General features: G+C 36.9%; 49 protein-coding genes and 2 tRNA genes. 27 read left to right on the top strand and 24 right to left on the bottom strand.

Annotation, left to right across the window (positions count from 1 at the left end):
- Window positions 1–238: 238 nt before the first annotated feature.
- Both PP182_RS20605 and PP182_RS20600 read right to left on the bottom strand, forming a co-directional pair.
- The gene (locus PP182_RS20605; protein ID WP_272653138.1) at window positions 239–2,107 is read right to left on the bottom strand and encodes an ABC-F family ATP-binding cassette domain-containing protein; all 1,869 of its coding nucleotides are present in this window, start codon (window positions 2,105–2,107) and stop codon (window positions 239–241) included.
- Window positions 2,108–2,131: 24 nt separating this feature from the next.
- Window positions 2,132–3,229, bottom strand: a complete 1,098-nt coding sequence (locus PP182_RS20600; protein WP_442915271.1) for a lipoprotein N-acyltransferase Lnb domain-containing protein — start codon at window positions 3,227–3,229, stop codon at window positions 2,132–2,134.
- A 255-nt stretch (window positions 3,230–3,484) separates the two neighbouring features.
- On the opposite strand from PP182_RS20600, the gene PP182_RS20595 reads away from it, so the two are divergent.
- The 9 genes from PP182_RS20595 to PP182_RS20555 all read left to right on the top strand — a co-directional run bounded on the left by PP182_RS20595 (window position 3,485) and on the right by PP182_RS20555 (window position 11,800).
- Window positions 3,485–4,222 carry a CDP-alcohol phosphatidyltransferase family protein gene (locus tag PP182_RS20595; protein ID WP_272653136.1) on the top strand — a complete coding sequence of 246 codons (738 nt, stop codon included), beginning with the start codon at window positions 3,485–3,487 and terminating at the stop codon, window positions 4,220–4,222.
- Window positions 4,223–4,239: 17 nt separating this feature from the next.
- The gene (locus PP182_RS20590) at window positions 4,240–4,773 is read left to right on the top strand and encodes a DinB family protein (RefSeq protein WP_272653135.1); all 534 of its coding nucleotides are present in this window, start codon (window positions 4,240–4,242) and stop codon (window positions 4,771–4,773) included.
- A 74-nt stretch (window positions 4,774–4,847) separates the two neighbouring features.
- Window positions 4,848–5,279: a GyrI-like domain-containing protein gene (locus tag PP182_RS20585; RefSeq protein ID WP_272653134.1), complete on the top strand. Its 432-nt coding sequence runs from the start codon at window positions 4,848–4,850 to the stop codon at window positions 5,277–5,279.
- On the top strand, window positions 5,255–6,553 hold the full coding sequence (locus PP182_RS20580; protein WP_272653133.1) for an MFS transporter: 1,299 nt from the start codon (window positions 5,255–5,257) through the stop codon (window positions 6,551–6,553). Before PP182_RS20585 ends, PP182_RS20580 begins: the two co-directional genes overlap by 25 nt.
- Window positions 6,540–6,917: a DUF4345 domain-containing protein gene (locus PP182_RS20575; protein WP_272653132.1), complete on the top strand. Its 378-nt coding sequence runs from the start codon at window positions 6,540–6,542 to the stop codon at window positions 6,915–6,917. Before PP182_RS20580 ends, PP182_RS20575 begins: the two co-directional genes overlap by 14 nt.
- 71 nt (window positions 6,918–6,988) lie before the next feature.
- On the top strand, window positions 6,989–7,795 hold the full coding sequence (locus tag PP182_RS20570; RefSeq protein ID WP_272653131.1) for a DUF4198 domain-containing protein: 807 nt from the start codon (window positions 6,989–6,991) through the stop codon (window positions 7,793–7,795).
- 73 nt (window positions 7,796–7,868) lie between these two features.
- Window positions 7,869–8,477 (top strand): protein-tyrosine-phosphatase, encoded by a 609-nt coding sequence (locus PP182_RS20565; protein WP_272653130.1) that lies wholly within the window; start codon window positions 7,869–7,871, stop codon window positions 8,475–8,477.
- Entirely contained in the window at window positions 8,477–9,268 is a 792-nt protein-coding gene (locus PP182_RS20560; protein ID WP_272653129.1) for an MIP/aquaporin family protein, read from the top strand. Before PP182_RS20565 ends, PP182_RS20560 begins: the two co-directional genes overlap by 1 nt.
- Before the next feature lie 120 nt (window positions 9,269–9,388).
- Window positions 9,389–11,800: a hypothetical protein gene (locus PP182_RS20555; RefSeq protein ID WP_272653128.1), complete on the top strand. Its 2,412-nt coding sequence runs from the start codon at window positions 9,389–9,391 to the stop codon at window positions 11,798–11,800.
- Here PP182_RS20555 and lptB read toward each other — a convergent pair.
- From lptB to PP182_RS20535, 4 genes are read right to left on the bottom strand one after another with little or no spacing between them, the layout of a single operon-like run.
- Window positions 11,797–12,537, bottom strand: coding sequence for an LPS export ABC transporter ATP-binding protein (lptB, locus tag PP182_RS20550; protein ID WP_272653127.1), 741 nt, complete (start codon window positions 12,535–12,537; stop codon window positions 11,797–11,799). The genes PP182_RS20555 and lptB overlap by 4 nt on opposite strands.
- 52 nt (window positions 12,538–12,589) lie before the next feature.
- Window positions 12,590–12,940 (bottom strand): carboxymuconolactone decarboxylase family protein, encoded by a 351-nt coding sequence (locus PP182_RS20545; RefSeq protein ID WP_272653126.1) that lies wholly within the window; start codon window positions 12,938–12,940, stop codon window positions 12,590–12,592.
- A complete protein-coding gene (gene tatC, locus PP182_RS20540; protein WP_272653125.1) occupies window positions 12,924–13,775 on the bottom strand; it encodes a twin-arginine translocase subunit TatC in 852 nt (283 codons plus the stop codon). Before tatC ends, PP182_RS20545 begins: the two co-directional genes overlap by 17 nt.
- Window positions 13,775–14,740, bottom strand: coding sequence for a KpsF/GutQ family sugar-phosphate isomerase (locus PP182_RS20535; protein WP_272653124.1), 966 nt, complete (start codon window positions 14,738–14,740; stop codon window positions 13,775–13,777). The genes tatC and PP182_RS20535 overlap by 1 nt, the downstream gene beginning before the upstream one ends.
- 188 nt (window positions 14,741–14,928) lie before the next feature.
- Between PP182_RS20535 and recQ the strand changes: the two genes are divergently transcribed.
- Together recQ and PP182_RS20525 are read left to right on the top strand one after the other, a co-directional pair.
- Window positions 14,929–17,139 carry a DNA helicase RecQ gene (gene recQ, locus PP182_RS20530; RefSeq protein WP_272653123.1) on the top strand — a complete coding sequence of 737 codons (2,211 nt, stop codon included), beginning with the start codon at window positions 14,929–14,931 and terminating at the stop codon, window positions 17,137–17,139.
- A gap of 637 nt (window positions 17,140–17,776) precedes the next feature.
- Entirely contained in the window at window positions 17,777–18,289 is a 513-nt protein-coding gene (locus PP182_RS20525; RefSeq protein ID WP_272653122.1) for a fasciclin domain-containing protein, read from the top strand.
- Between the two features lie 67 nt (window positions 18,290–18,356).
- Here PP182_RS20525 and PP182_RS20520 read toward each other — a convergent pair whose 3' ends face one another.
- From PP182_RS20520 to PP182_RS20505, 4 genes are all read right to left on the bottom strand, one after another.
- Complete coding sequence (locus tag PP182_RS20520; protein ID WP_272653121.1) at window positions 18,357–19,676, bottom strand: carboxypeptidase-like regulatory domain-containing protein; 1,320 nt, start codon at window positions 19,674–19,676, stop codon at window positions 18,357–18,359.
- A gap of 125 nt (window positions 19,677–19,801) precedes the next feature.
- Entirely contained in the window at window positions 19,802–20,539 is a 738-nt protein-coding gene (gene rluF / locus PP182_RS20515) for a 23S rRNA pseudouridine(2604) synthase RluF (RefSeq protein WP_272653120.1), read from the bottom strand.
- Complete coding sequence (locus tag PP182_RS20510; protein ID WP_272653119.1) at window positions 20,540–21,691, bottom strand: serine hydrolase; 1,152 nt, start codon at window positions 21,689–21,691, stop codon at window positions 20,540–20,542. It lies immediately after the preceding gene.
- Complete coding sequence (locus tag PP182_RS20505; protein WP_272653118.1) at window positions 21,678–21,920, bottom strand: hypothetical protein; 243 nt, start codon at window positions 21,918–21,920, stop codon at window positions 21,678–21,680. The genes PP182_RS20510 and PP182_RS20505 overlap by 14 nt, the downstream gene beginning before the upstream one ends.
- A gap of 369 nt (window positions 21,921–22,289) precedes the next feature.
- On the opposite strand from PP182_RS20505, the gene PP182_RS20500 reads away from it, so the two are divergent.
- The 5 genes from PP182_RS20500 (at window position 22,290) to PP182_RS20480 (ending at window position 28,472) form a co-directional block, all read left to right on the top strand.
- Window positions 22,290–23,003, top strand: a complete 714-nt coding sequence (locus tag PP182_RS20500) for a peptidyl-prolyl cis-trans isomerase (RefSeq protein WP_272653117.1) — start codon at window positions 22,290–22,292, stop codon at window positions 23,001–23,003.
- Complete coding sequence (locus tag PP182_RS20495; RefSeq protein WP_272653116.1) at window positions 22,954–24,432, top strand: peptidylprolyl isomerase; 1,479 nt, start codon at window positions 22,954–22,956, stop codon at window positions 24,430–24,432. The genes PP182_RS20500 and PP182_RS20495 overlap by 50 nt, the downstream gene beginning before the upstream one ends.
- A 2-nt stretch (window positions 24,433–24,434) precedes the next feature.
- The gene (locus PP182_RS20490) at window positions 24,435–25,388 is read left to right on the top strand and encodes an AAA family ATPase (RefSeq protein ID WP_272653115.1); all 954 of its coding nucleotides are present in this window, start codon (window positions 24,435–24,437) and stop codon (window positions 25,386–25,388) included.
- 179 nt (window positions 25,389–25,567) lie between these two features.
- Window positions 25,568–27,841: an aconitate hydratase gene (locus PP182_RS20485; protein WP_272653114.1), complete on the top strand. Its 2,274-nt coding sequence runs from the start codon at window positions 25,568–25,570 to the stop codon at window positions 27,839–27,841.
- Window positions 27,842–27,917: 76 nt separating this feature from the next.
- A complete protein-coding gene (locus PP182_RS20480; protein WP_272653113.1) occupies window positions 27,918–28,472 on the top strand; it encodes a TlpA family protein disulfide reductase in 555 nt (184 codons plus the stop codon).
- 6 nt (window positions 28,473–28,478) lie between these two features.
- Here the strand turns inward: PP182_RS20480 and PP182_RS20475 are convergent, their stop codons facing one another.
- The 5 genes from PP182_RS20475 to PP182_RS20455 form a co-directional block, all read right to left on the bottom strand.
- Complete coding sequence (locus tag PP182_RS20475; RefSeq protein WP_272653112.1) at window positions 28,479–28,928, bottom strand: sterol desaturase family protein; 450 nt, start codon at window positions 28,926–28,928, stop codon at window positions 28,479–28,481.
- Window positions 28,929–29,768, bottom strand: a complete 840-nt coding sequence (locus PP182_RS20470) for a phytoene/squalene synthase family protein (RefSeq protein WP_272653111.1) — start codon at window positions 29,766–29,768, stop codon at window positions 28,929–28,931.
- A gap of 9 nt (window positions 29,769–29,777) precedes the next feature.
- Window positions 29,778–31,235 carry a phytoene desaturase family protein gene (locus tag PP182_RS20465; protein ID WP_272653110.1) on the bottom strand — a complete coding sequence of 486 codons (1,458 nt, stop codon included), beginning with the start codon at window positions 31,233–31,235 and terminating at the stop codon, window positions 29,778–29,780.
- 7 nt (window positions 31,236–31,242) lie between these two features.
- Window positions 31,243–32,142, bottom strand: a complete 900-nt coding sequence (locus PP182_RS20460) for a MerR family transcriptional regulator (RefSeq protein WP_272653109.1) — start codon at window positions 32,140–32,142, stop codon at window positions 31,243–31,245.
- 115 nt (window positions 32,143–32,257) lie between these two features.
- Window positions 32,258–32,341, bottom strand: a tRNA-Leu gene (locus PP182_RS20455).
- A gap of 376 nt (window positions 32,342–32,717) precedes the next feature.
- On the opposite strand from PP182_RS20455, the gene PP182_RS20450 reads away from it, so the two are divergent.
- On the top strand, window positions 32,718–34,559 hold the full coding sequence (locus PP182_RS20450) for a glycoside hydrolase family 2 protein (protein WP_272653108.1): 1,842 nt from the start codon (window positions 32,718–32,720) through the stop codon (window positions 34,557–34,559).
- A 147-nt stretch (window positions 34,560–34,706) separates the two neighbouring features.
- Here the strand turns inward: PP182_RS20450 and PP182_RS20445 are convergent.
- A tRNA-Lys gene (locus PP182_RS20445) sits at window positions 34,707–34,779 on the bottom strand.
- Between the two features lie 138 nt (window positions 34,780–34,917).
- Here PP182_RS20445 and PP182_RS20440 point away from each other — a divergent pair.
- On the top strand, window positions 34,918–35,433 hold the full coding sequence (locus tag PP182_RS20440; protein WP_272653107.1) for a shikimate kinase: 516 nt from the start codon (window positions 34,918–34,920) through the stop codon (window positions 35,431–35,433).
- Here PP182_RS20440 and PP182_RS20435 read toward each other — a convergent pair.
- Both PP182_RS20435 and PP182_RS20430 read right to left on the bottom strand, forming a co-directional pair.
- A complete protein-coding gene (locus tag PP182_RS20435) occupies window positions 35,425–35,922 on the bottom strand; it encodes a phosphoribosyltransferase domain-containing protein (protein ID WP_272653106.1) in 498 nt (165 codons plus the stop codon). The two genes, PP182_RS20440 and PP182_RS20435, sit on opposite strands and share 9 nt — an antisense overlap.
- Window positions 35,923–36,002: 80 nt before the next feature.
- Window positions 36,003–36,392, bottom strand: a complete 390-nt coding sequence (locus tag PP182_RS20430) for an RNA-binding S4 domain-containing protein (RefSeq protein ID WP_272653105.1) — start codon at window positions 36,390–36,392, stop codon at window positions 36,003–36,005.
- A gap of 76 nt (window positions 36,393–36,468) precedes the next feature.
- Between PP182_RS20430 and PP182_RS20425 the strand changes: the two genes are divergently transcribed.
- Window positions 36,469–37,437 (top strand): FKBP-type peptidyl-prolyl cis-trans isomerase, encoded by a 969-nt coding sequence (locus PP182_RS20425; protein WP_272653104.1) that lies wholly within the window; start codon window positions 36,469–36,471, stop codon window positions 37,435–37,437.
- Between the two features lie 73 nt (window positions 37,438–37,510).
- On the opposite strand, the gene PP182_RS20420 is transcribed toward PP182_RS20425, so the two are convergent.
- A complete protein-coding gene (locus tag PP182_RS20420; protein ID WP_272653103.1) occupies window positions 37,511–38,098 on the bottom strand; it encodes an outer membrane beta-barrel protein in 588 nt (195 codons plus the stop codon).
- A gap of 238 nt (window positions 38,099–38,336) precedes the next feature.
- Between PP182_RS20420 and tgt the strand changes: the two genes are divergently transcribed.
- The 6 genes from tgt to PP182_RS20390 all read left to right on the top strand — a co-directional run bounded on the left by tgt (window position 38,337) and on the right by PP182_RS20390 (window position 45,544).
- Window positions 38,337–39,467, top strand: a complete 1,131-nt coding sequence (gene tgt / locus PP182_RS20415) for a tRNA guanosine(34) transglycosylase Tgt (RefSeq protein WP_272653102.1) — start codon at window positions 38,337–38,339, stop codon at window positions 39,465–39,467.
- Entirely contained in the window at window positions 39,467–40,549 is a 1,083-nt protein-coding gene (locus PP182_RS20410; protein ID WP_272653101.1) for an LptF/LptG family permease, read from the top strand. The genes tgt and PP182_RS20410 overlap by 1 nt, the downstream gene beginning before the upstream one ends.
- Window positions 40,536–41,429, top strand: coding sequence for a DMT family transporter (locus PP182_RS20405; protein WP_272653100.1), 894 nt, complete (start codon window positions 40,536–40,538; stop codon window positions 41,427–41,429). The genes PP182_RS20410 and PP182_RS20405 overlap by 14 nt, the downstream gene beginning before the upstream one ends.
- A 59-nt stretch (window positions 41,430–41,488) precedes the next feature.
- Window positions 41,489–42,442 carry an acetyl-CoA carboxylase carboxyltransferase subunit alpha gene (locus tag PP182_RS20400; RefSeq protein WP_272653099.1) on the top strand — a complete coding sequence of 318 codons (954 nt, stop codon included), beginning with the start codon at window positions 41,489–41,491 and terminating at the stop codon, window positions 42,440–42,442.
- Window positions 42,443–42,608: 166 nt separating this feature from the next.
- Window positions 42,609–44,156, top strand: a complete 1,548-nt coding sequence (dnaB, locus tag PP182_RS20395; RefSeq protein WP_272653098.1) for a replicative DNA helicase — start codon at window positions 42,609–42,611, stop codon at window positions 44,154–44,156.
- 125 nt (window positions 44,157–44,281) lie between these two features.
- On the top strand, window positions 44,282–45,544 hold the full coding sequence (locus PP182_RS20390) for an asparagine synthetase B (RefSeq protein WP_272653097.1): 1,263 nt from the start codon (window positions 44,282–44,284) through the stop codon (window positions 45,542–45,544).
- Window positions 45,545–45,548: 4 nt separating this feature from the next.
- Here the strand turns inward: PP182_RS20390 and PP182_RS20385 are convergent, their stop codons facing one another.
- Window positions 45,549–46,346 carry an HAD family hydrolase gene (locus tag PP182_RS20385; RefSeq protein ID WP_272653096.1) on the bottom strand — a complete coding sequence of 266 codons (798 nt, stop codon included), beginning with the start codon at window positions 46,344–46,346 and terminating at the stop codon, window positions 45,549–45,551.
- An 89-nt stretch (window positions 46,347–46,435) separates the two neighbouring features.
- Here PP182_RS20385 and PP182_RS20380 point away from each other — a divergent pair, with 89 nt between their 5' ends.
- Window positions 46,436–46,867, top strand: a complete 432-nt coding sequence (locus tag PP182_RS20380) for a secondary thiamine-phosphate synthase enzyme YjbQ (RefSeq protein ID WP_272653095.1) — start codon at window positions 46,436–46,438, stop codon at window positions 46,865–46,867.
- Window positions 46,868–46,887: 20 nt separating this feature from the next.
- The gene (locus tag PP182_RS20375; protein ID WP_272653094.1) at window positions 46,888–47,157 is read left to right on the top strand and encodes an EF-hand domain-containing protein; all 270 of its coding nucleotides are present in this window, start codon (window positions 46,888–46,890) and stop codon (window positions 47,155–47,157) included.
- Between the two features lie 58 nt (window positions 47,158–47,215).
- Here the strand turns inward: PP182_RS20375 and rplT are convergent, their stop codons facing one another.
- The 4 genes from rplT to thrS all read right to left on the bottom strand — a co-directional run bounded on the left by rplT (window position 47,216) and on the right by thrS (window position 50,537).
- Window positions 47,216–47,560 carry a 50S ribosomal protein L20 gene (rplT, locus tag PP182_RS20370; RefSeq protein WP_272653093.1) on the bottom strand — a complete coding sequence of 115 codons (345 nt, stop codon included), beginning with the start codon at window positions 47,558–47,560 and terminating at the stop codon, window positions 47,216–47,218.
- Between the two features lie 93 nt (window positions 47,561–47,653).
- Window positions 47,654–47,851, bottom strand: a complete 198-nt coding sequence (gene rpmI, locus PP182_RS20365; protein WP_068486516.1) for a 50S ribosomal protein L35 — start codon at window positions 47,849–47,851, stop codon at window positions 47,654–47,656.
- 161 nt (window positions 47,852–48,012) lie between these two features.
- Window positions 48,013–48,567 (bottom strand): translation initiation factor IF-3, encoded by a 555-nt coding sequence (gene infC, locus PP182_RS20360; protein WP_419197743.1) that lies wholly within the window; start codon window positions 48,565–48,567, stop codon window positions 48,013–48,015.
- A gap of 23 nt (window positions 48,568–48,590) precedes the next feature.
- Window positions 48,591–50,537, bottom strand: coding sequence for a threonine--tRNA ligase (gene thrS, locus PP182_RS20355; protein ID WP_272653092.1), 1,947 nt, complete (start codon window positions 50,535–50,537; stop codon window positions 48,591–48,593).
- Window positions 50,538–51,204: the final 667 nt, after the last annotated feature.

Raw genomic sequence — 51,204 nt, 5'->3', positions numbered from 1 at the left:
ACCGCAAGTGTATTTTGGGGGGTGGCGATTCGTTGAAAAACACGCGTTTCTCGTTATCCGACAACGATTCGGACCAAGTGTAGATTTAGTTCGATAAACGACCGAGGAGTAAAAAACAGCTTACCGGAAAAAATGTGTTTTTAATCGATGTTATACATCATACTGGAGCAACTAATGAATCAATATTTAACCGGGAACGGTGATCTGACGCCTGAAATGGTAGAATAAGGTTATGGATTTATCTTTCCATTTGATCGGCCAGCTCAAACCACCTTTCGGTTTTTTTATCAATGCGATCTGAAATTTCACCTAATTCAATAGATAGCGCTTCAATATCTTCACCTGAGAGAGAAGTGTCCGTAAACTTTTTTTGTATTTCTTGCTTTTTGTTTTCCAGCTGCTTTATTTCCTTTTCTAAGCTTTTGTATTCCTTTTGCTCCATATAGGATAGCTTGGTCTTTTCAGGTTCTTTCCAAGTGTTTTTAGTGGGTTCCGATTTATCCTTTTGCTCCCTTTCCTCTATAACTTTGCTATCCTCATACGTTCTATAATCAGAGTAGTTACCTGGAAAATCCTCTACAACGCCCTCTCCTCTAAAGACAAATAAGTGGTCCACTATTTTATCCATGAAGTAACGGTCATGTGAAACCACAATGAGGCAGCCTGGAAAATCCAACAAAAAGCTTTCTAGAACATTGAGTGTTACAATATCCAAGTCGTTGGTAGGTTCATCCAAAATCAAAAAATTAGGATTTTGAATTAAAACGGTACACAGATATAATCGCTTTCGTTCACCACCACTTAGTTTTTCTACAAAGTCGTATTGTTTTTTTCTATCAAAAAGAAACCGCTCCAACAATTGTTGCGCAGATATTTGCCTTCCTTTCATTAATGGAATAAAATCCCCGTACTCACGGATGACATCTATTACTTTTTGGCCTTCTTTAATTTGAATACCCTTTTGAGTATAATATCCAAATTTGATAGTATCACCAATGACCACTTTACCACTATCTGCTTCATCCCTTCCGGTTAGGATATTTAAAAAGGTAGATTTTCCTGTTCCATTCTTACCAATAATCCCAACACGTTCTCCTTTCGTAAAGGAGTATTCGAACTTGTCCAGGATAAGCTTATTTGGAAAGGACTTTGATATTTTGTGGATTTCAACAATCTTATTGCCCATCCTTTCCATGTTCAGTTCTAATTGAACTTCGTGTTCCTTTCTTCGTTGACTCGCTTTTTCCTTTATGGTGTTGAAATCGTCTATTCTAGATTTGGATTTTGTGGTCCTGGCCTTAGGTTGCCTACGCATCCAAGTCAGTTCTTTTTTGTAAAGTATTTCTGTTTTATGGTGTTCAACGGCTTCCTGCTCTAAGCGTGCTTCCTTTTTCTCCAAATAATATGAGTAGTTCCCTTTATACGGATAGAGTTTGCCATTTTCCAGTTCCAAAATTTCGTTGCAAACCCTTTCCAAAAAATAGCGGTCGTGGGTCACCATGAACAATGTGAGATTTTCCTTGGCGAAATACTCTTCTAGCCACTCGATCATTTCTAGGTCAAGATGGTTGGTTGGTTCATCCAATATTAAAAGGTCTGGCCTATTAATAAGTGCGTTGGCCAAAGCCAAGCGCTTTTTTTGTCCGCCTGATAATTTTTCCACCTTGGCATTGAGGTCCTCTAACTTTAATTTAAAGAGAATCTGTTTATACTGGGTTTCAAAGTCCCAGGCCTCAAACCTATCCATGGCCTCGAATGCCTTTTGGTAGTTATCGGCATCCTCAGGGTTTGTGAGTGCTTCCTCATAATTCGAGATGACTTGTAATATCTCATTGTCCGATGCAAAAATAGTCTCTTCCACAGTCAAATCAGGGTTTAACTTGGGTTCCTGATCCAAAAATGAAACGCGGGTACTCTTGCGGTAATTCACTTGTCCCGAATCTGGTAGGTCCGCTCCGGAAAGAATATTTAAAATAGAAGTTTTTCCTGTTCCATTTTTCGCAATAAGCGCGATTTTCTGATCCTTATTTATTCCGAACGAAAGATTTTCAAATAGAACAAGTTCCCCATAGGATTTGGAAATATTTTCAACAGTGAGTAGGTTCATCTAGAAGTTTACGGAAATTAGTGGTTAGGAATTATACCTTTTTGTCAGGTGATTAAACAAAAATATATACCTGATAGCCAAACTCAATAAAATGAAAACTATCAGAACAGAAAATATTTGAACTTTGAATACCCATAGCAAAACAGTTAGTAACAGCAGGGGCAATAAGAGGATGACATAATATTTGACCCAGTTACTTGGTTTTTTTTTCATTATTAGAAAGGTCAAAATTAGATTGGGTGCAAAGGCCCATAGTACATTAAAGTTCATCTTTGTTGCGTCATGGTCCGTAAAGAACCACAAGAACACAATTAGTATTCCTGTAAGTCCGGTAAATCCAAAAAGAGCAATATCTAACCAAATAGTTCTGGATTTCCTTTTGTAATCCAAATACGTGACATAAGCTACAATGAGGGTAAATATAGAAAGCCAAAATATTGGGGATAGAAAAAAAATGGAATTGTCTTTTTTTGGAGGAACAGCTAAAAGTACAGTTTCGTTTTTAACGAAAGGTTTTCCATTTAACGATGTATGTTTCATTTGCTTGTAAACATATAAAGGCAAAAACATATGTTCGTAAGTTGTCGCCTTTCTATCGATGACAGCCCCCAATGCTAAATCTATACCGAAATTGGACCAGGAGTTTATTGCTAGATTTTGATGGATGAGTTCTCTAAATGTATATTGCTCCTCTAAATAAGAAAAGTCAAATTGTAGCGCATTGCCCAAGGTTTCCTCGAACACTTCGGGTATCCTAGTTGCACAATTGTCAAAAAGAAAATCATATTTATACTTTCTGTTTTCCGGCAACAGATTCTGATCCAGAAAGGCAACAATCTCTTTTCTTTGTGATAAACTGAGGTCAAGTTCCTGCTCTTTAATCCATCTTTGCTCAATTTGATAACTTCGTTCAAAGTATTTAAAAGGCATCCTGGAAATAGTATAGGCTAATTTCCCTCTCGTAAAATTTAGATAAAAATTAGGGTCCTCAAAGTCATAGGTACCATATCCGTATACTTCGTCAATACCCAATGTTGGGTCTTTAAAACGAATGGCGCTATGTCCAAATTTTGCCGCTAAATCTTCCCCGGTACCTACTGTAAGCAAACTAATTTTCGACAATGGTGATATTTGGAACTCTTGAGAGAAACCCCTTAAACCGATGGTTAGAAATAGAAAAAATAAAAGTGTTCTTCGTAACATGTTGCAATTTGGTAGATACCTTGGCAAAGATGCGAATAATAACCAATTTATCTTATTTTTACTCGATAATCGAGACTCGGGTGGTTTCGAGGTTAAGTTATAAATCTACACTTTATACCTTTGAATACGCCCTTGGTCGCATCGCGAATTGTGAATTAAATTGATTCTGAAACCATGCAAAAGCACATTCCTAATTTCATAACGTTACTCAATGTATTCTGTGGCTGTGTGGCTACGGTATTTGCTGTAATGAACAAATTGGAAATGGCAGCTATTTTTGTTGCTCTTGGTATATTTTTTGATTTTTTCGATGGTCTTGCCGCAAGGGTTTTGGATGTGAAAAGCGAATTGGGGCTGCAATTGGATTCACTAGCCGATATGATCACCAGTGGATTAGTTCCTGGTATCGTTATGTTTCAATTGTTGGCCATGTCGCAAAGTGGAGGGTGGAATCTAGATGGGGTTTCTTTTTTGGAGAACAATGAATTTACATGGATTTCCCTATTACCTTTTTTTGGTTTCCTTATTACCATGGCTTCTGCTTATCGATTGGCCAATTTTAATCTGGACGAGAATCAAGTATCCTCTTTTATAGGTTTACCCACACCGGCCAATGCCTTAATGATTTTATCCCTACCCTTAATCTTATTTTATAATGGGAGTGATACCGTAAATGAGGTTATTTTAAATCCGTGGTTCTTGGTATTATTAACCATATTAAGCGCCTATTTACTTAATTGTAGCCTATCACTCTTTGCATTAAAATTCAACAATTGGAGCTTTAAGGATAATGCTATGCGCTATATTTTTCTTGTAGTAAGTTTAGTTATGATTATTACCATGCAGTTTTTGGCCATACCATTTATCATCTTATTTTACATTCTTAGTTCCTTTATCCAGGAAAAGTTTTAAGAAGCTTGTTTTAGAAAATGTCAGACTCAAAAAATAATGACACGTTGGAATATTGGTTGCGAGGACCCGTTGAGGGTGTTCCCTCTTTGCTTCAGCCAGCAGCACATGCGCTTTTACAATCGAATAAAGAACTTGGTAAATATCTATTGGATTTTCCAGAAGAGTTGCTTTGGAAGGCATTAGAAGGTAGGGCTTCCGTTGGTTTTCATGCACAACACATTACAGGTGTGCTAGACAGAATGATGACTTATGCAGCAGGTAAAAGCTTATCCAAGGAACAATTTAAAGAATTAAAAAATGAGGGAAAGCCCGACAATGATATTAAAAGCGCAGATTTGTATAAAAATTTTACGGAGCAGGTAGAAAAAGCTATAAGCTATTTTAGGTCCATTTCAGAGGAAACGCTAAAAGAAGTAAGAATTGTTGGTAGAAAAAAGCTTCCCTCTACGGTATTGGGACTTTTATTCCATGCCGCCGAGCACAGCCAAAGACATATTGGTCAATTGTTGGTTACTTCTAGTGTTCTAAAAGAACAACAAGAAAAGCTCTAAGTAATTAAATAAATATTAAAACCTTGAAAGTCGATCCGCGAATAACAAATTCTCCCCAAAGAAATCTGATAGGTATGCGACTTTCAATGAATTTAATCGAAAATAGAACAGTAGAGCTATGGAGTAAATCTTTCCCAAAGCTGTCACATGTGAAAAATAGAACTTCAAAAGACTATATTTCACTCCAAAATTACCCCAAAGGATATTTTAAGGATTTTGACCCTACCCGGAATTTTGAAAAGTGGGCTACTGTAGAAGTTTCCGAGGTAACAGAACTTCCTAAAGAAATGAAGCATTTCGTTTTAGGGGAAGGGGATTATGCTGTTTTTGAGTATAAAGGCCCCAGTAATGATTCAAAGATTTTTCAATATATTTTCAATGAATGGTTGCCCAGTTCTCCATATGAGTTAGATAATCGACCACATTTTGAAGTCTTAGGTGAAAAGTATAGGAATAATAATCCTAACTCTGAAGAGGAAATATGGATCCCAATTCAATCGAAGTAATGATAGAAGACAAAAAAGCCCCTTGGTACTATTTGGCCTTACTTATTCTGGCAGGGGAAAGTGTTTTTATTTTACCCTTTGTATTGCAGCGGGTTTTTAGACCTACTTTCTTAAAGGTGTTTGAGTTGAACAATGTTGAATTGGGTCTTTGCTTTTCCGTTTATGGTTTTGTAGCCCTAGTGTCCTACTTATTGGGAGGTCCACTTGCAGATAAGTTTTTGCCAAGGAAGTTAATTGCAATCGCCCTTTGGTGTACTGCCGCTGGAGGGGTGATTTTTGCCACGTTTCCGAATTACAGATCACTTCAATTATTATACGGATTTTGGGGGTTTACAACTATATTTCTTTTTTGGTCGCCGATGATCAAGGCCACTCGGGTATGGGGTGGGAAAAAGGCCCAAGGGAGAGCTTTTGGTTTTTTGGATGGGGGTAGAGGGCTTGTTGGGGCTTTGTTCGGAACATTAGGGGTTCTTGTCTTTTCTTTTTTTATGACAGGGGATTTGGATACGGCAAGTTTAGCAGATAGTAGGTATGCATTTAGAAGAGTAATTTTAGTATCCTCTGGAATCGTTGCCATTGTAGGTATGCTAGTTTGGTTTTTTATGAAACTTCCAGGCTCTTTGGAAAAGGAAATAACCATTGAAAAAATTACCATCTCACAAATTGGTGAGGTATTAAGGTTGCCATCCGTATTATTGTTAATGATTATTATTCTATGTGCTTATGTAGGTTATAAGCTCACAGATGATATATCGTTATATGCTCAAGATGTTATGTTATATAACGAAGTAGACGCGGCCAAAACAGGTACTTTCTTGCTATTTATAAGGCCAGTTATTGGTTTTAGCATCGGTATACTCGCTGATCGTTCAAGACCCAGTTTATGGCTTTTAATAAGTTTTATTGTCGCTTTTTCAGGATCGGTGTTATTCGCAACAGGACTGGTAGTACAGACATCGACATTTGTATTTCTTTTTTCAATTTTTATTTTGGCCGCTGGTGTGTATGCTGCTCGCTCACTTTACTTTTCCGTTATGCAAAGTGGAAAAATACCCTTGGTCTTAACAGGTACGGCGGTGGGGTTGATATCATTGATTGGATATACTCCGGACATCTTTGCAGGCCCGGCCATGGGTTATCTTTTGGATAATAATCCTGGTATGGAAGGACATCGAAAGGTATTCTATATGTTAGCGGGATTTTCGTTCGTGGGGGTATTGGCCGCATACCGTTATTTTAAATTGTACGGAATAAAGAAAGATGGCCTTACCTAAACATTTACAATTATTACTTTCAGGGGTTGTTATCATAATAGCCGGTTTGGTGTACGGTATTTACCCATCTAAAATAATACCTTTCATACTTGGTTTTGAGGTTCAGACTTTAGAACTAAAAAATATTTTCAGGGCCATTATGGGAATTTATCTAGGTCTCGGTATTTTTTGGCTTATGGGTGCTTTTAATGAAAAGCTTTGGAGACCTGCTACAGTTTGTAATGCTTTGTTTATGGGAGGGATTTCTTTGGGACGGATAGTAAGTCTATTGGTTGATGGTTATTCGTCTTTATTTTTACAAGCGTTGATTTTAGAATTTCTTTTTATGTGTTGGGGTTTGTATAATTTGAAGACCTACAATTAATTTTTGAGGCATAAATACAAACTATTATGTTTTACCTTCGTAGATAAACTAAACTTATAAGCTTAAAATATATGAAAAGTACTGCTCGTATACTGTTATTAATGACCATTATATTTGTTTTCTCTTCCCATGAATTGTTTTTAAAAACAGATTCCCATTTTTTGGAGCCAAATACTTCGGGTCAACTGTATTTATTTAATGGAACTTTCGACACCAGTGAAAATGAAATTACAAGAGACCGTATAATTAATGCTAAAATCATAGGTCCAGGATATCTTTTTGAACCGACTGATGAGGATTATTATGGAGAAGAAAACAAAACATATTTAAATTATACTACAGGTGATGCTGGAACCTATGTTGCCGGAATCTCTACGTTGCCGAGAATATTGGAAATGGAATCCGAAGCTTTCAATGATTATTTGGAGCATGAGGGTCTTGAAAATACCATATCAGAAAGAAAGCAAATGGGAACAACTGACCAAGGAACCAAAGAAAGATATTCCAAGCACGTAAAAGCCCTTTTACAGGTAGGGGAGGAGACATCCATAGATTTTATGAAACCACTGGGATATCCTGTTGAGTTTGTGCCATTGAACAATCCTTTTGAAATAAAGTTGGGCGATAGGGTCGCTTTTAAATTATTGCGTAATGGTAAACCCTTGGCCAATCAAACAGTACACTACAGTACCTCCGTACCCGGTCAAGATGCCCATGAGAACGAAAACTCCGTAAAGTCAAACGCCAATGGAATGGTAAGCATAAAGCCAACTTCCGTTGGTAAGTGGTATGTGGCCACCATACATATGGAAAAGAAGGAAGGTGATGAAGTAGACTACGAATCTAACTGGGCCACCCTGACGTTTGAGATTAAATAATTGTTACGTTTTTGGCCTACATGATGATTTTGATAAATATAATCGTAATATTGCGATATTAAAAATTAAATTAATGTTCAAAGAAATTAGGGAAGAGATTCATGAACTAAAGTCTTACGCCCCAAGTGCAAAGCGTTATATGGTCTTACAATCGCTTATTGAATACATTCAGGTTAAAAAGAATGGAGGTGAAGATATCAACCTGAATTTTATATGTACCCATAATTCGAGGCGCAGTCATTTGTCGCAGATATGGGCACAGACGATGGCAAGGTATTTTGCGATTGATAATGTATACTGTTACTCTGGGGGTACTGAATCTACCGCTTTATTTCCTAAGGTGGTAGAAACCTTGCGTGAAAACGGATTTAAAATTATGGCTCTTTCTAAGGGTGAAAATCCGGTCTATGCCGTAAAATATGGTGCTAGTACCATGCCTATAATTGGTTTTTCAAAAACCTTCGATGATACTTTTAATCCTGCATCTAATTTTGCCGCTATTATGACTTGTGGGCATGCAGACGAAAATTGTCCTTTTATACCGGGTGCGGAAAAACGGATTCCCTTAACGTTTGATGATCCAAAAGCCTTTGATCAAACGGATTTACAAACCGAAAAATATAAGGAACGTAGTTTGGAAATTGCATCTCAATTGTATTTCGTCTTCTCCAAAATTGTTTAATGAAGTTACTTAGGGAATATCTTGGCGAAGCCTTGGGTACTTTTATTTTAGTGCTTTTTGGTTGCGGTTCGGTGTCCGCAACTGTTTTGCTAGGTGTTTTTAATAGTTTATTGGAAATAGCTATAATTTGGGGACTTGGGGTTGCCATAGCTATTTTTATAACCCGAAATTATTGTCCTGCACACTTAAATCCGGCTGTAAGTCTGGCGATGAGTTTTATCGGCAACCTTCGATGGAGAAAACTACCATTTTATATATTGTCGCAAACCATAGGAGCTTTCCTCGCAGGCTTTCTATTGTATTTTTTATTTGCTGATGCGATTGCAATTTATGAAGGCGCAAACCATATAGTGCGGGGTACACCAGACTCCTATAAAAGTGCGCTATATTTTGGGGAATTCTTCCCTAATCCTGGACTAGAGACGCTGTTGCCTGTTTCCGTTTACATGGCGTGTTGGGCTGAATTTATAGGGACTTTTCTATTAGTATTTGTTATTTTAAGGGTGACGGAAAAACCAAAACTAGTGGATAATACTACTCCCTTCGTAATAGGATTGACTGTCACAATAATTATCTGTTTGATAGCCCCTTTTACACAAGCCGGACTTAATCCTGCCCGGGATTTTGGTCCTCGTATGGTAGCTTATCTAATGGGGTGGGGCAGTGCTGCATTGCCTTCTGTACCCTACAGTTTTTTAACGGTATATATTGTATCACCTTTGTTGGCTGGCGGGTTTGCTGCTTTTTTACAAAGATTGGTGTTTACAAAGAGAAAGAATGTCCCTCATTGAATTTTTAAACATAGTATGGCGATTCTTAATAATAGGTTAAACAACCATTTTCGGTTAGTTTTTTTATACTAGCCTCACTATCTTCAGTCTTATCACTAGATTATTTTTTGAATTGCTTTTATGAAACTTTTATTCAAGTCAATACCGCTTTTTCTTTTAGTTGCCTTTTGCTCTTTCTCAAGCTTATGGTCTCAAAATGAGAGTGTAGAAAGCAAAATTAAGCCTGCCTTTAAAGATTATTTTGGTTTACCTAGGGCCTCCATTTTTCTTCATATAAATAAAAGTGCATACGTTACAGGTGAGCACCTTTGGTTTAAAGGATATCTCTACAATCGATTAAAAAATAATCTTTTAAAGGAACCACTAAATCTATATGTGAGTATTTATGATTCCGTGGGTCGACCTATTAAAAAGGAACTCTTCATCAGTAAGGAGGGTTTGTCCCAAGGCCAGGTGTTAATAGATTCAACATTCGAAAAGGGAACCTATTTTTTAAAGGCATCGACCAGTTGGATAAGTAATTTTCGTGAGGATGATTCATTTATCTCACAATTCGAGGTCTTAAGTGGGAAAAGGGAAATTAGAAAATTTAAAGATAAGGAGCTGGATATTCAATTTTTACCTGAAGGAGGACATTTGGTTTCCGAGGTTCTAGGAACTGTAGGAGTTAAAGTGCTTAACAAACGGGGTTATGGAGTACAAGACATAACGGGAGTAGTTTATAATAATGGCGATTCCATAACCTCTTTTAAAACCAATAGATTTGGTCTTTCAAAATTTGATTTCTTACCGGAAAAGGATAAGATTTATACGGCTGTTGTTCAATATGACAAAAGGAAGTCCCAAAAATCCGTATTACCACAAATACAATCAAAAGGAATAGGAATGTCTATCAGAAGGGTATCTTCTGACAGGATAATGATATTATTGGGCACCAATCCTGCGACAAGACTTGAAATGGGAAATAAGCCCTATACCTTACTTTTTCATAGGGACGGACTTTTGAAACATATGAAAGTGGAGTTTCCTAAAAATGGCAATTATATTTCGCATATCCTTGACCCTACATCTTTGCACCCTGGAACCAATATAGTTACATTAACTGATAGCAAGGGTAAACCTTTATTGGAAAGATTGGTTTTTAACAGACCGGTTATAAAAAGGGGAGTACTTAAAACATCGATAGATTTCATAGACCGGGATTCGGTTTCTGTAATTATAAAAATGAACCAAAATGGGGAAGGGCCTCATTTTCTTAGTGCCTCGATCTTACCGGAAGAAACCAAGGCCTATGAACATCAAAGTAATATTTTTAGCACGTTTTTACTTAGCCCTTATTTAAAGGGACACGTTGAAAATCCAAAATATTATTTTACCGATGTTTCTGAAAATAAGGATAACAATTTGGATTTGTTGTTATTGACACAAGGTTGGTCCAGATATAGTTGGGATAATATCTTTGAGAACCCTCCATTGATTAAAAAAGGTTTTGAAACCGGTGTTGATATTTTTGGCAAATTGAATTTTGATTTGAGGAAAAAACAGGATATTATGTTCTACCCAGGGGATGGTATGCTTCCACAAATAATCAAAATGAAAGAGGGTTCGGATAGCTTTGTCCTGGAAAATTTTCTTTTAGAGAGGGGCGACAACTTAAAGTTTACGATAATCGATGCCAATGGTAGGTTTTCAAAGCCTAATTTATACGTGAGAATAGATGACGGGTCAACTTTGGATATACTACATGAGCGTCCTTTGGAATATTTAAGTACTAAATTTGAATACCAATTCAATGGTTCAAGCAAGTTTAATTTTTTACTTCCCGATAATACAATTGCCCTGAATGAAGTTACCGTTGAGGGAAAAAAAGAAGAGGAAGTTTACGTTAGCCCATTTGTTAGCAAGGGGCGGTTGATAAAAGTCACTCAGAAGACAGAAGGTAACTATCCTAGATTATTGGACCTAATAAGGTCTAGTGGATTCAATGTTTGGGAAGCACCCAATACTGGATATGACCGAATTAGAATTACTTCAAAAAGGCCGTCCGCACTCTCATTAACACCGCCCTCCCCAAGATTATATGTAGATGACATACCGTATTCCGATTTTAATATATTAATCGATTTTCCTACCCGAAGATTGGAAAGTTACTTTATAGATCGGTCAGGAAACGGGGAACAAGGGGCTGCGGGAGGCGTAATCAGGGTTTACACAAAGAAAGGGGCTGATCAGGATGCCCCAGGTTTAGGTAGAAAATATGTAAGTAGTGATTTTTTTGTGCATACTGTAAAAAGCGGATTTAGTCCTGTAAAGGAATTTTATGTCCCCAAATACGCTAGCTATAACAATACATCGTTTCAAAACTTTGGAACTATTCATTGGGAACCCAATATTGTAATAGGTAATAAGGGTCGCACATCCTTCAAATTTAGAAACTTAAATGTAGAACGATTGAAGGTTTTTATTGAAGGTATTGGTATGGATGGAACAATATTCTCCTTGATGGAAAAAATACAAATCAACCCAGATTAAAAATCCAGCTTTTTCTTTCGGAGTTCAAAATTTTGACCTAGATAGACTTTTCGTACCATTTCATCTGCAGCAAGGTCTTCAGGAATACCGGATTTTAGGATTCCTCCCTCGAACATCAAATAAGAACGTTCCGTAATGGCCAAGGTTTCTTGAACATTGTGGTCCGTTATCAATATACCGATATTCTTATTTTTTAGCTGTGCTACAATGCGTTGTATGTCTTCTACGGCTACCGGGTCAACACCGGCGAATGGCTCATCTAATAGAATAAATTTGGGGTCTGTCGCCAAAGCCCTCGCAATTTCAGTCCGTCTTCTTTCCCCACCGGATAATAAATCTCCACGGTTCTTCCGAATATGACCCAAACCAAATTCCTCTATTAGGGATTCCATTTTCATGAGCTGTTCTTTCTTGCTCAATTTGGTTAATTGAAGTACACTTAAGATGTTTTTTTCAATACTTAATTTCCGAAAAACAGAAGCTTCCTGCGCGAGATAACCAATACCGTTTTGGGCTCTTTTATACATGGGGAATTTGGTAATTTCCATGTCATCCAAATAAATATTTCCCCCATTAGGCTTAATAAGCCCAACAATCATATAAAAAGAGGTAGTCTTACCCGCACCATTAGGTCCCAGAAGTCCAACAATTTCACCTTGATTTACTTCAAGAGAAATGCCCTTGACCACTCTACGGCCTCGGTAGGATTTCATGATATTTTCTGCTCTTAGCTTCATTTTTCCAAATCTAACCCTTCATTGATGGTATGCAAAAGGATTTATAACTTCTTTAACCTTGTTGATTTTCCAAAGCTTCCCAATATTCATAAGCTCTTCTAAGATGAGGTATTACAATAGTTCCTCCAATGAGTGTAGCGATGCTTAGGGTTTCCATAACTTCTTCTTTGGAGATACCCTCCTTGTAGGAACTCTCTAAATGGTATTTTACACAATCGTCACACCTCAAAACGGTGGAGGCCACGAGACCTAGAAGTTCCTTAGTTTTTACGTCCAGGGCGCCTTCCGTAAAAGCGTTGGTATCCAAATTAAAGATACGCTTGATAATCTTATTGTTGTCCGTCAATATTTTATCGTTCATCTTAGAACGATAGGCGTTAAATTCCTCAACTGGATTTGACATTTCTTTTTGCTCTTTTTGCTTCTTTTTTAGCCTCACTTTTTAAAACCCTTGCCGAAATATAGATACTCACTTGGTAGAGTATAAGCACGGGTATGGCTACAATGATTTGACTGGTGACATCGGGCGGTGTAATAACAGCCGATAATATTAGCACAATAACCAATGCAATCTTTCGATATTTTTTCAGAATTTCTGGAGTTACCAAACCAACTTTCGTTAAAAAGTAAATGATTATGGGTAATTCAAAAATAATTCCACAGGCCAATACGGCGGACCTTAAAAGACCTATGTAATTGTCTAAATCAAATTCATTTAGGACGATTTCACTTACTTGGTATGAACCTAAAAAGTTAATAGAAAGTGGTGCGACAATATAGTACCCAAACAATACGCCAAGGAAGAACAAAAGAGAGGCAACGAAAATAAAGCCTTTGGAGTGCTTTCGTTCTTTTTCATAGAGGCCAGGGCTTATAAATTTCCATAATTCATAAAGTATGTAGGGAAAGCCAATAATTATACCCGCCCAAATAGCGGTCCAGATATCAGCAGAAAACTGACCGGACATGGTTCTACTTTGTATGGTGAAAGGAACTTTTTCCTTGCAGAAATCTGATTCCATCCCTATTGAAGTTGCAGCTTCACAAAAGAATTTATAGGTCGGAAAATCCATTTGTAAAGGACCAAAGATGATGATGTCAAAAATAAATCTGCTAAAAACAAAGGCTACAACGCCTATGATTACTATTGCTAAGGTGGAACGGATTAAATGCCATCTTAATTCTTCCAGATGGTCCAAAAAAGACATCTCATCTGGGGTGGTTGTATTTTTTGCCATTATAAAATACCTTCGTTTATAAGGTTATGTAAATGAATTACTCCTCCATATTCACCCTTGTCCATTGCCAACAATTGTGAAATCCCTTTGTTTTGCATCATTTCTAATGCTTTTATAGCCAACATATCCATCTCAACAGTTTTCGGTTCGGTAGACATAATATCTGCTGCAGTTAGTCCCTTAATATTATCATGATTGTTCAACATTCTACGAATGTCGCCATCAGTAACGATACCTACAACCTTATTTCCATCTAAAACGGCCGTAACTCCAAGCATTTTTTTTGAAATTTCTATAATGACCTGCTTTACTTCGGTATTTAATTGAACTGCTGGTTTTTGATTGTTTTTGGCAATATCTGAAACTCTTAAATATAGTCTTTTCCCCAAAGCTCCACCAGGATGGTATTTAGCAAAGTCCGCACTACTGAAACCCCTCAGTTCCAATAAAACGATGGCCAGTGCATCGCCAATAACCAATTGAGCCGTGGTACTTGTGGTAGGAGCAAGGCCATTGGGACAAGCTTCCGTTTCTACATAGGTGTTTAATACGAAATTGGCCTGTTTGGCCAAAAAGGAATCCAAATTGCCTGTCATACCAATCAGGATGTTATTTCCTCTTTTTATTAGTGGAACCAGCATTTTTATTTCTGGAGTGCTTCCACTTTTGGAAATACATATGACAACATCATCATCTTGTATAGTGCCCAAATCTCCATGAATGGCATCACCGGCATGCATAAATATGGCAGGTGTCCCGGTTGAATTTAGAGTAGCTACGATTTTGGAAGCAATTATGGCACTTTTACCAATACCGGAAACAATGACCCTGCCCTTGGAATTTAGAATGCTCTTAACGGCTTTTGAAAAATCCTCATCCAACAGTGTGGTGAGATGGCCTATAGCATCCCGCTCCTTTTCAATTGTCCTTTTTGCCAGATCAAGAATAGCGTTACTAGATGTCAATGTATTGTTTAATTTTATCAATGGTATTCGTAAAAGATGTGTTATCTTTAAGAATACAAAATTACGTAAACTTAATTTTATAGGATATCTATCCTTCAATAATTTGGTTCTACCTTTTGTTTAAAAATTATAATTGGAATTCTAAAGGGGTTGATTATAGAAAGAACCTTTTACAACCCTCAAATAAATTGAAATATCTTACTAGTTTGAATGAGATTGATATACATGCCTCGTTAAAAAAATATTTTGGTTTTTCTCAGTTTAAAGGACTTCAAGAAGGCGTAGTAGAGAATATTTTACGAGGAGATAATACATTTGTTATCATGCCAACAGGCGGCGGCAAGTCCCTCTGTTACCAACTTCCGGCATTAATGCAAGAAGGAACGGCAATCGTGGTGTCGCCATTAATTGCCTTAATGAAAAATCAGGTGGATGCCATACGAGGGGTATCTGCAGAAATGGGAATCGCCCATGTTTTGAATTCGTCCCTAAACAAGACCGAAGTTAAACAGGTTAAACAAGATATAGTTGACGGAATTACAAAATTACTTTATGTAGCCCCCGAATCACTTACTAAGGAAGAAAATGTGGAATTTCTGCGTTCCGTTAAAGTTTCTTTTGTCGCCGTGGACGAGGCCCATTGTATTTCTGAATGGGGACATGATTTTAGGCCGGAATATAGAAATCTTAAATCTATAGTTGCGCGATTAGGGGATGATATCCCCATCATAGGTCTTACCGCTACGGCAACTCCAAAGGTTCAAGAAGATATCATTAAGAACCTTGGAATTGGAGATGCGACCGTTTTCAAGGCGTCTTTTAATCGACCCAACTTATTCTATGAGGTCCGTACAAAAACGGAAAACGTAGAAGCTGACATTATCCGTTTTGTTAAACAAAATGAAGGAAAATCAGGTATCATATACTGTTTGAGTCGCAAAAAGGTGGAGGAATTAGCGCAGGTGCTTCAGGTGAATGGGATAAGTGCCGTTCCTTACCATGCTGGGTTCGATGCCAAGACAAGATCCAAATATCAAGATATGTTCTTAATGGAAGATGTTGACGTAGTAGTAGCGACCATAGCTTTTGGGATGGGCATAGACAAACCCGACGTTCGTTATGTAATACATCATGATATTCCTAAAAGTATCGAAAGTTATTATCAAGAAACCGGTAGGGCGGGAAGAGATGGGGGAGAAGGACACTGTTTGGCCTTTTACTCTTATAAGGATATAGAAAAACTAGAAAAGTTTATGTCCGGTAAGCCTGTGGCAGAGCAGGAAATCGGGAACGCCCTTTTGCAAGAGGTGGTTGCCTATGCTGAAACTTCCATGTCAAGAAGGAAATTTATGCTTCATTATTTTGGAGAGGAATTCGATGATGTGAAAGGTGAAGGTGCGGATATGGACGACAATACCCGAAATCCAAAAGAAAAAGTCGAAGCAAAGGATGATGCGGTAAAACTTTTGAGGGTAATTCAGGGGACAAGTGAAAAGTTTAAATCCAAGGAAATCGTAAACGCCTTGAGAGGTAAGAACAATGCCTTAATAAGTTCGCATAAAACCAATGAAAAGAACTTTTTTGGTATCGGTTCAGATAAGGATAAAGGACACTGGATGGCCTTAATAAGACAGATGCTCGTCGCCGGGTATTTGAAAAAGGATATTGAGCAATATGGCATTTTGAGATTAACCGATAATGGGAAAGAATTTTTGGTAAACCCACATTCTTTTATGATGACGAAGGACCACGTTTATAATGCCGAAAATGATAATGCAATTGTTGGTGCTGCCAAATCTGGAGGAGTAGCAGATGAAAAGCTATTAAAGCAACTTAAAGATTTAAGAAAGTCCCAAGCCAATAAATTGGGTGTACCCCCCTTTGTAGTGTTTCAAGACCCTTCCTTGGAGGATATGGCCTTAAAGTACCCAATAAGTTTGGAAGAGTTATTAAATGTTCATGGTGTAGGTGAAGGCAAAGCCAAAAAATATGGAAGGCCTTTTGTTACATTTATTAATTCTTATGTGGAAGATAACGAAATTATTCGTCCGGATGATCTTGTAGTGAAAAGCACAGGTGCGAATTCGGGTCTGAAACTCTACATAATTCAAAACGTCGATAGGAAATTACCTTTAGATGATATTGCTTCAGCAAAGGGTTTGGAAATCCCCGAGTTAATTAAGGAAATGGAGCAAATCGTTTACAGTGGAACCCGATTAAATATAGACTATTGGATTGATGAGGTTCTAGATGAGGACCAGCAAGAGGAAATTCATGAATACTTTTTAGAGGCCGAAAGTGACGACCTGGAAGAGGCGATGAAAGAGTTTGATGGCGAATACGAAGATGAGGAATTAAGGCTATATCGATTAAAGTTTATAAGTGAAGTAGCCAATTAGTGAGCTATGGATATAGATTTTCTTATCAATTCCAATATAATTTCATCGTATCAAAAATGGTCGCTGCACCTACTGGAATTGTAAATAGTTGAGCTATAAAATTGACAGCGGTCAAAAATTTATTTTTGTTATATCCATAGGTCTCTCTCATGCAAACTAGGCCATGTATACTAATACTAAGAATATACGTTTTATGTCTTTTACTAGAGCTATAAGCACTTGACTAAAATATCCATGACTTTGGGAAATTCTATTGCTATAATAAACATTGAAAGCCACTTTCTTCCTGGATTGATTCGCAGTATTTAAAGTTTCATGGGTAAATATTTGGCCTAGGGGCGTCAGAACTACACTATCTCTATACTTTAAGGTTTTTAGAAAATATCAATTAGTTATTCCTGTAACCTTAATTTTATTTGAAAACAACTTCTTAGGGTAAAAAGTAGAAAAGGGAAACTTCTAAATTGGTTTTGTTGAACGCTCTCCTACCGATTAGGAATAGTTATTATTTATAATATATGAGTTTTAATCGATTTATTTAATAATGTTTAACATTATAAAGAAATAATTAAACAATAATTAAGAGATTAAACTCCAATTACCTCATACCTTTATCCAAATCTAAAAAAAAAGAACTATGAAAATTTTGAAAATTACAACACTAAGCACTTTTTTATTATGCTTGACTACTGTTTTTGCGCAATCTGAAAACATTGTTGGCGTAGCAGCTGGCAATGACAATTTTACTACGCTGGTTACCGCTGTAAAATCTGCCGATTTAGTAGGGACGTTAAGTAGTGAAGGACCCTTTACAGTTTTTGCTCCTGTTAATGCAGCATTTGATGCTTTACCCGACGGAACAGTGGCAAACCTTTTAAAGCCAGCTAATAAAGCAACATTAACTGGAATTTTGACGTATCATGTTGTTGCAGGTAAGTATATGGCTGGAGATGTTATAAAGGCCATAAAAGGAAATAACGGAATGTTTAACGTAAAAACAGTGCAAGGGGGAACAATTACATTGTCTTTATCAGGTGATAAAGTTATGCTAAAAGATGCCAAAGGAAATATGGCGGAAGTAGTTATTGCAGATGTTGCTGCCTCGAACGGGGTAATACATGCAATTAATGCCGTTGTAATGCCAAATTAAATTCTATTAAACTTAAAAAACCCGGTGCAGTATAACTGCACCGGGTTTTTTTATAACCCTCTATTATTTAGCGCGATGGTACCGAAGCTCCGTTACCATCTATTTTTCCCCGTCTCAATTGCCGCTGTATTTTTTTTATGGCAGATTCTATGGACTTTTCAGGTTCTATAATGTTATATTCTCCCCAGAAGTCGGGATCCGCAAAACCAATTGCTTCGTCACTCAAAATTATATCAGATTTTATTTGGTCTCTGTATCTAGGAATATCCTTGCTTACATTTTCTTCCCAGTCGGTTATCGCCATCTCACAGCTCATACTGTATACTGAATTAAAAAGTCTTTTGTCCCAATCAATTTTGAACTCCAAAAGAACATTGCTATAGCCATAATACCATTTACCATCTCTTTCTCGGTAATCAACTCTATATGCAACTTCGGTAGGCCAAACCTCTGCGTTTCTAGGTTTTTTTCTAACAAACATTTGTGCGGCTAAATTCTTGTTAGTAATATTAAGAGAATAGATTGCACTTGTCAAAATTTTATTTTCTGCATCTATATATAGCTTTCCAGAATATAAAGGATCAATGATTTCTGGTTTCTGATCAAACTGTACTACATAAATCAGTTTGTCATCAACCCTTGTAGAGTTAACAAAGGAAAATTCATAAGCATCAAAATAATCATCCGCAAAAATGTATTCTGGATATTTTACCATGTCAACAAACAATGCATTAAATGGTCCACCTTGCAATTTAAGGGCTACAGTATCCAATTTACTATAATCCGTACTTTTCCTAGCCTTGAAAAGTTTTAAGGCATCCTTTCTATTACTCGAATAAGGGGCTTTGTAGATATTGACAACTGCTTCGGAAAGGCTCACATTTTTTTTTCTTTTTTTAATGGTCTCTCTATAAAATGCAGTCATTACCGTTGGGCTATTAATATAATTTTCACCTCTTTTCTTAAGCGTTTCCCTGACCAAGGATTTCGCATCCTTTGGAATACTTAAACTAACTTCAGAGAGTTTAGTAACCAATTCCGTCATTCCAATTTCGTTGTCCTCTGCTTCAAATTGCACTATTGGAATACGCAAGGTCTTGTACCCCAGAAATGAAACTACGATGTGGCTACGTGTGCTGGATTCAGGAATTTTAAGGGAAAATTCCCCTTCCGTGTTAGTTATGGTACTCACATTTGTACCTTCTAAGGTCAATGTGGCAAAAATTAAAGGTTTTTTCGTGTCAGTATCATATACTTCACCTGAGTATTCCTTAAAACTATCCTCTTGCGAGAATATGTTAAGACCGAAAATCAAAGCTAAAGAAAGAAACCAAAACTTTAAAGTCCCTTTGCTTTCTGTTTTTTTATTAAATATTTTCTTTTTCATGACGATTTAAATTAGCTAAAATTACTATCTAAGTTAATGATTTTTAATTAGATATGTGGTTTATTTAAGTTAAAAAAGAATGGAAAATAGTGAAGGCAATAGCATTGAATACATTTGATTGAAACTTATCTATCATGTGTTTTTGAAGAGGAACTGACCAAACTGTTGATTTCCCTTAACTCCTCAGTTGTTAAATCTCTCCATTTTCCAACAGGTAAATCCAAATTTATGTTCATAATCCGAATCCGCTTTAATTTTTTTACCCTATAATCTAGGTATTCGCACATGCGTCTAATTTGCCTGTTCAAACCTTGGGTAAGTATAATCCTGAATTGGTAGGTGCTTACTTGGACAACTTCACATTTTCGGGTAACGGTATCAAGGATAGGTACGCCGTTTCTCATCTTTTTCAAAAAGTGTGCGGAAATTGGTTTATCCACAGTAACCAAATATTCTTTTTCGTGGTTATTCCTCGCACGCAATATTTTGTTGACGATATCCCCGTCATTAGTCAAAAAGATAAGGCCTTCACTCGGTTTGTCCAACCTACCAATAGGGAATATTCGCTTGGGATAATTTATAAAGTCAATGATATTATCCTTTTCCACTCCTGTGTCCGTTGTACAAACGATACCAATTGGCTTATTAAATGCTAAATAAACGGGTTTCTCCGAGGTCTCGGATATGTTTTCGCCATCTACTTGAACCAAATCCCCTGCTGTGATCTTTGTTCCCATTTCGGGTACCTTTCCGTTGATGGTTACACGCCCCTGTTCGATAAGTTTATCTGCTGCCCTGCGAGAGCAGTACCCAGCTTCGCTTAGGTATTTGTTGATTCTCGTTTGTTTTGGTTCCCCGGACATTTATTTTTTTCTTTCCAATTCCAATCTATATATTTCTCGACCCAACTCGGCTAAAAAGGGTATTCCAATTTCTTCATACTCATAGGCATCGTCATTAAAAATACCATCTTTGTTTACTAGGATAGTCGCAGTTAATAAAAAGTCAATCCCATTCTTTGTATCTTTTATGTAGGCACAATCTGTCAGTGTTCCATAGGCAAAACCAACCTTATTATATATTTCAATATGTGAGGGTATGGGCTCTTTACTGTCACCAAAAATGAAAAATTTACAATAACTATCATAATACTCCTTGGAGTCGTACCCTGCTTTTCTAGGCAGTATTTTCATTGCTTCAAGTAAAAAATCCCGTTGTTGGCTAGAAAGATTAAAGCGTTGGTTTTTGTCAAACTTGGACGGGAAAATCACCCTTTTCAAAACGGCATGCTGGGAACTGATCGGATAATAGTTTTTTAATTCGAAACTAAACGGGTCTTTAATGAATTCCCCATCCTCATAATACCCTTTTCCTTTTTTGATTTTATTTAAATCCAGATGTTTTGGTGCGGTATTAAGACTGGGCATTGAGATTCCTGTAGTACTATCATTTAGATAGATTATCAGAGGTTTTGTTTCCAAATCTTCAGAATGATATCCTAGTCGGTGTGCAATACGAATCGGTTCAATACCTTTTTCTTTCAACGAGCTATTAATGGCGTCCTGACCCAAAAGTTCAACCAATCGATTATTGGCAAGATTGTCGCTAACGGCAAAAATTTGAGAAATGTCTTGGGTAAACGTGCTTTCAATGGTGTCACCCTCAATATAATATTTACTGTTTCTATCCAATGTATCCGTTTCGTTCAATCGCTCCAAGCTTAGAACGGCAATAGGAAATTTGACGGTACTGGCTGGATAGAAATAAGTATTATCATCTACCTGAAAATCAAAATCGCTAAAAAAAATGCTATCATTCTTTCTGTTTATCCTTGTATATCGGATTTGCACTTCATACTGGTCCAGACTATCCATAACCCTTTTTATTTTAGGGTTCTCTGAGGATAGTGCACGTTCCAATACATTGTCGTTCAAAGGAGTGTTTGTACATGAACTTAAAAATACCCATACAATGAAGTAGGCGATGACTATAAACGAATTTTTATTGACCTTCATATACTTCTCCTCTATGTGGTTTTAGTGTATCCCTCACCGAAATCATATCTTTCTCTTCAACTACCAGGTAAGCTATACTGTGCATGTCGCTAAGTTCATTAAAACCAACCTTTATGACATCCATCTTTTCAATAGAAATAAATTCATCAAGATGTTTAACATGATGCTCCGCGGTCTTTTGGGCAGTAGGACCTCTAAAATCCCAAATTAATTTTATTTTTCTGTTCAAAATAAATTTTTCATGATATCAAATTTAGGGTTTGAAGCTTATTTTACCATGAATAGTTGTCAAGATTTATCCAATGAAATTAATCGCAAAATAGATATCTACTAAAACAATTACCTGGAAACTGTCTAATTTCTGTTAATGAAAACCAATAGCGTTTGGCTGGGATTTTGTATTTACTATTTTTGCTTGATGGTTTTTTCTCAAATAATTCGACGTAAAATAATGCTCTTGTTAATGGTGGTGGGAGTTGTTTGTACAATCCTTTCTTGTGATACTTACTTTAATAAGAAGGTGGAGAGGGAGCCGTTGGCAAGGGTAGGACAAACATTTTTATATAAGGATGATATAGCCCCTTTAATTAAGGAGGGTATGTCCAAAGTAGATAGCGTTTCATTTGTCACCAATTATATAAACAATTGGGCGTCCAAACAATTGCTGCTTTCCAAATCTAAAATTAATTTACCGGAAGAAAAACTATCCGAATTTGATGCCTTAGTGGATGCATATAGAACGGACCTGTATACTAGGGCCTATCAGGAAGCTTTGGTTTCCAGGGGAACGGATACCTTAATTTCGGACGATCAATTAGTGGCGTTTTATGAAGAACAGCAAGAAAATTTTAAATTAAAGGAAAGAATTGTTCGGATTCGTTTTGTACAACTACCCTTGAATTTTCTTAATCAGGACGAGGTAGAAAAAAGATTAAAAAGTTTTGAGGATGAAGATTTGGTCTATCTGGACTCTATTGGAGTACAGTTTAAGAAACTCAATTTCAATGATTCAATTTGGGTCAGTTCCACAAGGATTTTTGAAGAAATTCCACCGATAACCTTTGATAATCAGGATAGATACTTAAAAAATTCACAATTTTTTGAATTACAGGATTCAATCGGGGTATATTTGGGAAAAATTGAGGAAGTTAAGGATGTGAATGAAATTGCACCACTTTCTTATATTGAGCCTACCATTAAACAGGTTTTATTAAGTCGCAGAAAAATTAACTACCTGCGTAAACTAGAAACTGAAATCATAGATGAAGCAATTAGAGAAAAAGAATTTGAGGTTTACAACAATGAAGAATAAGATAACATTTACCTTTTTGGCAAGTTTGCTTTGTGGAACATTGATTGCCCAAGATCCCGTTCAGGAAAATACGAAGGATTCTTCCGAGAATATAGCCGAGGCCAATACTCCGATGAAAAAGGATTCTACAAACAATTTTAAAAAAATAAAGTTAGATGGAATTGCAGCTGTCGTAGGAGATTATGTGATACTGGATTCTGATATAGAAAAAACCTTGATTGATTTAAAAAGTCAAGGGGCTTCGACAGAGGATGTTACCCATTGCAGTTTGTTGGGTAAATTAATGGAGGATCGGTTATATGCGCATCAAGCTGTCCAGGACAGTATTTTAGTTTCAGATGATGAGGTAAATGCTACCGGTGACAGACAATTACAATCCTTGGTACAACAAATTGGATCGATGGACAAGGTGTTGAAATATTACAAAAAACAGGACGAGCAGAGCTTTAGGGAAGAGCTTTATAAAATTAATAAACTGAGAATGCTTTCGGAAAAAATGCAACAGGATATTATTTCCGAGATTGAAATAACACCTGAAGAGGTACGCCAGTTTTACAATAAGATACCAGAGGATGAACGGCCGGTCTTTGGTGCTGAATTGGAGATTGCCCAAATTGTAAAGTCTCCGGAACCATCAGAGCAAGAAAAACAAAAGGTAATCGATAAACTAAATGAGATTAAAGCGGACGTGGAGGATAACGATGCCAGTTTTAGTGTTAAGGCTATTCTATACTCCCAAGATCCAGGTTCAAAATCAAAGGGTGGGTTCTATAGTATTACAAAGGATACCGGATTTGATAAAACGTTCAAGGATGTTGCCTTCAGTTTAAGGGAAGGTGAAGTTTCAGAGCCATTCGAGACTATATTTGGTTATCATATTATTTACATTGAAAAAATAAGGGGTCAGGAATTGGACCTGAGGCATATTTTGGTTCAGCCAGAAATATCTCAAGATGCGCTGGATGAGGCGAAAGCTGAATTGGACAGCATAAGAAAAAAAGTTATTGATGGTGAATTTACCTTTGCGGAGGCTGCCCTTAATTTTTCCGATGAAAAGGAAACCAAATTTGATGGTGGACTTTTAAGGAACCCACAAGATTTCAGTTCTCGTTTTGAATTGACAAAAATGGATCCTGCGCTTTACAATCAGGTACGAGATTTAAAGGACGACCAAATTTCATATCCAATATTGGAAGAGGACCCTAGGGGAGGCCCACCTAAGTATAAAATACTCAAGGTTACTAATCGCTATGATGAACATGTGGCCGATTTTGCAAAAGACTATACAAAGATTCAACAACTTGCCCTTACCGAAAAGCAATATAATGCTATCAAAGAGTGGATGGACGACCATATAGAAGACACCTACATAAGCGTAAGCGATGACAATAGGGATTGTAGTTTTGCTAACAATTGGGTAAAGAAGTAAGTATGTCAGATGTTGCTGCTGTAAAACTATTGGTCGAAAAACATAACGCCCTAAAAAAGGAAATAGCGAAAGTAATTGTTGGTCAAGAAGATGTAATTGATCAAATATTACTCTCCATCTATTCTGGAGGGCACTCTTTACTAATAGGTGTTCCTGGCTTGGCAAAAACCTTAATGGTCAATACCATAGCCCAAGCGTTAGGATTGGATTTTAAACGTATACAGTTCACCCCGGATTTAATGCCTAGCGATATCCTTGGAAGCGAAGTTTTAGACCAAAACAGGAATTTTAAATTTATTAAGGGGCCCATTTTTGCCAATATTATTTTGGCTGATGAGATCAATAGAACACCACCGAAAACACAGGCGGCTTTATTGGAGGCCATGCAGGAAAGAGCGGTTACTATTGCTGGCCACCCGTATAAACTGGATTTACCCTATTTTGTATTGGCTACTCAAAATCCAATTGAACAAGAAGGAACCTATCCTTTGCCCGAGGCCCAATTAGACCGTTTTATGTTTGCCATTGAGTTAAGGTACCCTAGTATAGAAGAAGAGATTTTGGTGGTAAAGAATACTACTTCAACAGCAAAACACTTGGTAGAGCCACAGTTTAATGCACAACAAATTTTAGAGGTTCAGGAGTTGGTTCGGCGTATTCCCGTTCCGGATAATGTTGTTGAATATGCGGTTAAATTGGTCAATAGTACGAGGCCAAACCTTGAATCGGCTTCGGATTATGTTAAACAGTATGTTGATTGGGGTGCCGGACCTAGGGCTTCTCAAAATCTAATTCTTGCCGCTAAGGCCAATGCAGCGATTAATGGAAAATTCTCTCCAGATATAGAAGATGTACATAAAGTTGCGAACGGTATACTTAAACATAGAATTATTAAAAATTACAAGGCTGAGGCGGAAGGTATAACCGAAGAAGTAATCATCAAAAAACTATTATAGTTTTAATTATACCTTGCATTGGATTAAAGTTTGGTTTAGGCCATGCTCCCACTATTCTGAAAACCCGTAAATTTAAATTCGATGATCGTTAAAAAAGGACCTATTCCTTTCATTTAAATTTTAATTGCGCCTTAGATTTTCTTAATTTTACGGAATTGCTTTAACATAAATAGATAAATATGGCATTTGATATTGATATGATTAAAGGGGTGTACGCCAATATGGCGGAACGAGTGGACAAAGCTCGGGAAATAGTGGGAAAACCACTGACCCTTTCGGAGAAGATTTTATACTCTCATCTTTGGGATGGTAATCCGACCAAAGCCTTTGTTAGAGGTAAGGATTATGTTGATTTTGCTCCAGATCGTATTGCTTGTCAGGATGCAACCGCTCAAATGGCCTTACTTCAGTTTATGCAGGCCGGAAAACCAAAAGTTGCGGTACCTACCACAGTTCACTGTGATCATTTGATACAGGCTAAAAGTGGTGCTGCTGCGGATTTAAAATCCGCTAATTCAAGTAGTGCTGAGGTTTTTGATTTCTTGGAATCTGTTTCCAATAAATACGGAATCGGATTTTGGAAACCAGGAGCAGGTATAATTCACCAAGTTGTATTGGAAAATTATGCTTTCCCAGGAGGTATGATGATTGGTACAGATTCTCACACCGTAAATGCCGGTGGTTTGGGCATGGTTGCCATAGGTGTCGGTGGTGCAGATGCTGTAGATGTGATGGCCGGAATGGCTTGGGAACTAAAGTTTCCTAAATTGATAGGAGTAAGACTGACCGGTGAAATTTCGGGTTGGACTGCGCCAAAAGACGTAATCCTAAAAGTTGCTGAAATACTCACGGTAAAAGGTGGAACCGGTGCCATTGTAGAATATTTTGGACCTGGGGCCAGAGCGCTATCTTGTACAGGAAAAGGTACCATTTGTAATATGGGAGCTGAAATAGGGGCAACTACATCTACATTTGGCTACGATGAGTCTATGGAGCGGTATTTAAGAGCTACCGATAGGGCCGATGTTGCTGATGCGGCAAACGAAGTCAAAGAATATCTTACTGCGGATGAAGATGTTTATGCGAATCCTGAAAATTATTTTGATCAGGTTATTGATATAGACCTATCTAAACTCGGTCCTTTATTGAACGGCCCATTTACACCGGATTTATCAACGGCCGTAGGTAAGGATATGACAAAAAAGGCAACTGAAAACGATTGGCCAATTCAAGTTGAATGGGGGCTAATAGGATCTTGTACGAATTCTTCCTATGAAGACTTGTCCAGAGCTTCTTCAATTGCACAACAGGCCTTGGATAAGGGACTTAAAATTAAAGCTGATCTAGGGATTAACCCTGGTTCTGAGCAGGTTCGATATACTGCGGAACGAGATGGAATCCTTGGAATTTTCGAGAAATTGGATGCTAAAATTTTTACCAACGCATGCGGACCTTGTATTGGGCAATGGGCGCGTTACAAAGACCCTAAAAATGCACCAAAAAATAGTATCGTGCATTCCTTTAATAGGAACTTTGCAAAACGTGCGGACGGTAATCCAAATACACATGCCTTTGTTGCATCCCCAGAAATTACTGCGGCCATTGCAATTTCGGGTAGGTTAGATTTCAACCCAATTACGGATACCCTAATAAACGAGGAAGGTCAAGAAGTTAGATTTGAAGAACCAACAGGGTGGGAATTGCCTCCTAAAGGCTTCGAAGTCGAAGATGCTGGGTATTTGGCGCCGAGGGAAGATGGTTCAAGTGTTGAGGTTGTGGTTAGCGAGGAATCTGAAAGGTTACAATTGTTAGATCCTTTTGAGCCTATACAAAATGAAGAGCTACAAGGCGTTAAGTTGTTGATAAAAGCATTTGGGAAGTGTACGACGGACCATATTTCCATGGCCGGACCTTGGTTGCGCTTTAGAGGTCACTTGGACAATATTGCAAATAATACGCTTATTGGAGCAGTAAATGCCTTTAATAAGAAAACCAACTTGGTCAAGAATCAATTGACCGGTGAGTACGAAGGCGTTCCTGATGCTCAAAGGGCTTATAAGGCCAAAGGAATTAAATCCATTGTTGTAGGTGACCATAACTATGGCGAAGGTTCGTCCAGAGAGCATGCTGCGATGCAGCCAAGGCATTTAGGAGTTGCTGCTGTGTTGGTAAAATCTTTTGCCCGTATACATGAAACAAACTTGAAAAAACAAGGAATGTTGGGCTTGACTTTTGCGAATGAAAGCGATTACGATTTAATTCAAGAGGATGATACCTTCAACTTTGTTGATATTGCGGAGTTTGCACCAGATAAGCCACTAACAATTGAAATTGTACATGCAGATGGCTCTAAGGATGTGATTAAAGCGAACCATACTTATAATGCAGCACAGATAAACTGGTTTAGGGAAGGTTCTGCTCTAAATGTCATTAAAAAGCAGAATGCCTCATAATATATTTTAAAATAAATAAGGAAAACTCCCGATCATGTTCGGGAGTTTTTTAGTTTTGGTCATACCAAATTTTGAAATGAAGAAACAAACCGTTTACACCCTTTTAATCATTGCTTTGGTCCTGTCTTTTTTTATAACGCCTCTAGGGGACTATAGTAAGATTCTTTTGAATAGATGGTTGGCCACGGCACCTACGATTATAAGTCCCGCGAAAAGAGGTAAAATTGCGAACTATGATTGGAAGCTGAAGGATGATAAGTGGAAAATCTTCAATTTTGAAGAAGCAAAGGGAAAAGTAGTCTTCATATCTTTTTGGACTTCATGGCATTTACCTTCCCAAGCTCAGCTCAAGGATATTCAGAAATTGTACGACAAATACAAAGGTAGAATCGAGTTTTTTGTTATTACCAATGAGGAAAGGGCACCTGTAGAGCTATTTATGGAAAAACAAGGATACACTTTTCCCGTTACCTATCAAATCATTGGTGAAACCGGCCCAATAAGTATTTTAATGCCACCAGGTTCCTATATTTTGGATAAAGAGGGAAATATAGTAGTTCATCAAAATGCCGTTGCAGATTGGGATAATGACAAAATTGATAGATTACTTGATCAATTAATAGAAGAATAGTACTTTTTATCCCTTTTTAAAATATTTAAAGGGTACAAATAACATTCCAAAGCATTCCCCATCATTTTTGCCCAAATGTTTGTGGTGTATTTTATGGGCTCTTCTTACCCCTTTGGCATACCAATTATTCGCATTTCTAAAAAATTTAAATCTTTGGTGAATAAAAATGTCATGGACAAAAAAGTATGCAATTCCGTACGCCAGAATACCAAAACCCAGTGGCCACCCATACCAAAAACCATTCGCCCCCGAATAGAACAAGGACATACTCACAATTGCATAAAAAATAAAAAAAGCGTCATTTCTTTCAAACCAAGAATCGTGGTCTTTATGATGGTGGTCTCTATGAAGCGACCATAAAAAACCATGCATAATATATTTATGGGTAAACCATGCCATAAATTCCATAAACAAAAAAGTGCCTACAAAAATAAGTATCCAAATTAAAGTGTTCATTTATACTAAATTCATTTTATATTTTACATATGACCTTGCTAAAAGGCCAAACTTCTCATAATTGGGTACACGAATCCGTGTTGTTTTTATTTCAAGGGATGGGGTATCCTGAAGCTTCTTAAGCAATCTTGAATAATATCTATAAGCTGTATACACCCCAAACTTCGCTTCTATCGGAAGTTTTACGATTCCATGATAACCTAACTGGAAATCCCTTTTTATTTCATCTACAATTTCTTTTTTGGAAGCTTCGTCTAAAGCTGCCAAATCTGCGTTCGGGAAATAAGAACGATTAAGCTCCTCAAAATCGGCCTTTACATCCCTTAAAAAGTTAACTTTTTGAAAAGCTGAACCTAGAGCCATTGCTGGTTCTTTAAGATTTTCATATGTCTTATCACATCCATTTACAAAAACTTTTAGGCACATCAATCCTACGACATCAGCGGATCCATAAATATATTCTTTATACTCTTCATCCGTTTTATATACATTTTTGGTTAAATCCATTCTCATACTTTTCATAAAAGCATCTACTAAATGCATAGGAATATTGTATTTATGAAATGTATGTTGGAAGGAATTTAAAATTGGGTTTAGGCTTATTTTATTTTGTAACGCATCGGACAGTTCTTCTTCAAATTTTTCGAAAAGGGTCTTTTTGTCGTAGTCGTGAAAGGTATCAACAATTTCATCTGCAAACCTTACAAAACCATATATATTATAGATATCGCCCCTAATTGAGCTATGAAGCATTTTAGTTGCCAAGGCAAACGATGTACTGTAATTTTCGGTAACTATTTTACTACACTGATAGGATACCTTGTCAAAAGTTAATTTCATAGCTAAAAGTTAGTTATTTTTTATTAGAAGTTCTGAAACCAATTTTCCCGAAATTAATGACGGAGGTACGCCAGGTCCCGGTACGGTAAGCTGTCCCGTAAAAAAAAGGTTTTCAACCTTTCCACTTTTTAATTTAGGTCTTAAAAAGGCGGTTTGCGAAAGGGTGTTGGCCATGCCGTAGGCATTACCCTTATAGGAATTATATCTTTCTACAAAATCGTTGACACAAAAGGTTTTTCTAAAAAGTATATGCTTCCTAATTTTCTGATGGGTTCTTTTTTCAAACCTATCCATTATTAAATCGAAGTATTGTTCTCTAAGTTCCTTTGTGTCCTCTAAACCAGGTGCAATGGGAACGAGAAAAAATCCAGTTTCACAATCTTTAGGCGCCATGCTTTCATCGCTAATAGAAGGGAAATTTGCATAGAACAAAGGACTGGTTGGCCATTTTGGCGTATCATAAATTTCTTCGGCATGTTGCTCAAAATCGGTGTCAAAAAATAAATTATGGTGCTCTACATTGTCTAACTTCTTATTAAATCCAATGTAAAATAGTAATGACGATGGGGCAAAAGTCTTTCTGCTCCAATAGGCCGGACTATATTGTCTAAATTCTTCGTCCAATAAACTTTCAGAATGATGGTAATCCGCACCACTTACCACTACATCGGAATAAATGGTTTCGCCATTGCATAAAATGCCCTTGCTTTGTTTTTCCTGTACCAGTATTTTTTCTACTGTGCTATTTGTATGAATTCGTACACCTAATTCTTCGGCCAAGTTCCCCATAGCTTTAATAATTTCATACATACCTCCTTGTGGATGCCATGTACCCAACCCAAAGTCCGCAAAATTCATAAAACTATAAAAAGAAGGCGTATCACTTGGTTTGGCACCAAGAAAGAGTACGGGAAACTCTAGTGTGGCAATGAGTTTAGGGTTCTTAAACCTTTTTCTTACCTCGGAGCTTATAGTTTTGAAAAACTGATTCACTTTAAGAATTGTTTCCTTGGTAACCAATTCAAGCGGGGAAATACCTGGTCTTAGAACGATTTTATTTATGGCGATATCATAGTTTTCTTGTGCAAGGGCAATAAATCTTCTCAATTTTTGGGAGCTACCTGGCTCTATTCGTTCAAACTCTTCACAAATTTTATCCATGGAGTCGCCGATAGTTATGATATCATCGGAAAAGAAAATTTTATAGGCTGGACTGAGCTTATCCAGTTTGTAATAGTCAGAAGTTTTTTTCCCAAAGTCATTAAAAAACTTTTCGAAAATATCGGGCATCCAATACCAGCTTGGTCCCATATCGAAGGTAAAACCATTTTTAACGAATTGGGCTGCCCTTCCTCCAATGGCTTCATTTTTTTCATAAATGGAAACATTATGACCAGCTTTTGCCAAATAACAAGCCGCTGAAAGCGAGGAGAATCCTGAACCTATAATGACTATATTTTTTTTCATACTACTACTACAAATTGAAAACAACCTCCTCTATAGAAGTAAATGTTTTAACAAAATTTGGCAGCTTTGAAGCATCCAGATGTTGAATTTGCCTGCCCAAAATCCATAGGTTGGGATTTGGATAATCTTCTAGAAATTTTTCAAACTCTTGTATATATGCTTCTATCTCTGTTTTATCCGGTTTTACCGTGAAGTAAGATAGAAAATAAACATTGTCAAAGTACTTAATTAAATCCACTAAGTTTTCAATCGGAATGGTTTGACCTAGATAGACTACCTTATATCCTTTTAACAAAATCTCATAATTAAGATACAATAGACCGATATCATGAATTTCATTTTCTGGTAAAAAGGAGACAAATACCCTATCTTTTTTTGTCGGTGAAATGTGTTGAATCCTTTCCGTATTCACCAGTATCTTTTGTTTAATTAGGCTGGTTATGAAATGCTCATGGGCAGGACTAATGGTGTCGGTTTGCCAGAGCAACCCAATTTCATTCAACAATGGAATAAATACTTCTTTAAACACTTCACGAAAAGTTCTTGTTTGTAATAATTTATCGTAAGTATCAAAGAAAATGGTTTGATCAAAATTCATCATCGCCAACTTAAAGGCATTGATATTTTGAGGTTTACTAGTTTTTTTGGTAACTATTTCCTTTACGGCCTTAGGGATATCTGCATCTGGAATTTTGGCAATTTTAGATATTTTATATCCATTGTGATAAAGAAGCGTAATATTTAGAAGCTTTTGTAAACTTGACAGACTGTAAGTCCTAATATTGGTATCCGTGCGCTCCGGAGACAATAAATCGTATCTTTTTTCCCAAATCCTAATGGTATGTGCCTTAATTCCTGAAAGGTTTTCCAGGTCTCGTATGCTAAAAATCTTTTTTACGTTGTTCATAATTTTTATAAGAACGTTAAACAAACTTAATAAATAGCGTTGAAAGTCTGCTAGAAAAGAAGTTAAAATGTACCTAAATAAAAAAGACCGAGTAAATCTTACTCGGTCTTTCTAGTGCCCACGACTAGATTCGAACTAGCACGTCCTTGCGAACACTACCCCCTCAAGGTAGCGTGTCTACCAATTTCACCACGTGGGCTTTGTCTAAAATTAAGTTGGTAAAGATAAAAAGGTCCTAGCGAATTCAAAGCATATTTTACCTTAAACTATTATTAAGCTAATAGCTAATATTTCTATTATGGTTTTTCGTTTACGTTTTTTGTATAACCAATTGTTTTTAAGGAAATACGGAACTATTCGTATAAATCACTCATGAACTGAAATAATATACTATGAAAAAGAATTTATCGGGAATACGTGAAGCTACTCCAAAAATGAGACCTTATGAATTATTGATATTGATGTGTTATTAAATTCATGAATTTAATGTTCCTTAGATAGTCATTCATCTGTTATCAGCACTATTATTTTTAAATTGTATGGAATAACCTAAAATTTCATTTAAAACCTAAATTATGTTTAGAAACGAACCCTTAACCAAAAATAAACGATTTCGATTCTATATAGTGGTATGGATATTTTTTCCTCTTATTACTTATGGGCAGTGGTCACCACAAGGTGATAAGATTAAGACTACCTGGGCCGAAGAAATTAATCCAGAAAATGTATGGTCAGAATATCCAAGGCCAATACTGGTGAGAGATGACTGGAAGAACTTAAATGGTTTGTGGGATTATTCCATTTCAAATAAGGGGGATACTAGGCCAGTAGATTTTCAAGGTAAAATTTTGGTACCATTCGCCGTAGAATCCAGTCTGTCCGGAGTAATGAAAGAAGTGGGATCACAACAGGAACTTTGGTATAGAACGTCTTTTCAAGTGCCCAAAGAATGGACCAATAAGGAAATATTGCTTCATTTTGGCGCAGTAGATTGGAAGGCGGAGATTTGGATAAATGAGGTAAAGGTTGGTTCGCATACTGGTGGATATACACCGTTTTCATTTGATATAGGGCCATTTATTAAAGAGGGATATCAGGAGCTTATAGTAAAAGTATGGGACCCCACTAATGATGGACCACAGCCCCGAGGTAAACAAGTCAAGAATCCAGAGGGTATTTGGTATACGCCTGTAACCGGAATTTGGCAAACCGTATGGTTGGAACCTGTTTCTAAGAAGCATATCACCAATTTAAAAACTGTTCCTAATATTGATAACGCTACAGTTAACATACTTCCTTTGGTCGAAGGAGCAGAATATGGGGATATTGTTGAGGTGAATGTTATTGAAGATAATTCTATCATTTCAACTGTGAGAGCTAAAGTGGGACTAGATTTCACAATTTCCATTGAAAATCAAAAGTTATGGTCTCCAGAATCTCCATTTCTGTATGGGTTAGAGCTTCGTTTAATAGATGGGGGTCAAGAAGTTGATAAGGTTAAAAGCTATTTTGGAATGCGTAAAATTAGTATGGAAAAAGATGAGTTTGGAGTGGTAAGGTTACAGCTAAACAACAAAAATTATTTTCAATTTGGCCCATTAGATCAGGGTTGGTGGCCCGACGGACTGTACACGGCTCCAAGTGATGAAGCCCTTAAATATGATATTGTCAAAACCAAGGAGCTTGGATTCAACATGATCAGAAAGCATGTAAAAGTGGAGCCTGCGAGGTGGTATACGCATTGTGATAGGTTGGGCATCCTGGTCTGGCAAGATATGCCCAATGGAGATAAAGGCCCGCAATGGCAGAACCATAATTATTTTAATGGTTCTGAGTTTGAGAGGACTCCAGCTTCCGAAGAAATTTATAGAGACGAATGGAAGGGAATTATGGATTATTTGTACTCTAACCCAAGTATTGTGGTATGGGTGCCTTTCAATGAAGCCTGGGGGCAATTTAAGACCAAGGAAATTACGGAATGGACCAAAGCGTATGACACGAGTAGACTAGTAAACTCCGCAAGTGGAGGTAATTTTTATAGAACTGGAGATATTGTTGACCTTCACAATTATCCAGGTCCTGCCATGTATCTGTATGACGCACAACGTGTAAACGTATTGGGAGAATATGGTGGAATTGGTTTACCTATTGAAGACCATTTATGGAAGCCGGATAATAATTGGGGTTATGTAAAATTTAAAAACTCAAAGGAGACCACCCAACAGTATATAAAATATGCTGAAGCGCTTAAAAAATTGGTAAAGGCTGGATTTTCAGGAGCTATATACACACAAACAACAGATGTTGAAGGTGAAGTCAATGGATTCATGACTTATGATAGAAAAGTGGACAAAATGAACGTAGATGATATCAGGAAAGTCAATTTAGAAGTAATCGAGGTAATCAATAATAGATAACAACCTATTTCTAATTTATTTAGGGTAATTCAGATGCTTTATGCTGTTGGTTTTTCCAAACAATATCAAGATGTTTTAGGTTTACGTTGCAGAGGATATGTTACAAATAAAAAAACCTTTCAACTTTGATAGTTAAAAGGTTTACAGTGACCTGGCTGGGGCTCGAACCCAGGACCCTCTCCTTAAAAGGGAGATGCTCTACCAACTGAGCTACCAGGTCATAATTTCAAAGCAAACATTTCTCGTTTGCGGGTGCAAATATAAGTCCTATAATTTATTTACCAAGCCTAAAAAGGGAGAAATTTATTTTTTTTTGAAAACGGTTTATTTTAGTTGATTTTTACAAAAATTTAGATAATTGAAAATTGTACTGATAGGATATATGGGCAGTGGAAAGACGACTATTGGAAAATTGTTGTCTAAGCAACTGACTTATAATTTTTTAGACCTGGATCACTATATTGAAGATGTTGAAGGAATGAGCATAAGTGCCATCTTTAAAAATAAAGGGGAGGTTTATTTTAGAAAAAAGGAAACGCAATATTTAAAGGAAGTTTTAAGTTTAAATGAAAACCTTGTATTGTCCGTTGGTGGGGGAACACCTTGCTTTGGTGTCAATATGCAAGTGATTAACGAGGCGACACCAAACTCGATTTATATTAGAACGGATCTGACCGTATTATGTGAAAGGCTTATAAAGGAAAAGGATAAACGACCTTTGATTGCTAACTTACCTAAAGAGGAATTCCCCGAATATATTGCCAAGCACCTTTTTGAAAGAAGTTATTTTTACAATCAGGCTAGTCATTCCGTACATAACCATCAAAAATCCGTGGAAGATTTAGTAGTAGAAATTAAGCAACTATTAGTCTAGAAACACTCTGTTTTTTTTGGGTTCAAATAGAACATTTACGTGTTCCTGTAAAGAGGTAGAAAGCGAGATACCCTTGTAGTCGGCTTTCACGGGATATTTTTTATGGTTTCTATTTACGAGAACCGCGGTCTTTAATTGTTTTAAGGGTGTTTGCAAAAAGTGGTGCACCCCATATATCAATGTAGTACCGGAGTTTAACACGTCATCGACCAAAACAACGCTTTTATTGGTGTATTCATTTTCTTTTAGAGTAGTGGACACACCGCTCTTCAATGGATTGGATTTATCCATCATCACTTTACAAAGGGTGATTTCTGCTTCGGTAATTTTTTGGAGTACACCGATGATTTTCTTTGCAAAATTTAGGCCGCCACCATCGATACCTGCAACGATAATTTCTTTTTCAGATACATTGGCCTCGTAGATTTGGTAGGCAATTCGTTCAATTTTATGCTGAATCTGCTGGTGGGTCAGTATATTGTTATCCATAATTAACGCTTTCCAGTTTAAAGATAGTTTTTGTTTTACTAATAGTTTGCTATATATGTTAGTATTTCTTTTTCAATAGATTATTCCAATTCCTCTGAATCCGATGGTGAATCTAAATAGTCATCAATTTCCCTACGATCTTTTTTAGTGGGTCTTCCCATTCCTTTTTTACGATAATAGTCTTTGGAATACTGTAAAAGTTCTTTATGCTCAAAGGCTTCCTTGGGTGTAGTGTCTTTCCTATAGATATCTACCAATTTTGCACCGACCCTGTTAGGTGGAATGTCCAAAACGGTCATTTGGTAATCTACTTGATTCTTTCTCACCAAGATTTTATCCATAGGGAAAACTTCCCTACTTGGTTTTACGGTTTGGTCATTTATCTTAACATGACCTTTTTTACAAGCATTGGTAGCAATCGTCCTTGTTTTAAAATATCTGGTACTCCATAGGTACTTGTCAATGCGCATGGTAAACTAAAATCTTTGTTAAGTTATCGAACAAAAATAAGGGAAAATTGTATCTTGCGCGCCTAAATTATTATTGATGAAATTGAAGTACTTACTGGGATTGACTATTATGATTGCAAGTATTTGGTCCTGTAAAAAAGATGATGATCCAATAGGTGAAGTTGTTCCGCCTAGATCAATAATAGAAGTTGCTGCGGAGGACGATGCCGAAATTATGGAATATTTAAGCACGCATTTTTTTAATTATGACGAATTTCAAAATCCCCCAGCAGATTTCGATTATAAAATACGTTTTGATACCATAGCGGGAGATAATCAAGAAAAAATCTCAATTTTGGATAGTGGGACAATTCCTGGAATAGAATTTGGAATGGAGACTATCACGGTAGAATCTTCTTCGTTTAGAGTTAGTGATGAAGAGGTTGCAGACCATACCTTGTATTATTTAATTGCAAGACAGGGAGGGTCAGAAGCTACGCCGACAATTGGTGACAATGTCACATTGAGATATGAAGGTTCTCTTTTAGATGGAACTTTGTTTGATGCGTCTAGTAACCAACCTGTTCAATTTAATCTTTCCGGAGTGGTAAGGGGGTTTGGAAACGGGGTGGAATATTTAAAAACCGGAACAGAGCAAATAGTTAACGGAGATGGTACAGTAAGTTACTCAGATTATGGAATCGGTGCTATTTTTATTCCTTCTGGTTTAGCTTATTTTAATAGTCCCTCTGGTTCCGTTATCTCAGCATATTCACCTCTGATATTTAAGGTGGATACGTTCACCTATGAAAAGGATACAGACTTTGATGGTGATGGTATACCCTCTATATTAGAGGACCTAGACGGCGATGGGAATTTGAACAATGATAACACCGATGTGGAAACGGAACGACAAGTATTTTTGGCTAATTATAATGACACAGATGATGATGCAGACGGAATACCGACCATAGAAGAAATAAATTTGGATAGTGAAGGCAAATTTGAAAGTGTGAGAGACTCGGATGGTGATGGGGTTCCCGACCACTTGGATTCGGATTCCTAGTTTACCTCTGAATTATAAAAAAAAGCTCCCCGATAATTCGGGGAGCTTTTTTTTATATTGTTTTAACTCTTCACTAGATTTTTACGGACAAACTTAAAATTAATTGATCTGGCCTGGTATCGATTCTATCACCGGTAGGAATACCACCTGTGGTATTTATAAAATTGACTTCGTTTTCACTAAATCCTCTTTCATATCGCAGGTCAATGCCTAACTTACCTAAGTTTACCCCTGCACCAATGTTCAGGCCTACGGTAAAATTGTTCTCTACATCACCTAAAGTTACGCCTTCAAAATCCGTGTCCAGAATATACTGGAATGATGGACCTGCAAAAACATTCAATGGTCCAATAACGTTTACTCCCAATAGCACAGGTGCATCTAATTTGCTCATTTTAAAGTCGTCGTTGTCGTAAGTTGACTTTATTCTAGTATATACCAACTCTGGTCTTAAATAGATTTTCCCTCCTAGTTTTCCGTAGACGCCCAGATGATATCCCAAGTTCTTATCGGGATTCTCATAGGCATCACCTACCGAATCAAAATAGTCTCCGTTACCGGCATAGTTTAAACCTCCTTTGATTCCGAACCCGGAACCACTTTGGGCCATTGCCGTTAATCCGGTCAAAAAAAGTACAGTAAGAAAAAGTGTTTTTTTCATAATAGTTTTATTTTAATTGAAACATGAATATCAAGAACAATACCAAATGTTTCCATTCTCGTTATACCATCAAAACGGAAGGTATTACTCTTTATTGTTTTACAAATCTAATGGAGTCATCTAGTTTTGATTTGTCTAATCCATCAGGAAGATTAACTTAAAAGGTTAAGCCATCTTAGGTTTTTATTAGGTTTTTAAGCCTAAGAGTTCGTTATCTTTGCAACTTTATTCAACACTATTGAAATTCTCTTTACATAAATCAGATACAGGTAGTAAGGCAAGGGCGGGAACCATTACCACCGACCATGGCGCTATTGAAACCCCTATTTTTATGCCTGTGGGTACCGTAGCATCCGTAAAAGGGGTTCACCAAAAGGAACTAAAGGAGGAAATAAATCCGGATATTATATTAGGAAATACCTACCATCTTTTTTTAAGGCCAAAGACCCCAATTCTTCAACAAGCAGGTGGCTTGCATAAATTTATGGGCTGGGATCGAAACATTTTGACCGATAGTGGTGGTTACCAAGTATATTCCTTATCCGGTAATAGAAAAATTAAGGAAGAAGGTGTGAAATTCAAATCGCATATAGATGGGTCTATGCATATGTTCACTCCTGAAAGTGTCATGGAAATACAAAGAGTGATTGGCGCCGATATCATCATGGCTTTTGATGAATGTACACCATATCCCTGTGATTATAATTATGCCAAGCAATCTATGCACATGACCCACCGTTGGTTGGATCGTTGTATCAATCACTTGGAAAAGGTACCTTTTACTTATGATTATTCCCAAAGTTTTTTCCCAATAGTACAAGGGTCTACCTATAAAGATTTAAGAAGACAGTCTGCCGAGTATATCGCAAATGCCGGTGCTGAAGGAAACGCTATTGGTGGGTTATCCGTTGGTGAACCTGCAGAGGAAATGTATGGGATGACAGAGGTCGTTTGCGAGATTCTCCCAGAGGACAAACCAAGATATCTTATGGGGGTAGGAACTCCCATTAATATCTTGGAAAACATTGCCTTAGGTATAGATATGTTCGATTGCGTAATGCCTACTAGAAATGCTAGAAATGGTATGTTGTTTACTGCTCATGGAACCATTAACATCAAAAACAAAAAGTGGGAAGATGATTTTTCCCAAATTGATGAAATGGGAATTACATTTGTGGATAGGGAATATTCCAAAGCCTATTTAAGACATTTGTTTGCGGCAAATGAATATTTAGGTAAGCAAATTGCCACGATACATAATCTAGGGTTCTATCTTTGGCTGACCCGTGAAGCAAGAAAACACATTTTGGAAGGTGATTTTTTCAATTGGAAAAATACTATGGTCAAACAAATGGATAAAAGATTATAGTGCTCTCTATTATAGATAAATACATATTAAAGCGTTATTTGGCCACTTTTTCGGTGATGCTTCTACTATTTATTCCTATAGGAATAATGGCAAATCTTGCCGAACAAATCGGTAAGATGATCGACAATGAAGCACCTTTAAATGAGATATTGTTTTATTATTTAAATTTTACCATTTACATTGGGAGCTTGCTTTTTCCCATATTTCTTTTCCTTTCAGTCATCTTTTTTACATCCAAACTGGCCAATAATACGGAGATTGTTGCTATTCTTAGTTCAGGTGTTTCCTATGGTAGATTTTTAAGACCTTATTTGATTGGAGCCACAATTATTGCGATTATCATGTTCTTTATGACCATGTTTATTGTACCACAGGCGAGTATTGGATTTAATGAGTTTAAGTTCAAATATTTGAAAAGGGGTAAGCAGGATAGGATTACCAACAATATTTTCAATCAATTGAACGAAACGGATTTTATTTATGTAAGTAGTTTTGATCCAGCCAGGCAATTGGGACACAATTTCACATTTGAAAGGTTTAATAGTAACAATGAGCTTGAGTTTAAAATTTCTGCAGTAAATATTAGATGGGTAGAAAAGGATAGTAATTATAGATTGACTTCTTATGTAAAGCGAAAAATGGTCGGGGATTCGGCATACATAGAAAGTAAACGCCGTTTGGACACTATTTTCTCTTTTAAAATTGATGATCTGACCCCGGTATCTTACGTGGCCGAGACAAAAAACCTATTTGAATTGGATAAGTTCATTGCTGACCAAAAAAGAAAGGGGGCCTCCAATATTAACACTTATATTTTGGTTAAATATAAACGATGGGCACTTCCACTTACGGCGTTTATACTTACGATTATTGCTGTTGCTGTTTCCTCCGTTAAGCGAAGAGGGGGGATGGGCGTGAATTTGGCATTCGGTATTTTGGTGGCTTTTATATTTATATTCTTTGACAAGGTGTTCGGTACTTTGGCTGAACAGTCCGGTTTTTCACCGCTATTGGCTGTTATTATTCCCAATGTACTATTTGGAGTGTTGGCCTTTTATCTTTTGCAAAATGCCAAAAGATAGAATCCTTAACCTACTTCACTTACACTTTATTGTATTTATTTGGGGCTTTACGGCCATATTGGGCAAGCTTATTTCCATTGATTCCCTTCCCTTGGTTTGGTACCGTATGCTTTTGGCAACACTTTTTATTTTTTTCTATGTAAGTGTCTTTCGTTTTCGACTGAAGGTGGATAAAAGAGCTTTGGCTTGGTTGGTGTTCGGGGGTATAGTTGTGGCTTGTCATTGGGTAACTTTTTTCTACGCCATAAAAATTTCAACGGTTTCAGTGGCATTGGCGATGATGTCCACAGGCGCTTTTTTTACTGCATTATTGGAACCAATTCTTTTTCAAAGAAAAATAATTGCGTACGAAATTGTATTTGGAATTCTAGTAATTCTAGGATTGGTTCTAATCTTTAGGGTAGAGTCTACTTACACTTATGGTATGATTGTCGCCTTAATATCCGCCCTCCTAGCGTCTATTTTTTCGTTGGTCAACGGGAAATTGGTAAAAAATCATAAACCTTCGGTTATCTCATTTTATGAGTTAGGGATAGGGGTATTGTTTCTAACTTCTGTCCTAGTACTAAGAGGAAGCTTTTCTTATGAATTTTTCGAGCTAAACTTAAAGGATTGGATGTATCTACTGGTTTTAGCATTGGTGTGTACTGCATACGCCTTTATTGCTTCCATTAAGGTAATGCGAATACTAACGCCGTATACAGTAATGTTGACTACAAATTTGGAGCCGGTATACGGTATACTGTTGGCATGGTTCATTTTTGGTTCTGAAGAACAAATGAGTCCTTTGTTTTATTTAGGTGCCTTGATCATTTTAATGACCGTAATATTGAACGGCATATTAAAATACAGGGCTGGCATAAAATTGGGGACTAGATAAAGAATACCTTTTAAAGTTTTATCTTTGCCTACGCAACTAACGAAATCTTATTGAAAACTATGGAGTATTTGGATTTTGAACTTCCAATTAAAGAACTGGAAGAGCAATTGGACAAGTGTATGATTATTGGTGAAGAGAGCGATGTAGATGTTACCGAAACCTGTAAGCAAATCGAGAAAAAATTAGCGGAAACCCGGAAGGATATCTATAAAAACCTTACTCCCTGGCAGCGGGTTCAGCTCTCAAGGCATCCTAATAGGCCATATACATTAGATTATATCAAAGCTATTTGCGGAGATACTTTCCTAGAATTACATGGAGACCGCAACGTAAAGGATGATAAGGCAATGATTGGTGGCCTTGGCAAAATTGGAGACCAGAGTTATATGTTTATTGGTCAGCAAAAGGGATACAACACCAAAACAAGACAATATCGCAATTTTGGAATGGCAAATCCAGAAGGTTATAGAAAGGCATTGCGTTTAATGAAATCGGCCGAAAAGTTTGGAATTCCAGTTGTTACCCTTATAGACACTCCAGGAGCTTATCCAGGTATTGAAGCTGAGGAGCGCGGACAGGGAGAAGCCATTGCACGAAATATTTTGGAAATGACCCGTTTAAAGGTGCCTATTATAGTTGCCATTATTGGAGAGGGTGCAAGTGGTGGCGCTCTTGGTATCGGTGTAGGTGATAAAGTGTTAATGTTAGAAAATACATGGTACTCCGTAATTTCACCAGAATCCTGTTCATCAATTTTGTGGAGGAGTTGGGAGTATAAGGAAAGAGCGGCAGAGGCTTTAAAGCTAACTGCAAATGATATGAAGAAATTGAAATTGATTGATGAAATTGTTAGGGAACCGGCCGGAGGTGCACATGCAAATCGCGAAAAGACCTTTGACATTCTAAAAAATAAAATAGTTACTAATTTTGAGGAATTGCAAAAGTTATCACCAAAAGAATTACTTAAACAACGCATGGAAAAGTACGCTGACATGGGCGTTTTTAATGGATAGTACACCATTTTAGTGACATACGAACAAACCGGAGATTTTCATCTTCGGTTTTTTTATCTTATCAACATAAAATTGTATTTTATTAACAGCCAATTGTTAGTTACCTGTGAACATCGAAAAAGATGCTTTTAAAGTTAACTAAAGGTTAATTGTATATTTTCGCACTATGGAGAACACGAAACCTTTTGTTGGTCGAAAGATTGACAAATCTACTATTATTAATCTCGAACGAGGGAAAATACCACCACAAGCTGTTGATTTAGAGGAGGTTGTACTTGGTGCGATGATGATTGATAAAAAGGGTGTAGATGAAGTTATTGATATTCTTCATCCGGATGTGTTTTATAAAGATGCTCATAGATTTATTTATGAGGCTATATTCATTCTCTTCGAAGAATCCCAACCAGTGGATTTATTAACCGTTTCTTCCCAATTAAAGAAGGAAGGAAAATTAGAAGCTATAGGAGGTGATTTTTACTTGATAAAATTGACTCAAAAAGTGGCTTCTTCTGCTCATATTGAGTTTCATGCCCGTATTATTCTTCAAAAATACATCCAGCGCAGCCTTATCAAAATTTCAAATGAAATAATTGAAGATGCCTACGATGAAGGAACAGATGTTTTTGACCTTTTGGACAATGCGGAAGCTAAATTATACGACGTAACGCAAGGTAATTTAAAACGATCAGCGGAAACGGCCCAGAATTTGGTCATTCAGGCAAAGAAAAAGATAGAAGAAATTGCAAATAGGGAGGGGTTAAGTGGTATTCCATCAGGATTTGATAAGTTGGACAAATTAACTTCCGGTTGGCAACCCAGCGACTTAATTATTGTGGCCGCTCGTCCTGGAATGGGTAAAACAGCATTGACCTTATCCATGGCTAGAAACATGGCCGTGAATTCTAATACGCCCGTAGCCTTCTTTTCTTTGGAGATGTCTTCTGTACAGTTGATTACACGATTAATTTCTTCTGAAACGGGTTTGTCATCGGAAAAACTGAGAACGGGTAAACTCGAGAAACACGAATGGGAGCAGCTGAATGTTAAGGTAAAAACCTTGGAAAAAGCTCCCCTGTTTATTGATGATACTCCATCATTGTCCATTTTTGATTTACGTGCAAAAGCGCGCAGATTAGCTTCGCAGCACGGAATCAAGATGATTATGATAGATTATTTGCAATTGATGACGGCAGGGGGCAGCCAAAAAGGTGGAAATAGGGAGCAAGAAATTTCAACGATATCAAGAAACCTAAAAGCACTTGCAAAGGAATTGAATGTACCCGTTATTGCATTATCACAGCTATCTAGGGCTGTGGAAACAAGAGGAGGTAGTAAAAGACCAATCCTATCCGATTTAAGGGAGTCGGGAGCCATTGAGCAGGATGCGGATATTGTATCTTTTATTTATCGTCCGGAATATTATAAAATTGAAGAGTGGGATGATGAAGAACGTACACCTACTCAAGGTCAGGCAGAATTTATTGTTGCAAAACATAGAAATGGTGGTCTGGATAACATCCGATTGAAATTTATCGGTAGTCAAGGTAAGTTCGATAACTTGGACGATTTTGATTCTCCTTTTGAATTTCAGTCCAAGATGAACGACAATGAAGAAAATCCTTTCATTACCAAAAATCTTCCCAGTGCGGATGATGCTTTTGGAAGTTCTATGAATAAAGGTTTAAGTCCGGACGATGATGATGTACCATTTTAAACTTATCTTAAAAACTAGGTTGAAGACCTTATAACTATGGGATTTTAATAATCTTTAACGCTTCTGAAAATACAGGAGCGTTTTTTTTCGTTTACTTTTGAGTGAAAGCCTTAGAATACTGTTGTATGATTAGAAATCTTTGTTTGTTGGTTGTTTGTCTTTTTTCATTTATGGGTTATGCGTCTTCGATTCTAATTCCTATGGATGCAGAAACTCAAAAAAACCATTTAAAGGCCTATGGAATAACCTATTGGGTGTTGTCAAAACAGCGGAAGGTACAGTGGCTACTTAATTACAGGGGTGGGTCCTTCCTATTGCCAGATGGTGAAATTATTAGAAAGGAGTGCCAAATCAGGGGTGTTTCTTTTGAAATTCTTTCCGATGATCAAGCAAACTCGATATTGGACGAAATAAGTAGTCCATCAAGAAACCAGGATGCCGTTATCTTAGAAAAAGCTCCCAAGATCGCGGTGTATTCGCCCAAGGGGAATCAGCCGTGGGATGATGCTGTGACCATGGCGCTTACTTATGCAGAGATTCCATATGTAACGGTATATGACGAAGAAGTATTAAATGATAAGCTAGCATTATATGATTGGTTGCATCTACATCATGAGGATTTTACAGGACAATTTGGGAAGTTTTATGGAGCCTATAGAGCAACTCCTTGGTACATAGAAGGGAAGAACGATGCTGAGAAATTGGCCAAAAAGTTAGGGTACAACAAGGTATCTGATGAAAAACTGGCTGTGGCCCTAAAAATTAGAAACTATGTTATTGGTGGGGGTTTTATGTTTGCCATGTGTTCGGCAACGGATAGTTTTGATATTGCGCTGGCAGCAGAGCAAGTGGACATTTGCGAACCAATGTTCGACGGTGATCCCTCCGACCCAAACTATCAAGCTAGTTTGGACTATGGTAAGACTTTTGCATTTACCGATTTTACGTTAGAGAGAAGTCCTGTCAAATATGAATTTTCTTCAATAGATATGACATCCAAGAGGGGAAATGTTCCAAAAGAATCAGACTATTTTTCATTGATGGACTTTTCCGCTAAATGGGATGCCGTACCTACAATGTTGTGTCAAAACCATACGTCACTTGTAAAAGGTTTTATGGGGCAAACTACAGCCTTTAAACGTTCAGAAATTAAGCCTACGGTATTGGTCCTTGGTGAAAACAAATTAAATGGGGAAGCACGCTATATTCATGGCATTAAAGGAAAGGGTTTTTTCACTTTTTATGGCGGACATGATCCTGAAGATTATCAGCATAGAGTAGGGGACCCCAAAACGGAACTTGAACTTCATCCTACATCACCGGGTTATCGATTAATATTAAATAATGTCTTGTTTCCTGCGGCGAGAAAAAAGAAACAAAAAACCTAAATAGCTAGCGTAAGACGAGCTTTTTTAATTGTAGTTCCACCCCCATTTCATCATTGCTTAGCGTACTGTATTTGGCAGCTTCTTTAATGTTGGGATGGGCATTTTCCATAGCAAAACTATAATCTGAAAGTTCAAGCATTTCAAGATCGTTATTGTAGTCCCCAAAAACCATGATTTCATGAGATTTGATTCCATAAATCTGCATCACTTTTTCTAGGGCATATCCTTTATGGGCGTTGGGGCTTGAGATATCTACCCAATTTTCACCGGATACTTTGACCTGTAAGTTTTCCTCAAAATGTTTTACATGAGGATAAATATATTTTTCGGAGCTTTCAAAGTGATATATAGCAATTTTTAAGATTTCTGTATCAAGGGGTTTGAGCTCTTCCATAATTTCAAACTGGGTGTAGTACTCTTTTAATTTTTCTACGAATGCATTCGATTCCCCAGATATATATGCCATGTGTTTGCCACATAATACAGGGTGTGTATTGGGAACCTCCTTTAATGTTTTTAAAACGTCTTTTATATAATTGTTGTTTAACGGAGTGGATAAGATCTCATTTTCGTTCTGTTTGGCAAATCCACCATTTTCGGCTATAACAATGATATCATTTTTTATGGAGTCCAGCTTATCAATAATACTGTTGTATTGTCTACCACTTGCTGCAACAAAAAGAATTCCTTTGGATTTTAATGCGCTAAACAATTCAAAAAAGTAATCACTTACTTCATGTTTAGAGTTTAAAAGTGTGCCGTCCATATCGGTTACGACCATTCTTATTTTCGATAAATCCATATATTTTCTATAAGGTGCAAAGATATTTCAATGTGTTCATTAAAATAAGTAATGCTTAAAGTTTTACCTTTATTTAATAAGAATAAAGCATGGATTGGTATCAAAAAGAATTTACATTACCTTCTTTTAATAGGGGGTTTCATTTAATAACAGCGATGATATTGGAAAAATGTCCAGAGATCAAAAATATTGATATGGGTAGCTGTCAGGTTTTCATAAAGCATACATCGGCCAGTCTTACAATTAATGAGAATGCTGATTCCACGGTGAGAACGGATTTTGAAAGTCATATGAACGTTATGGTACCTGAAAATGCCACTTATTTTATTCACACCTATGAAGGACCGGATGATATGCCGGCTCATATTAAATCATCTTTAATGGGGTCATCGGTTCAGGTACCGATTACAAATGGCGGGCTCAATCTTGGTCTATGGCAGGGAATTTACCTGTGTGAACATAGAAACCGAGCATCAGGAAGAAAACTTGTCGTGACCATCCATGGAAGAAAGGAAGTATAATAGGAATAATAAATTTTAAAATGACTACTGAAGAATCTATTTTAAACAAAATTCAAATACTTATTACCAATCATTTTGAGACACCTCAAAAAGCATTTGAATTTTTTGATGAAGAAAGTGATGGTAAATTAACGAAGCGTGAAATTGTGGAGTTATTAAAGCAAGCCCAAATAAGTGGTTTTTTAAGGGGAATAGTTTCATCTAAGTTAATTGAAGGATATGACAGGAATGGTGATGAACTTATCGATTGGGAAGAATTTAAGGCAGCTATTGCAAAGATTAAGAAATAGGTCAAAATAAAAAATCCGACCAAAAGGGTCGGATTTTAAAAGTGAGATTTGATTTAATTTATTTTACCTGCTCCACAATGGCTTTAAAAGCGTCAGGATGATTCATCGCCAAATCGGCAAGAACTTTTCTGTTAAGTTCAATACCGTTAGCTTTTACTTTACCCATAAATTGTGAGTAAGACATTCCGTGTTGTCTGGCACCTGCATTAATACGGGTTATCCATAAAGAACGGAAGGTTCTTTTCTTATTTCTACGGTCTCTGTATGCATATAGCATAGCTTTTTCCACCGCATTTTTGGCTACTGTCCAAACATTTTTACGTCTTCCGAAGTAACCTTTGGCTTGCTTCATCACCTTTTTTCTCCTGGCTCTTGAAGCGACTGCATTTACTGATCTTGGCATTTCTTTTCAATTTTTTGTAGTAGGCGCCCTAGTTTGATTTAGGGACTTTTTGGCCCAACTCCATGGTTAATAATTTTACCTTTTTAAATACAATTACTTTAAACGTAATTGTTCTTTTATGCTATTAACATCATGTGGATGAACCAATGTATCATGTGTTAAAGCAAGCTTTCGCTTTTTAGACTTTTTCGTAAGAATGTGACTTTTAAAAGCGTGCTTTCTTTTAATTTTCCCGGTACCGGTAAGCTTAAAACGCTTTTTGGCACTAGATTTTGTTTTTTGTTTAGGCATTTTCTCCTATTTTATATAATTAATCTCACTTTCTTCGCTCTATTTTTAGGACCCTGAGCGTAGTCGAAGGGTCACTTTGCATGCTAAACGCTACTGGTTAAATAACCAATAGCGTTTAGTATTCTATAAAATGATTCGATTCCTAAAACGGAGCCGAAACCTTATTTTTTAGTTTTCGGAGCAATAAACATGGTCATTCGCTTTCCTTCCAATCTAGGCATTTGCTCCACTTTTCCAAGCTCTTCCAATTCTGAGGCTAACCTTAAAAGAAGAATTTCACCTTGATCCTTGTATACTATTGAACGTCCTTTAAAGAAAACATATGCCTTTAATTTAGCTCCATCCTTTAGAAACTTTTCAGCATGTTTCTTTTTAAATTCATAATCGTGGTCATCGGTGTTAGGTCCAAACCTAATCTCCTTTACAACAACTTTGGAAGCTTTGGCTTTCATAGCCTTCTCCCTTTTCTTCTGTTCGTATAAAAACTTTTTGTAATCTATTATTTTACAAACAGGAGGATTCGCCTTTGGTGAAATTTCTACCAGGTCCAATTCTAACTCTTTGGATATATCCAAAGCTTTTCGAATAGGATAAACTCCCACTTCAACATTATCACCAACTAACCTTACTTCCGAAGCAAGTATTTTCTCATTAATATTATGAGGGTTCTTGTTTTCCCTCCTAGGTTGAGGCCTGAATCTTTTACGTATTGCTATGACTTTTTATTTTTAATTAAACTTTAATCTCTAAACGACTTTAAGTTACTATTTATTTCTTTAGTTACCAAGTCTGAAAACTGTTCTATTGTGATTGCTCCCAAATCCGCACCTCCATGTCTTCTGACAGAAACTGTATTGGAACTTTCATCAGTATCACCAACGATTAACATAAATGGTATCTTGTTCATTTCTGCTTCTCGTATTTTCTTGCCTACAGTTTCGTTTCTGTGGTCAACAAGGGCGCGAATTTCGTTATTTTCTAGCGATTTTAAAACTTTTTCGGCATATTTTTCATGTTTCTCACTAACAGGTAAAACAATAGCTTGATCTGGGATCAACCATAAAGGGAAATTACCACCTGTATGTTCCAACAAAAGCGCTATAAAACGTTCCATACTTCCAAAGGGAGCTCTGTGTATCATTACAGGTCTATGCAGTTCATTATCACTACCTTTATAAGTGAGCTCAAATCGTTCCGGTAAATTGTAATCGACTTGGATCGTACCCAGTTGCCATTGTCTTCCCAATGCATCCTTGACCATGAAATCTAGTTTTGGTCCATAGAATGCAGCTTCCCCACTTTCTATAACAAAATCCAAGCCTTTTTCCTTGGCTGCATTTATGATAGCCCGCTCAGACTTTTCCCAATTTTCTACAGAGCCGATATATTTTTCTGGAGTATCCAGGTCCCTAACAGATACTTGGGCAGTAAAATCTTCAAAACCTAAAGAACCTAGTACATATAAGGATAAGTCGATAACATCTTTGAACTCTTGATCTAGTTGGTCGGGTGTACAAAAAATATGGGCATCATCCTGCGTAAATCCACGTACCCTTGTAAGTCCATGAAGTTCACCGCTTTGTTCATACCTATATACAGTTCCAAACTCCGCGTACCTTTTCGGTAATTCTTTATAACTAAAAGGTCTAGTATTATAAATTTCACAATGATGGGGACAGTTCATTGGTTTTAAAAGAAACTCCTCATCTTGCTTGGGTGTATGGATCGGTTGGAAACTGTCTTCTCCGTACTTGGCATAATGCCCCGATGTAACATAAAGTTCTTTTTGTCCAATATGGGGTGTTACTACCATTTCATAGCCCGCTTTCTTTTGAGCTTTTTTCAGAAATTGCTCCAAGCGCTCTCTTAAAGCCGCACCTTTTGGTAGCCATAATGGAAGGCCTTGTCCTACTTTTTGGGAAAAGGTAAAAAGTTCCAGCTCTTTGCCCAGCTTTCTGTGGTCTCTTTTTTTAGCTTCTTCCAACAAGGCCAAATATTCGGTAAGCTCTTTTTGTTTGGGGAAAGAAATACCATAAACCCTAGTTAATTGAGGGTTGTTTTCGTCACCTCTCCAATAAGCTCCGGCAACACTTAATATTTTAATGGCCTTTACTATTCCGGTGTTCGGAATATGACCTCCACGACATAGATCTGTGAATGTATCATGGTCACAAAAGGTGATGGTGCCATCTTCTAAGTTTTCAATGAGCTCAACCTTATACTGATTTCCTTGGTCCTTATAAAACTGTAACGCGTCAGATTTTGAGACTTCCCGCATTTTATAATCATGTTTGCCTCTGGCTATTTCCAATGCCTTTTGCTCTATTTTAGCAAAGTCTTTTTCGGAAATAGTACCTGTGGGTAAATCAACATCATAATAGAAACCATTTTCGATAGCAGGACCGATGGTCAATTTTACGCCAGGGTAGAGCTCCTCCAGTGCTTGTGCTACGATGTGTGACGTAGAATGCCAAAAAGCTCTTTTACCTTCTTTGTCCTTCCAGGTATATAGTACAAGAGACCCGTTATCGGTTAACGGTGTGCTGCTCTCAACGATAGTGCCATTGAACTTGGCGGAAATAACATTCCTTGCAAGTCCTTCACTGATGCTTTTGGCCACATCTACGGGAGTGATGCCTTTCTCAAATTCTTTAATTGAGCCGTCCGGCAAGGTTATTTCTATCATATTTAGTTTTTATAAAACAGGGGGCAAAGATAATATGTTGAATTTACCTCTACAATATATTATATATATGTTTTGAATTGATTCAAATGTAAGCCGTCATTTATGATCATCTATTGGGTGTAATCAGTACTTTATTACGAAAAGGGTCATTTATATGGAGGTTCTCTTAAATATTGTTCAATTCTATTGTTTTGAATCATTTTTTTAATTAAATTCAATGCCCTTTTTCTTTCAAAACTTGCAAAGTCCTAATTATAAGAATGTTGGGTTTTTTGTTTTAAAAAAGTTGAAAAAAGGTGATTATTTTTCTTTGTTATTTAAAAAACAGGCTTACATTTGCAGCCCGCTAATCGGATAAGATATTTCTTCAATGATTAGAGGTGATAAAAGAGTGTAAACGTTCATTGTATATTGTTTTCTGATGGTTTGAAAAAAAATAATTTTTTTCTTTTTTAAAAGTTGTCAGGTTAAAAAACAGTTGTATATTTGCACCCGCTTAGGCAAAGACCTAGGGGCGGGAAGAGGAAACTTGGCGAGGAGCCTTGTTGAATTTCCTGATCGGAGTTCATTGAAATATTGTGGAGAGAGTCGTATCCTTAAATGGGGGTGCGATGGTAGAGAAACATAAAGAATTAGATCGAGAGAATCGGGGCCGTGGACAAGTTCG

Source organism: Maribacter sp. PR1, assembly GCF_028464145.1.
GTDB lineage: Bacteria > Bacteroidota > Bacteroidia > Flavobacteriales > Flavobacteriaceae > Maribacter.
This window is presented reverse-complemented; position numbering and strand designations above follow the sequence as displayed.

What these genes read in the sequence shown, in the direction of transcription:
- PP182_RS20605 (WP_272653138.1), bottom strand. Translation starts at nt 2,107, where the DNA reads ATGAACCTACTCACTGTTGAAAATATTTCCAAATCCTATGGGGAACTT.
- PP182_RS20595 (WP_272653136.1), top strand. Translation starts at nt 3,485, where the DNA reads ATGCAAAAGCACATTCCTAATTTCATAACGTTACTCAATGTATTCTGT.
- PP182_RS20590 (WP_272653135.1), top strand. Translation starts at nt 4,240, where the DNA reads ATGTCAGACTCAAAAAATAATGACACGTTGGAATATTGGTTGCGAGGA.
- PP182_RS20585 (WP_272653134.1), top strand. Translation starts at nt 4,848, where the DNA reads ATGCGACTTTCAATGAATTTAATCGAAAATAGAACAGTAGAGCTATGG.
- PP182_RS20580 (WP_272653133.1), top strand. Translation starts at nt 5,255, where the DNA reads ATGGATCCCAATTCAATCGAAGTAATGATAGAAGACAAAAAAGCCCCT.
- PP182_RS20575 (WP_272653132.1), top strand. Translation starts at nt 6,540, where the DNA reads ATGGCCTTACCTAAACATTTACAATTATTACTTTCAGGGGTTGTTATC.
- PP182_RS20570 (WP_272653131.1), top strand. Translation starts at nt 6,989, where the DNA reads ATGAAAAGTACTGCTCGTATACTGTTATTAATGACCATTATATTTGTT.
- PP182_RS20565 (WP_272653130.1), top strand. Translation starts at nt 7,869, where the DNA reads ATGTTCAAAGAAATTAGGGAAGAGATTCATGAACTAAAGTCTTACGCC.
- PP182_RS20560 (WP_272653129.1), top strand. Translation starts at nt 8,477, where the DNA reads ATGAAGTTACTTAGGGAATATCTTGGCGAAGCCTTGGGTACTTTTATT.
- PP182_RS20555 (WP_272653128.1), top strand. Translation starts at nt 9,389, where the DNA reads ATGAAACTTTTATTCAAGTCAATACCGCTTTTTCTTTTAGTTGCCTTT.
- lptB (WP_272653127.1), bottom strand. Translation starts at nt 12,537, where the DNA reads ATGAAGCTAAGAGCAGAAAATATCATGAAATCCTACCGAGGCCGTAGA.
- PP182_RS20545 (WP_272653126.1), bottom strand. Translation starts at nt 12,940, where the DNA reads ATGTCAAATCCAGTTGAGGAATTTAACGCCTATCGTTCTAAGATGAAC.
- tatC (WP_272653125.1), bottom strand. Translation starts at nt 13,775, where the DNA reads ATGGCAAAAAATACAACCACCCCAGATGAGATGTCTTTTTTGGACCAT.
- PP182_RS20525 (WP_272653122.1), top strand. Translation starts at nt 17,777, where the DNA reads ATGAAAATTTTGAAAATTACAACACTAAGCACTTTTTTATTATGCTTG.
- PP182_RS20520 (WP_272653121.1), bottom strand. Translation starts at nt 19,676, where the DNA reads ATGAAAAAGAAAATATTTAATAAAAAAACAGAAAGCAAAGGGACTTTA.
- rluF (WP_272653120.1), bottom strand. Translation starts at nt 20,539, where the DNA reads ATGTCCGGGGAACCAAAACAAACGAGAATCAACAAATACCTAAGCGAA.
- PP182_RS20510 (WP_272653119.1), bottom strand. Translation starts at nt 21,691, where the DNA reads ATGAAGGTCAATAAAAATTCGTTTATAGTCATCGCCTACTTCATTGTA.
- PP182_RS20500 (WP_272653117.1), top strand. Translation starts at nt 22,290, where the DNA reads ATGTCCAAAGTAGATAGCGTTTCATTTGTCACCAATTATATAAACAAT.
- PP182_RS20495 (WP_272653116.1), top strand. Translation starts at nt 22,954, where the DNA reads ATGAAGCAATTAGAGAAAAAGAATTTGAGGTTTACAACAATGAAGAAT.
- PP182_RS20490 (WP_272653115.1), top strand. Translation starts at nt 24,435, where the DNA reads ATGTCAGATGTTGCTGCTGTAAAACTATTGGTCGAAAAACATAACGCC.
- PP182_RS20485 (WP_272653114.1), top strand. Translation starts at nt 25,568, where the DNA reads ATGGCATTTGATATTGATATGATTAAAGGGGTGTACGCCAATATGGCG.
- PP182_RS20480 (WP_272653113.1), top strand. Translation starts at nt 27,918, where the DNA reads ATGAAGAAACAAACCGTTTACACCCTTTTAATCATTGCTTTGGTCCTG.
- PP182_RS20475 (WP_272653112.1), bottom strand. Translation starts at nt 28,928, where the DNA reads ATGAACACTTTAATTTGGATACTTATTTTTGTAGGCACTTTTTTGTTT.
- PP182_RS20470 (WP_272653111.1), bottom strand. Translation starts at nt 29,768, where the DNA reads ATGAAATTAACTTTTGACAAGGTATCCTATCAGTGTAGTAAAATAGTT.
- PP182_RS20465 (WP_272653110.1), bottom strand. Translation starts at nt 31,235, where the DNA reads ATGAAAAAAAATATAGTCATTATAGGTTCAGGATTCTCCTCGCTTTCA.
- PP182_RS20460 (WP_272653109.1), bottom strand. Translation starts at nt 32,142, where the DNA reads ATGAACAACGTAAAAAAGATTTTTAGCATACGAGACCTGGAAAACCTT.
- PP182_RS20450 (WP_272653108.1), top strand. Translation starts at nt 32,718, where the DNA reads ATGTTTAGAAACGAACCCTTAACCAAAAATAAACGATTTCGATTCTAT.
- PP182_RS20435 (WP_272653106.1), bottom strand. Translation starts at nt 35,922, where the DNA reads ATGGATAACAATATACTGACCCACCAGCAGATTCAGCATAAAATTGAA.
- PP182_RS20430 (WP_272653105.1), bottom strand. Translation starts at nt 36,392, where the DNA reads ATGCGCATTGACAAGTACCTATGGAGTACCAGATATTTTAAAACAAGG.
- PP182_RS20425 (WP_272653104.1), top strand. Translation starts at nt 36,469, where the DNA reads ATGAAATTGAAGTACTTACTGGGATTGACTATTATGATTGCAAGTATT.
- PP182_RS20420 (WP_272653103.1), bottom strand. Translation starts at nt 38,098, where the DNA reads ATGAAAAAAACACTTTTTCTTACTGTACTTTTTTTGACCGGATTAACG.
- PP182_RS20405 (WP_272653100.1), top strand. Translation starts at nt 40,536, where the DNA reads ATGCCAAAAGATAGAATCCTTAACCTACTTCACTTACACTTTATTGTA.
- PP182_RS20400 (WP_272653099.1), top strand. Translation starts at nt 41,489, where the DNA reads ATGGAGTATTTGGATTTTGAACTTCCAATTAAAGAACTGGAAGAGCAA.
- dnaB (WP_272653098.1), top strand. Translation starts at nt 42,609, where the DNA reads ATGGAGAACACGAAACCTTTTGTTGGTCGAAAGATTGACAAATCTACT.
- PP182_RS20390 (WP_272653097.1), top strand. Translation starts at nt 44,282, where the DNA reads ATGATTAGAAATCTTTGTTTGTTGGTTGTTTGTCTTTTTTCATTTATG.
- PP182_RS20385 (WP_272653096.1), bottom strand. Translation starts at nt 46,346, where the DNA reads ATGGATTTATCGAAAATAAGAATGGTCGTAACCGATATGGACGGCACA.
- PP182_RS20380 (WP_272653095.1), top strand. Translation starts at nt 46,436, where the DNA reads ATGGATTGGTATCAAAAAGAATTTACATTACCTTCTTTTAATAGGGGG.
- PP182_RS20375 (WP_272653094.1), top strand. Translation starts at nt 46,888, where the DNA reads ATGACTACTGAAGAATCTATTTTAAACAAAATTCAAATACTTATTACC.
- rplT (WP_272653093.1), bottom strand. Translation starts at nt 47,560, where the DNA reads ATGCCAAGATCAGTAAATGCAGTCGCTTCAAGAGCCAGGAGAAAAAAG.
- rpmI (WP_068486516.1), bottom strand. Translation starts at nt 47,851, where the DNA reads ATGCCTAAACAAAAAACAAAATCTAGTGCCAAAAAGCGTTTTAAGCTT.
- thrS (WP_272653092.1), bottom strand. Translation starts at nt 50,537, where the DNA reads ATGATAGAAATAACCTTGCCGGACGGCTCAATTAAAGAATTTGAGAAA.